The sequence below is a fragment of the Deinococcus ficus genome (genome assembly GCF_003444775.1).
Classification (GTDB): Bacteria; Deinococcota; Deinococci; order Deinococcales; family Deinococcaceae; genus Deinococcus; species Deinococcus ficus.
Map to the genome: position 1 here is coordinate 2,030,297 of NZ_CP021081.1, position 57,671 is coordinate 2,087,967.

A 57,671-nucleotide genomic window follows, 5' to 3' on the forward strand; every position below is an offset into this window, starting at 1 on the left:
GAAAACGCCCTGATCCGCGGGCAGGACCTGCTGGACCAGACGCCCGACATGCTCCCGGCGCTCAAGCAGGCGGGCGTGATCGACTCGGGCGGGCAGGGCTACCTGTACATCGTGCAGGGCCTGCTCGCGCAGCTGCGCGGCGAGGCGCTGCCGCCCGCGCCGGAAATCACCAGTTACGCCCAGGAACAGTTCGAGACCGAGGAGTTCGGGTTCTGCACCGAGTTCCTGATGAGTGACGCCACCAGACCCATCGAGGAGATCCGCGAACTGGTCAGCCCGTTCGGGGACAGCCTGCTGGTCGTGGGCGCCGAGGGGTACGTCAAGGGCCACATCCACACCAACGAACCCGACCAGCTGCTCGCCACGGTGGGCCGTTACGGCCGGATGCTGAAGACGAAGGTGGAGGACATGGCCGAGCAGCACACCGAGATTCTCGGCATGACCGGCGCCGCCGCCCGCGCCGAGGAGGAAGTCGCGCCGAGCGGGCTGGTGGCCGTGGCGAACGGCTACGGGCTGGTGAAACTGTTCCGCAGCCTGGGCGCGCGCATCGTGTCCGGCGGGCAGACCGCCAACCCCAGCGTGCAGGACATTGTGGACGCCGTCCGGTCGGTGAGCGCCGAGAAGGTCGTGATCCTGCCGAACAACAAGAACGTCCTGATGGCCGCCGAGAAGGCCATGGAACTCATGGAGGGCCGCGCGGTCGTGATTCCCACCCGCACACTCGGGCAGGGCATCGGCGCGGCGCTGGCCTTCAACCCGGAAGCGAGCGCCGAGGACCTGCGTGAAGGCATGGAGGCCGGCGCGCAGGCGGTCACGACCTTCGAGGTCACGCGCGCCAGCCGCACCACCAACATCACCACCAGGGGCGGCCGGACGCTGGACATCGCCGAGGGCGACGTGATCGGCCTGATGGACGACGAGCTCGTGCAGGCCGGCGGCACCCCTGAGGACAGCGTGCTGGACATGCTCGAGCAGGGCTTCCAGGGCCAGGAGATCGCCACGGTGTTCGGCGGCCCGCAGAAGACCGAGGAGGACCTGGAGGCCCTCGCCGGGCGCATCCGCAAGGAGTTCCCGTCCCTGGAAGTGGAGACGCACGCCGGCGGCCCGGACCTCTACGACTACCTCGTGACGCTGGAATAACCGAGGTGCCCCACCGGGTGGCAGGTCCCGACCGGGGCCGGTCACCCGGCGCCTGTTCCGCACCCCGGAGGTATTAACGGCCTGATAACGCCCCCCCGGGCATGCTGCGCGCATGAGTCCCAAGGCCCGCCTCCTGGTCCGCCGGCGTTCCCGCCCGGCGCCCGCCGCGCCCACCACCGCCGAGATCCTGCAGGCGCTGCCCGTGCCGCTGCTGTGGCAGGAGGGGGCCGGGCAGCCCCTGTGCGCCAACGCCGCCTACCACGCCCGCTGGGCGGCCCTGCCGGAGTGCGCGCAGCTGGAACAGCCCGGCGCCACCCTGATCCGGCTGCCCACCCCGGACGGCCCGCTCCGCTACGCCCGGCTGAGTGCCCACCCGGCCCCGGCCCTGTTGCAGGGCCTGCACCGCTGCTGGACGGCCGAGGACGTGCACGACTTCCTGGTGGACGCCCTGACCGGCCTGCCCACCCGGCAGGCCTGGGAGCGCGAGCGGCTTCCCTGCCCGGTCTCGCCGGCCCTGCACGTCACGCTGCTGGACCTGAACGGCTTCAAGGCCGTGAACGACACGCACGGCCACGCGGCCGGGGACGCCGCGCTGCGCCTGCTGGGCCGGCTGCTGGCGCGGGCCTGCGCCGGCCGGCCCGTGCAGGCCTACCGGCTGGGCGGCGACGAGTTCCTGCTGGCGGGCTGCGGCGACAACGGCGTGAACCTGGGTCAGCTGGAACGCGAGTTTCAGGCCTCGGCCCGCCGGGAGCTGGGGCTGACCGGCCTGAGCTTCGCGGTGGGGCAGGCGGCCGCGCCGCAGGACGGGCAGAGCGTCTCCGAGCTGCTGCGCGTCGCGGACGCGCGCATGTACCGCGCCAAGCATTCCGGGCGCGCGGGCACCCGGCCGCTGGGCGTGCGGGGCACCCTGATCCGTCTGGTGGCGGGCCAGCAGGCCGTGCTGAAGGTCGCGCCGCCGCTGTGGACAGCGGCCCGCGGGGAAGCGTGGTCCTTCTGACCCCCTCCTCCCTGGTCAGGGGCTTGGAATTCTCGGCGGACCTGCCCGGCGGGACGGTGGCGGGGCCGCCCACCCTGACGGTCGTGGTGGAGGCCGGGCGCCTGCACGTGCGGCAGCCGGGCGGGCTGAGCCCGCTGTACCGCTTCACGCCGCTGCGGCTGGCGATGATGTGCGGGCAGCAGGTGCCGTTTGCGAGCGAGTGGCCGGAGTACCTCAAGCCCTTCGTATACCGCTTCGTGCCGCTGCCGGCGCTGGACGTGCGGTCCACGCCGCTGGGCCTGCCCGGGGCGTTCGGCCGCCGGGCCCGGAGCCCGCACGGACTGCGGCCCTGGCCGCAGGCGACGTACAACGGCTGGCCGCTGTACTACCGGGAGGACACGCCCGGCCTGGCCGGCCACCACGCGATCTCGGACCTGTTCGATCTGGTCCAGGTGACCGTGCAGCCGCCCGTGCCGGACCCTCTGGCGGCCCCCTCCGGCGGACCGTGAACTAGACTTCAATGAGAGTTTTCCCACGTTCCCGGAGGAACCAGATGCCCCACATGCCCGAGATCCTGGCCGTCACGACCCTGAACGAGTACCTGTACGTCGTCACGCGTGCCGGGCACCTGCTCCCCGTCTACCGCTACGGGCCGCTGACGCCCAACACGACCGGCAATGTCCCCTGGGCGGAAAGCTGGCCCGAGTACAACCGCAGCGCCGTGGACACCTACCAGCCCGTGCCGCAGATGGACCCCGCCTACACCCCGGACCATCTGGAGACTTACTTCGGGGTTCAGCCGCGCCCCGGCAGTCACCGCTGCCCGTGGCCGCAGGCGGTGTACCGCGGGTGGCCGCTGTACCTGCTGGGGGACGGCACGCGGCCCTCCCCCGACCCGACCGCCGTTCATGACGCGGAGGGCGCCCTGTTCCGCATGGTGCGCGTGGACATCGAGCAGGGCCCGGTCACCGGGGAGACGGCCGGTACCGTCGCCCGCATCCGGCCGGTAAACGCGCCGGCCACCGCCGACGGGTCCGCGGCGCCGACCCTGGCCGCGCAGGCGATTCCAGACCCGGGCCTCGGAGACCCCGGGCTGGACGACAGCGGCCCGCACGTGGAGGGCGTGCCGGGGTTCTGCGGGCCCTGACCCACCGGGCGGGTCAGCCCAGCAGGTGCCGCAGGTCGGCGAGCAGGGCCGCTTCCGTCCGGGGCGGCCCTGCCTCCACCCCCGGGCGCTGGTGAGTCACCAGGGTCCGGGCAGTGCCGTGGTCCAGCCGCTCGTCCCGGCAGACGGCCGCCACGAGTTCCCCGAAAGCCTCCGGGTGCCGCGCGCTCAGGTCGGGCGCGACCCGCTGGAGAACCTCCACCAGATTCTCGAAGCTGGGCTGCGCGAGGATCCGGTCCACGGCCTGCGCCGCGCAGGCCCGCGCCTGCGGGGTGCGGCCCAGGGCGTACAGCGCCTCGGTTTCCATGGTAAGCGCATTGATGACCCATTCCGGGCTCTCGGCCTGTTCGGCAAGCTGCCGCGCCGCCTGGAACTGCGCCTGGGCGCGCCGGGCCTCGCCCTGGGCGAGCAGAGCCATGCCCTGGAACACCAGGATCTGCGCCTGATGGTCCAGGTCGTGCGCGGCGCGGGCCTCCTCCAGCAGCGCCGCGGCCTGCTGCACGATCCCGGCGTGGTCGGGGGCGGTGACGTGCAGGTTCAGCCACAGGTTCTTCACGCGCACCTGCAGGGGGGCGCCGGGCCCGAACAGCGGCGCGGCGCGCGGCAGAAGTTCCGTGACGCGGGCCGCATCACCGACCTTCACCAGCGCGATCAGCAGGTTCATCAGGTACATCTGCTCCCGGCCGGGGTCGTTCAGGGCCTGCGCGAGGGCCAGCGCCTGCTCCAGCAGGCCCGCAGCGACCCGCGTGCGGCCCTGCTTCTGCCGGATCACGGCCAGGGTGTTCAGGGCGCGCATGCGGTGGCCGGGGTCGTCGGCCAGCGGGCCCTGCAGGAAGCGGCCGGCGAGCGTCTGGGCGTCCAGGAGCCGCTCGGCGCTCTGCGCGAGCCACATGGTGCAGATGGCCGCGGTGGCCTGCGTGTCGGCGGGCGCGCCGGCGTCCTCCAGCGCGTCGGACAGCTGCTGGAAGACGTCCGTGCCGCTCTCGGCGGTGCCGCGCCCCAGGTGGTGGGCCATCAGCTGATTCAGGAGGGCGGGCGTGACCTCGCCAAATGAGATGGCGGCGTGCAGGGCCCGCACGATGTTCCCGAGGTCCGCCGCGACCTCCGGGCGGGTGGGCGCGCCCCCACCCAGCAGGGTCAGGTAGTGGCGGGCATGGTCGCGTTCGGCCGTCCGGATCAGGGCCGGGTGTGCGGCGCCCACGTCGCGCAGGAAAGGCGTGAGGGCGGCCGGGACGCGCAGGCGGTCGCTGCCCGGGCGGTAGGCCTCCAGGAACGCGCGGGCCAGCAGGGCGTCCAGTGCCGCGTCCGGAATGCCGAGCTGCGCCGCGTCGTGCGGATCGAGGTCCGCGAAGACGCTGAGTTTCAGGGCGGCCTCACGCTCGGGGCCACCCAGCAGCGCCCAGGCGGGCCGGGCGGCCAGCAGCAGCCCCCGGTCCCCGTCGGCCCCGGCGCCCAGGCCCGCCTCGCGCAGGATGCGGGCGTGCACGTCCGCGAGGCCCTCGCGGCCCAGCCAGGACGCGGCCAGCGTCAGCGCCAGCGGGTGGCCTTCCAGGCGCCGGACGATTCCGGAGAGCAGCGCGGCGTCCGGCCCGCTGAAGTTCAGGTCGCGGCGCACGCGGGCGGCCTCGCGCATGAACAGCGCCGCGGCGGGACTGGCGTGCAGTTCCGGTTCGGTGGCGTCCGGCGCAGGGCACGGCAGGCCGCCCAGATGCAGCGTGAGGGCTGCGGGGGCGTCCGGGCGGGGCCGGCGGGTGCTGACCAGCCAGCAGACTCCGGGCAGCTGCGCCGCGGCGGCCGTGAGCCAGCGGCCCAGGTCCGCGAGGTCGTCCGGGCCGTCCAGCAGCACCAGCGTGCCCGGCGCCAGCGCGGAGCGCAGGTCCGCCCAGCCTCCCGGTCCGCCCTGCGCTCCGGCGAGGCCCTCCTGCACCTCGCTGGGGTGGTGCAGGCCCTGCGCACTCAGGTGCGTGACCGGGCGGCCCAGGGCGTGCCATTCGCGCAGCACCTCGCGGCCCAGCGCGGACTTCCCGATGCCGGGCGGGCCGGTGATCAGGGCCGCCGGCGCGGCCTGGGGGTCGGCCGCCCAGGCCAGCAGCCGGCCCACCTCGGCCGCGCGCCCCAGCAGCCGGCCCCCGGCGCTCACCTGGCCGCCGTCCCGCTGCTCGCCGTCCGGGCCGGTCAGGTCGGCGAGTTCGGCGCGGAGTTCGGCTTCCAGGGCGCTGCCGGGCAGGGTCAGGGCCAGCGCCTGCCGCAGCAGGTCCGGGGTGGCGGCCGCCGCGCCCGGCAGGCGGTAGGCCAGTTCGGCGTGGTGGGCCGCCGCGCCCGGGTCCAGCCCTGCGGCGGCCCGCAGGGTTTCGAGCTGCACGTGCAGCGCCAGCCGTTCGCGCTGCGCGAGCACCCAGTCCTCGAATTCGGGCAGGGTGCCGCTCAGGTCCGCGCCGTGCAGGAAGGGTCCGGGGTAGGCGTGCAGCGCCGCCAGCCCGCGGGCTGAGAGCAGGGTCAGGGCGTCGCAGGGGCCGGTCCAGGCCAGCGGGTCGTCGCCGTGCACGGCCGCGCCGGCCGCCTCACGCAGGGCGTGCAGGGCGACGCGCAGGCTGCTGTCCGGCTGCCGCGCCTGCGGCCACAGCAGTTCCGCCAGCGCCCGCCGGGCCGTGGGGCCCTCCACGGCGAGGTACGCGGCGAGCAGCAGCGGTTTGACCCGCCGGAAAGTGTGGAAGTGTAGTCCGCCCAGCGTCTGTAACGTCATTGCCTGATGTCCTGTGGGCCTCCCGGGTGCCCCGCATTGTAGAGGCCGGCCGCCGCCGGGGGGGCATGGCGGGGCGCTGACCGGCGGGTGGTAGCGTAACCGGATGCTGGACCCGCACGCCTCCCTGCCGTATTCCGCGACTGTTCACCCGGACGCCCGGCGCGCCAAACGCCTCACCTGGGATTCCCGCGAGGCGGGCCCGGACGTGGCGTTCGTGGCGCTGCCCGGCGAGAAGATGCATGGCAACGCCTTCGTGCAGCAGGCCCTGGACCGCGGCGCGCCCTTCGTGCTCACCGACCAGGACGTGCCCCGCGCGGTGCGCGTGCCGGAGGGCGGGGCGCAGGCGGCGCTGTTCGCGTGGGCGCGGCGGGAACGCGCGAGGAACCGGCTGGTGGTGGGCATCACCGGCAGCGCCGGCAAGACCACCGCGAAGACGTACGTGGCGGCCGCCCTGGACGCGCACGCGATGCCGGTGTTCAACACCATGCCGGCCATCGCGTGCTTCCTGATCCAGTTCGGGGCGAGCCCGCGCCCGCTGGTGGTGGAGATGGGCATCGACCGGCTGGGTGAGATGGCGGAACTGATGGACCTCGTGCGGCCCGACGTGGGCGTGGTCACGACCATCGGCCCGGCGCACCTGGAGGGGCTGGGCAGCGTGGAGAACATCGTGCGGGAGAAGGGCCTGATCCTGGCGGCCCCGCGCGCGCTGGTGGGGGCGCAGGCGGCCGCCCACTACCCGGGCGTGGACAGCTACGGTTTCGGGGACGTGACCTTCGCTGGGCAGGACCTGGAGATCACGCCGCAGGTGGCACGCTTCTGCTTCGGGTCCTGGCGGGTGATCCTGCCGCTCGCCTCGCGCGTGCAGGCGGAGGCGGCCGTGCTGGGTTTGCAGCTCGCGCGGGAGGCGGGCCTCACGATGCTGGACGCCGCGGTGCGCCTGTCGGTCGCCAGCGTGCCCGGCGGGCGGTACCGGGTGCTGCCCGGGCGCTTCACGATCATCGACGACGCGTACAACGCCTCCCCCGTGGCGGTCCGCGCGGCGCTGGACGCCTTGCAGGCCCAGCCGGGGCGGCACGTCAGCGTGCTGGGGCACATGCTGGAACTCGGGGAGCAGGAGCGCGCCCTGCACGCCGAGGTGGGCGCCTACGCCCGTGAGCGGGCCGACCTGACCTTCGGCGTGGGGCCCCTGGCGGCGGAGCTGGGCGACCGGGCGTACGCGACCGTGCCGGAGCTGCTGGACGCGCTGAAGGCCGAGCTGCGGGACGGGGACGTGGTGCTGGTCAAGGCCAGCCGGGGCATCTCCATGACGCCCGCCGAACGCCTGCAGGCCGGGGTGGGCCTGGACGTCGTGGTGAACGAACTGCAGGCGTGGCGTGACGCGCCCACCCCGGCCGCGGGCCACTAGGCCGCCCGCGGGCCTCACCGGGTTCTCGGGCGCGGTGGGGAGAATGGGAAGCATGCTGCCACTGCTGCCCGCGTCCCGTCTCGCCTCCGCCGCCCTGCTGGGGGCCGCCCTGCTGGGCGCCTGCGCCCCGGCACCCGCCCGGACGGCGGGACCGGCGGCCGCAGGCACGCCGGGACTGCAGGTGGCGGCGGAGGTCGAGGCGGACGCGGCCGCCTTCCGCGCAGCGTTCAGTGATCTGGGTGTGGCCTGGGTGGCGGCGGGGCGGGCGTGCGTGGCGCGCGCGCCGGAGTACCGCGCGACCTGCCCGAAGCTGCCGCCGGTGGTGGACGTCGCCTGGGACGGCCTGGACGTCTGGGCGGCGGTGCCGTCGCTGGCGCAGGTGGTGACCGTGGACCGCGCGCCCCGGAACGTGAACGTGGGGCGGGTGGTGCGCCTGAGTGCGGTCGCGGCCTACCGTGAGGACGGCAGCGCCGTGTCGTACGCCGGCGTGGCACGGCCGGGCGTGCTGGGCGCGCCCAGCGCCGCCCTGACCGGCGGGGACGGCGTGGATTACGCGCGGGTGCGGGGCACACTGGTGCGCGTGCCGGACGGCGTGCTGCTGCGCGGCGCGGCCGGGCCGTACCTGGTGGTCACGCCGGGCGGCGCCGAGGCGGCCGAGGCGCCGGAGGTCGTGACGGCCGCCGGGCGGTACCGCCTGGCCGGTGGGGTGCTGGACTGGCGGGACGGGGCGGGCGTGGTGCGGGCCCGGGTGCCGCACGGTCCGGGCCGGGTGGGCCGGGTGGGGCAGGAGATCGTGACGGTCAGTGCGGCGGGCACCGTGCGGCGGTTCACGCCGGACCTCTCGGCCGAGCTGACCCGCTGATCTGCCCCCGTCCGGGGGGCCCGGGACCGCCAGGAAGCTGCGCCTGGCGGACCTTTCTTTTGACCGTGAAAAACCTCTGAGAATTGATGTGCGGAAGGTGTCAGAGTGCCGAGAGATTGCTAATGTTTTGATGTCCCCGTGAGGTTTCTCACCGACTTGAGTCCGGTTTCGGTTCGTCCCCTCCGTCTTCTCGCACCTCTGGATGCCTCCCACCAGATGAGTGAATGCTAAACTTCGCCTGATCCTGGAGGGAGAATGTCGAGTTTCCTGCAACGCCTGCTTAACCCGCGCCCGAACGCCCTCGGAGTGGAAATCGGAACGAGTTCCATCAAGGTCGTCGCGCTGCGCCCCGGCTCTCCGCCCTCTCTCCAGCACGCGCTGATGATCCCCACCCCGATCGGCAGCATGCGTGACGGTCTGGTCGTCGAACCCCAGGCGGTCGCCACCGAGCTGAAAAACCTGCTGGCGGAGCACAAGATCACCACCCGCCACGCCGTGACCGCCGTGCCCAACCAGTCGGCCGTCACGCGCAACATCATGGTGCCCAAGATGGACCGCAAGGACCTTCAGGAAGCCATCAAGTGGGAGGCCGAGCGGTACATCCCGTACCCCATCGACGAGGTCAGCCTGGACTTCGACCTGCTCGACGACCCCACCACCATCCCCGAGGACGGCCAGATGGAGGTCCTGATCGCCGCGGCGCCCAGCGAGGCCGTCGCGCGGCAGATCGAGGTGCTGCGCCTCGCCGGCCTGGAACCCACCGTGGTGGACCTCAAATCCTTCGCGGCGCTGCGCGCCCTGCGCGGCAACCTGCTTGGCGAGCACCTCACCAAGAGCACCCTGACCGGCACCAACTACACCGAGTCCGGCGAGGTCGCCCTGGTGCTGGAGATCGGCGCGAGCGGCAGCGTGATCAACCTCGTGCGCGGCGACCGCGTGCTGATGGCCCGCAACATCAACATCAGCGCCGACGACTTCACCACCGCCCTCCAGAAGGCCTTTGACCTGGACTTCACGGCCGCCGAGGAAGTCAAGCTGGGCTACGCCACCGCCACCACGCCCACCGAGGACGAGGAAGACCTCCTGAACTTCGACATGGCGCGCGAGCAGTACAGCCCCGCCCGGGTGTTTGAGGTGATCCGCCCCGTGCTGGGCGACCTGATCACCGAGATCCGCCGCAGTCTGGAATTCTACCGCGTGCAGAGCGGCGACGTGGTCATCGACCGGACCTTCCTGGCCGGCGGCGGCGCGAAACTCCGCGGCCTGTCCGCAGCCATCAGCGACGCGCTGGGCTTCCGGGTGGAGGTCGCCAGCCCCTGGCTGACCGTCCAGACCGACCAGGCGAACGTGGACACCGGCTACCTCCAGGCGAACGGCCCGGAATTCACCGTGCCGCTGGGCCTCGCGCTGCGGGGGGTGAAAGCCAATGGTTGAGATCAACCTGCTGCCGCAACAGGACCGCGCGCGCACGCAGCCCAGCGCCTGGCGCTACGCCACGGTGGTGCTGCCCATCGTGACCGCCGCCGGGATCCTGATTCCGGAAGTGATGACCGCCACCACCATCTCCAACCTGCGCAAGGAACTCGACCAGCTCAACGGCGAGATCACCACCCTGACGCCCGCGAAAAACGAGTTCGACGCGCTCACCACCGAGAAACGCAACCTGATGCAGACGACGGCGATCGCGCAGCAGCTCGCCAGCGGCAAGTCCTACTGGTCCAACGACATCGCGTCGTTCACCCGCCGCCTCCCGCAGAGCAGCGGCGTGGCGGTCAAGACCATGACCATCAAGCCCATGGACGCTGCGCAGCTCACCAGCAACCAGCAGAGCGGCATCTACGTCGGCAAGAGCGTCACGCGCGAAATCGACATCACCGGGCAGGCCACCGGCCAGCAGGCGGTCGTGAACTTCCTGAACACCTACGAGAACGACCCGAACTTCGGCGTGAACTTCAAGAGCATGCAGAAAGACGGCGAGACCAGCGACTACACCTTCAGCGCCACGGTCGGCGTGGTCGGCGCGGCCCCCACGCCCGCCGCCGGCACGCCGGGCACGGCCACCCCCACCGCCGCTCCGGCGGCCCCCCCGGCCGCGCCCGCCAGCGGAGGCCAATGATGTTCGACAAGATGCCGCCCCGCAACCTGTTCCTGATCACGCTGGCCGCCTGCCTGGCGGTGGCCGGCATGTGGTACACGCTGCGCTTCAAACCCCGCCAGGACGAGATCGCCCTGCTGCGCACCGACGTGCAGACCGCGCAGGACAAGGTCGCGCAGTACCGCACCGCGCAGGCGCAGCTCCCGGCCCTGCGGGAGGAAGTCGCCAAACTGCGCGTCGAGCAGGCCGAGTTCCTCCGCGCCCTGCCGAACACCGCGAACTTCGGCTCGGTCCTGAACGAACTGCGCCAGACCAGCGCCTCCAACGGCGTGAACCTCACCAACGTGACCGTCTCCACCGGCGCGGCCACCGGGCTCCCGGCCGGCGTGCGCCCCATCGCGCTGACCCTGAACCTCAACGGCAAGTTCCGCAACGTGTACCGCACCATCCAGTCCGTGGAGACCATGGGCCGCTTCACGAACATCAACAGCGTGGCCCTGCAACTGCCGCAGGCGGACAGCCTGGACCCGGACCTGGAAAGCAATCTGGGCCTGACCGTGTACACCTATGATCCCAACCTGGCGGCCGCCCCGGCCGACCCGAACGCTGCCCCGGCGGCGCCGGCGGCCGCGCCGGCCGCCCCGGCTGGAGGTGCCCAGTGACCCGTGAGCCTGCCTCCGTGAAACCGGCCGGGCCGGGGGGCCTCGCCCTGTCCCGCGAGATGAAACTGGTGCTGCTGCTGCTGGGCATGGTCGCCCTGATCGGCGCGTGGTACCTGTGGACCAGCACCCGCGCGCCCGCCGAGGAAACCGGGGTGCCCACCCCGCCCACCGCCGAGGGCACCCCCAACGCCGGCACGGACGGCACCGGCACCCCGGACGGCGCGGGTGAGAACGGCGGCGTGACCACCGTGACGCCCGCCCCGAACTCAGAGGCCGGCAGCCCCGACCAGGGCGGCGTGAACGTCGCCACGCCCGGCCCGGTGGACGTGGAGGTGGCCCCGCCCTTCCCGGACGCCGAGACCGGCACGACCGCCGAAACGGCCCCCAAGACGCCCACCCCGGACGGCATCAACCCCGACACGGCGCTCGCCAGCGTGCCCGGGCAGAACCCCTTCCAGCCCCTGCGCGTCGAGACGGACGCGACGGCCAGCACCCCGGCCGCCAGCGTGCCCACGCCCGCCCCGACCGCCAGCGTGCCCGTCCCCGAGGCGCCTGTCAGCGTCGCGCCGATCAGCGTGGATCCCATCGGCACCAGCGGCGGCGCCCTGAGCATCACCCCGGTCCCCGGCAGCACCGCCAGCAGCGCCCGGCCCGGCACCAGCGGCGGCCTGGCCTTCCCGACCATCCCCGGCAGCAGCACCCCGCCGAAGGTCACCATCACGCCCATTCCCGCGTCGGGCGGCAGCGTGACCAGCATCCCCGGCACCACCATCCCGGGCGGCACCGTGAGCATTCCGGGCAGCACCGTCACCCCACCCCCTGTGGCACCGCCCGTGGCCGGCGTGACGGCCCCCACCCCCACCACGCCCGTGCCCGCCGGCACGCCCGGCGACACCGTCAGCAGCGCACCCGCGGCCGGCAACCCGCAGGTCATCACCGAACTGGGCGCCGCGGCCCCCACGCCCACCCCGATCACCACCACGTCCGCACTGGATTCCGCCCTGCAGACCCGCGGCGTGAGCCTGAACGGCGTGGTGCTGGGCCCGCAGAGCACCGCGATCTTCAAGGGCAACGACGGGTTCACGGTCGTGTCGGTCGGCCAGACGCTTCCCGACTCGCAGATCACCCTGAAAGCCGTCAGCGCGACCTCCGCGACCCTGGCCCTCGGCAACGAAACCAAGACTCTTGAACTGGACAAAAGGTGAGCCATGAGTAAACGTCACGCCCTTCTCCTGACCGCCATGCTCGGCATGGCCGCCCCCGCGCTCGCGCAGACGACCTCCAGCACCTCCACCGCCGACCCGCAGCTGACCGCGGCCCGCGTCACCTTCGACGTGCAGCGCACCGGCAGTGACCTCGCCTCGCTGCTGATCGCCGTGGCCCAGAGCGCCGGGTACGAGATCATCATCGAGCCGGCCGCCGACGCGGTCCTGAAGGCCAACAGCGTGAACGCCGCCGGGGCCGCCGCGGGCGGACAGGCGGGCGCCGTGACCACCGTGAACTACAAGGTCAGCGACAAACCCTTTAACGAGGTCTGGCCGCTGCTGCTGGACATGTACGGCCTGAGCTACGAAACCATCAAGGTCGGCGGGAAGGACATCCTGCGCGTCAGCGTGCGGCCCATCCAGCGGGTCGTGAAGCTCAACCCCCCGCTGATCGCCTCCCAGGTCGAGTACCAGCTCAAGCTCGCCTTCGGCACGCCCAGGGCCGCGGCCCCGGCCACCACGGCGGCCACCGGCAACGCCGCGCCCGCCACCACGGCCACCGCCCCCGAGGTGGTGCTGGACTCCCCCACCATGCGCATCGTGGCGGAGAACTCCTCGAACAGCATCATCATCCGCGGCACCAACCAGGAAGTCGCGCAGGTCGAGCGGCTGCTGAACCAGATCGTGGCCGTGCAGTCCCCGCTGGTCACGCAGGCCGCCCCCACCGCCGCGCAGCCCGTGCAGCGCGTGTACACCGTCAAGGGCCTCCAGGCCGACGCGACCGCCCTGCTCGCCGCGCAGTACCCGGAACTGAAGGTCACGGCCGTGGGCCAGACCGGGCAGCTGGTCATCACCGGCCCGCAGGCGACCGTGGACGCCGCGCTGACCCTGCTGGCGCAGGTGGACCGCGTCGCGCCGGCCGTGGTGGCTGCCACGGTCGTGCAGCGCGTGTTCCAGCTTGTGAACGCCAGCGCCGAGGAGGTCAAGGCGACGCTGGAAGGCACGCTGTCCCGCGACCTGAACGCCGGCAGCAACCTGGTGCCCAACGCCACGCTGATCAACCCCCTGACCGGACAGCCATACACCAGCGGCACCCTGGCGAACATGCCGGTGAGCACCGCGGCCGCCGCGACCGGCCAGGGCACGGCGACGGCCAGTACCACCCCGGCCAGCACGCAGGCTGCCACGCTGATCGCGGACAAGCGCACCAACACTCTGATCGTGCGCGGCACGCCCGAGCAGGTCGCGCAGGTGGCCGAACTGGTGCCCCAGCTGGACCAGAAGGTCCCGCAGGTGAACGTGCAGGTCCGCATCCACGAGATCACCGAGCGTGCCGCGCGCACGCTGGGCGTGGACTGGAAGATCGGGTTCGGCGGCTTCAGCATCAGCATGGGCGGCGCCGGCCTTCAGGCGGCCTTCGACCCGACCCGGAACCTGGTGGGCTTCAACATCGGACCGACGCTGAACGCGCTGCAGACGCAGGGCCTGAGCAAGTCCATCTACGACGGCACCATCACCATGCAGAGCGGCCAGCGTTCCCTGGGCGGCACCACCGACACCCAGAACGCCTCGGCGACCGCAGCGGCCACCATCAAGTCCGGCGGGCGTCTGGAAGTGAACATTCCCAGCCAGGCGGCGAACGTGCCCGCCATTCAGAAGCAGATCGATTACGGCGTGAACCTGGACTTCTTCAGCCCCCAGGTCGCCCCGGACGGCACCATCACCATGCGTGTGCGCGGTCAGGTGAACGACCTGCAGACGGCCGTGAACGCCAGCACCATCCCCAACCTGCTGCAGTTCACGAACAGCGAGGCGCAGACCACCCTGACCTTCAAGAACGGGGAGACGCTGCTGCTCGCGGGCCTGCTGGCCACCAAGGAAACGAAGACGAACAGCGGCACGCCCTTCCTCTCGCAGCTGCCTATCATCGGCGGGCTGTTCGGGAAGGAAGACACCGTCAAGCAGCAGACCCAGCTGCTCGTGGTGATCACCGGCACCCTGGTCAAGTAACCCCACCATTCCAAGGCAGGCACCTCCGCGCGGGGTGCCTTTCTGCTGCCGGCTCTGTTTGGGCAGGGCCGCCCTGTGAGGCGTGCGGGGCCGCTACAGTCGGCCGTATGAGGTACCTGACCGCCGGGGAGTCACACGGGCCGCAGCTGACGGCCATCATCGAGGGACTGCCCTCCCAGCTTCCGCTCGGCAAAGCCGACATCGACCCGTGGCTGCGCCGGCGCCAGGGCGGGTACGGCCGCGGGCGACGCATGGTGATCGAGACGGACGAGGCACAGGTCCTCTCGGGGGTGCGGGCGGGCCGCACGACCGGCGCGCCGGTCACGCTGGTGATCGAGAACCGCGACCACCGCAACTGGACGGAGATCATGAGCCCGGAACCGGGCGGCGAGCCGCGCAAGAAGGCCCTGACAGATGCCCGGCCCGGGCACGCGGACCTGACCGGCGGAATCAAGTACCGCCATAAGGATCTGCGCGACGTGCTGGAGCGGGCCAGCGCCCGGGAGACGGCCGCACGGGTCGCGGTGGGCAGCGTGGCCCTGAAGCTACTGTCGGAGCTGGGCGTGGAGGGCGCAAACTTCGTGTCCAGCCTGGGCGGCATCGAGACGCGGGAGGCGTTCTCCTGGGACGCGCTGGACGCCATCGAGGCGTCGGACCTGCGCACACCGGATGCGGACGCAGCCGCGCAGATGCGCGAGCGGATCGATCAGGCGAAACGGGACGGGGACACGCTGGGCGGGATCCTGGAGGTGCGCTTCCGGGGCCTGCCGGTGGGCCTGGGCAGTTTCGTGCACGCGGACCGCAAGCTGGACGGGCGGATCGCGGCGGCGGTGCTGAGCGTGCAGGCGATGAAGGGCGTGGAGATCGGCCGGGCCTTCGAGAACGCCGTGAAGCCGGGCAGCGGCGTGCACGACGCGGTGCACTACCGGGAGGGCACGTACGCGCGGGACACGAACGGAGCGGGCGGCCTGGAGGGCGGCATGACGAACGGGGAGGACCTGATCGTGCGGGTCGCGATGAAACCCATCGCCACGCTGATGAAGCCGCTGCCGACCGTGAACGTGGTCACGCACGAGGCCAGCGATGCCGCGCGGGAACGCAGCGACACCACCGCCGTGCCGGCGGCCGGCGTGATCCTGCAGTGCGTGATCGGGTGGGTGCTGGCCGAGGCGATGCTGGAGAAGTTCGGCGGGGACACCCTGCCGGAGTTGCAGGAGCGGGTGGCGGCGGCGCGGGCGTACGCGCACGCGTACTGAAGGTCCGTGGAGTCCGGCGCGCCGGAGGGCGCATCCCTAAGTCCAGCCATAAGCCCCGCTGACCTGTTCGCGGGATGGGGCTGCCGTACACTGTCCCCCATGTTCACGGGCCTCATCGAACGGCCGGTCACGTGGGTGGCCCTGGCGGGGTTCATGGGAACCGGGAAAAGCCGCATCGGCTGGGAGCTGTCCCGGGCGCTGGCGCTGCATTTCGTGGACACCGACAAGCTGATCACGCGGGTGGTCGGCAAGAGCATCCCCGAGGTCTTCGCGCAGGAAGGCGAGGCGTTCTTCCGCGCCTGCGAGCGCGAGGTGGTGGGCCGCGTCACCCGGCTGGACCACGCGGTGATCAGCCTGGGCGGCGGGACCTTCATTCACGAGGAGAACCGCCGGGTGCTGCTGGAACGCGGGCCGGTGGTGGTGCTGTGGGCCAGCCCGGAAACGGTGTACCAGCGCACCCGGCACAGCGAGCGGCCCCTGCTGCGCACCGAGGACCCCCTGGAGCGCATCCGGACGCTGATGGACGAGCGCGAGCCGGTGTACCGGCAGGGCACCATTCACGTGCACAGCGACGGCCGGCCCAGCGAGGAACTGGTAGAGGAGATCATTGAGCGGCTGTGGTCGTGGAGTGACGTGCACCGCGCGTGGCCGGCGGAGGACACCGATCGGCCCGCGGAGGGCGTGCTGGTCGGGGACCGTGCGCCGGATTGAGGTCGGGGGGGGCGCGGCACCCTACGCGGTGGAGGTGGGGCCCGGGCTGCTGGGGGGGCTGCGGGTGCCGGAGCGGCAGGTCGCGCTGATCCACCCGGAGGATCTGCCGGCCGTGTGGGTGGCGCAGGCGCAGGCGAGCCTGAACCCGGTCGTGACGGTATCCGTGCCCGCGCGGGACGAGTGCAAGACCCTGGAGGTGTACGCCGGGGTGCTGTCGGCGCTGGCCGCGGTGAACCTGCCACGGGACGGCGCGGTGGTGGGCGTGGGCGGCGGGGCGGCCACCGACCTGGCCGGGTTCGTCGCGGCCAGTTACCTGAGGGGCGTGGCGTACTACTCTGCCCCGACCACGCTGCTGGGCATGGTGGACGCGGCGGTGGGCGGCAAGACCGGCGTGAACCTGCCGGAAGGCAAGAACCTGGTGGGCGCCTTCTGGCCGCCCCGGGCGGTGTGGTGCGACGTGGCGACGCTGGGTACGCTGCCGCCCGCGGTGTTCCGTGAGGGGGCGGCGGAGGCCTTCAAGCACGGTCTGATCTCCGATCCGGGCCTGATGGCTCGGGTGCTGTCCCCGGACTTCCGGCCGGACGGTCCCGGCCTGGAGGACACGGTGGCCGACGCCATCGCCGTGAAGGCGGGCGTGGTGACCCGCGACCTGTTCGAGCGGGGGGAGCGGGCCTTCCTGAATTTCGGGCACACGCTGGCGCACGCGTTGGAAGCGGTCACGCACCACGCGGTCCCGCACGGGGAGGCGGTGGGGTACGGCATGCACTACGCCGCGCGGCTGTCCCGGGCGCTGGGCGGTGAGGACCTGACCGGTCACACCCGCGCCTTCCTTGAGTGGCAGCGGCCCTCTCCCCTGCCGGCCCTGGAGTTCGGGGACCTGGCGCCCTTCATGGCGCGGGACAAGAAGGCCGATTCGGACGGCGTGCGCTTCGTGCTGCTGCCCGCGCTGGCGGCGCCGGAACTGGCGCGCGTGCCGGAGACCGTGCTGCGCGCCGAGTACCTGGGGTTCCAGGCGGACCTGGGGGCGCTGGGGCTGCTGCGCTGACGATCCGCCCGGCACTTGCTACGCTGGGCGCATGCTGCTCGTCCTGAACGGCCCGAACCTCAATCGCCTCGGCCGGCGTGAACCGGGCGTGTACGGCTCTCAGACCCTGGAGGACCTGGAACGCCAGTGCGAGGCGTGGGGGGCGGAACTCGGGGAGAGCGTCACCTGCCGCCAGAGCAACTACGAGGGCCAGCTCATCGACTGGATTCACGAGGCCGAGGAACAGGGCTACGACGGCATCGTCCTGAACCCGGGGGCGCTGACGCACAGCAGTTACGCGCTGCGGGACGCGATTGCCTCGCAGCCGCTGCCGGTCGTTGAGGTGCACATCAGCAACGTGGACGCCCGCGAGGCGTTCCGGCACGTCAGCCTGACCGCGCCGGTGTGCCGGGGCAAGATCAGCGGCCTGGGGTTCCTGGGCTACCGGCTGGCGATGGAGGCCCTGACCGAAAGCGCGTCCTGACATGACAAGCCGCGCACTCTGCCGGCGGGGTGCCTTCAGCCCTCCCAGCTTCTGAAAAAGCGCGACGCCCCATTTGGGGCGTCGCGGGTGCAGTGATTCTCAGGCGCTGGCGGGCGCTTCGGGGGACTCGGGGGCTGCGGCCGGAGCGGCCTGCTCGCCCTTGTCGGCGGCCTTGCTGCTCTGGTCGGCGGCCTCCTCGGCGCGTTCCTTCTTGGTCACGCCGGGTTTGGGGGCCATGATCATGTTCATGTCCATGCCCATCATGCTGGGCATCCCTTCGGGTGTGCCGATCTCGGCGAGGGCCTCGGCGACGCGGACCAGGATGCGCTCCCCGAGTTCGGGGTGGGTGCGTTCACGGCCGCGGAACATGATGGTGACCTTGACCTTGTGGCCGTCCTGCAGGAAGCGGCGGACGTGGCCGGTCTTCGTGTTGAAGTCGTGGTCGTCGATCTTCACGCGGAACTTGATGGCCTTGACTTCCGTGTGACGCGCGCGCTTGCGGGTCTCCTTTTCGTTCTGCTGCTGTTCGTAGCGGAACCGGCCATAGTCGAGCAGGCGGCAGACGGGCGGGACGGCCTGCGGGCTGACCATCACGAGGTCCAGGCCTTTCTCGCGGGCCATCTGCATGGCGTCGCGGGTGTCGATGATCCCGATCTGCTCCCCTTCGTCGCCGATCAGTCGGATCTGGCGCACGCGAATCTGCTCGTTGACCTTGTGTTCTTTCGCTATGTTCATCACCTCCGCCGCGCCCGGCGCACGCTGGCGCCCGGGCGGCGCCCCTCCGGCCACGGCCCCGTGCGGGGGGCGGTTTCGGGGCAAGTACCGCCGAGTTTACCACGCCGCACTCCCGCCCCGCTGACGGCGCCGCCGGACACCGGCGCGGGTCTGGCATGCTGGGGGGATGACAGGCACGGGCGACGCGGGGCAGGCGGTGGTCGAGCGGCGGTTCGGGCCCTGGGAGGCCCGGGACGTGGACCGGGAGGTGCTGCTCACCGACGGGCTGGGCGGGTTCTCGCTGGGAAGCCTGGCGGGCGTGCCGACCCGCTGTTACGGCGCGCTGAACGCCAGCCGGCGGCCGCCCGTGGACCGTTTCGCGCATCTGGTGGCGCCGCTGGAGGAACTGAGCGCGGCAGGGGGCGGAGAGGTGGCGCTGCACGCGCTGGAGGTCGCGCCGGACGCGTTCGAGGGCCGGGGGCTGGATCTGCTGGCCGGGGTGACGCTGCGGGACCTGCTGCCGGAACGCGAGCAGCTGTGGCGGGGCGTGCGGGTGACGCGCCGGGCGTTCATGCCACCCGGTTCAGGCACGGTCGTGTACCTGTACGACATCGAGGCCCGGGAGGCGGTCACCCTGACGCTGGGCGGGTTCTTCGTGGACCGGGACATGCATGACCTTCACCGCGGCGTCCCGGACCTGCGCGTGCAGGTGCAGGGGCGGCGGGCGGCCGTGACCGGGGGCCGGGGCACGCGGGTGCGGGTGGTGGCGCCGGACGCGGCCGTGCAGCCGCTGGAGGCCGCGCCCTTCCCGCAGCGGGTGTACTACCGCTATGACCGGGCGCGTGGCGAGCCGGACACCGAGACGGTGCTGGGCGCGCGGCTGTGGCAGGTGCAGGTGCCGGCGGGCGGCGCGCGGGTGGCGCTGGTGGTGTCGGCCGGCCTGGAGGGCCCGGACGTGCTGGACCCCTGGGCGGCGTACGCGCAGGAGACCGCGCGGCGCCGGGCGCTGGTGGAAGGCGCCTGGGCGGCCTCCGGCGTGCGGGACGAGGTGGTGGCGACCCTGGCGGTCGCGGCGGACGCGTACCTGGTGCAGCGGGCGCAGCCGCCGGGCCGCAGCGTGATCGCGGGATACCCCTGGTTCGCGGACTGGGGCCGGGACGCGATGATCTCCCTGACGGGCCTGACCCTGCTCACCGGCCGCGCCGCGGACGCGCGGAGCCTGCTGGGCACGTTCCTGCAGGCGCTGCGGCGGGGCCTGACGCCGAACAACTTCCACGAGGACGGCGGGGGCGCCGGGTACAACACGGTGGACGGCGCGTTGTGGCTGGTGGTGGCGCTGGAACGCTACGTGGCGCTCACCGGGGACCTGGGGTTCGCGCGGGAGGCGCTGCCGCAGGTGCGGGAGTTGCTGCGCTGGCACCTGGACGGCACGGACCACGGCATCCGCGCGGACCGGGAGGACGGGCTGCTGTGGTCGGGTGAGGCGGGCGTGCAGCTGACCTGGATGGACGTGAAGATTCACGACTGGGTGGTCACGCCCCGCAGCGGGAAGCCGGTGGAGATCCAGGCGCTGTGGCTGGGGGCTCTGGCGGCCGAGGAGAGGCTCTCGGAGGGGCTGGGTCAGGTGCCGGCCTGCTCGGCGGCGCTGGCGCGGGCGCGCGGGCAGTTCGGGAAGCTGTGGCGCGGCGAGCAGTTCGCGGACTTCCTGACGGAGGCGGGCGGCGCGGACCTGAGTGTGCGGCCGAACGTGGCGCTGGCGCTGGCGCTGCCGGACACGCCCGTCTCGGGGGTGCAGCTGGACCTGACACTGCGCCTGATCGAGTCGCAGCTGCTCACGCCGGTGGGCCTGCACACGCTGTCCCCGCTGGACGCGCGGTACCTGGGGAACTACGGCGGGGTGCGGGTGCAGCGGGACGCGGCGTACCACCAGGGCACGGTGTGGGCGTGGCCGCTGGCGTCGTATGTGGACCTGCTGCTGCGTGGGGGGGAGGTCGCGCGGGCCCGCGCGGCGCTGTCCGGGCTGTCCGGCCACCTCTGGGAGGCGGGGGTGGGGCACGTCTCGGAAGTGTTCAGCGGGGACAGCCTGCGGCCCGGGGGGTGCCCCTTCCAGGCGTGGAGCGTGGCGGAGTTCCTGCGCGCACACGTGCTGGTGGCGCAGGCCGAGAGCCGCGCGGGGGCCGCAGGGCCGGGCCCGACCTGAACCGGACCGGGCCGGGGAAGTGTCCGGCCCAGGCGGCCTTCTTCCCTTGACGTCAAACGGACACGAACCCTAGCATCCGGTCATGCCGTCCACCATGCCTCCCCTGCCCGCCGACGCCCTGGTCGTGGGCCTGGCCGTGGACGTCGCCGCCTTCGCCATTCACGACGGCGAACTCCGGGTCCTGCTCGTCCAGCGCGGCGAGGGCCCGCACCTGCGCGCCTGGGCCCTGCCCGGCGGCCTCGTGCACCCCGGAGAGGAACTCGCCCAGGCGTCCCTGCGCGTCCTGCACGACGAGACCAGCATGGACCTGGAACCCCGCCACCTGGAACAGCTGCACACCTTCGCGGAGGTCGGGCGGGACCCGCGCGGGCGAGTGGTGAGCGTGGCGCACCTCGCGGTCCTGCCGCACGGCACCGTGGCCGTGCAGGGCGGCAACGAGGTGCTGGGCGCGGAGTGGCTCAGCGCGCACAACCCGCCACCCCTGGCCTTCGACCACGCCGACATCCTGGCGCACGCGCTGGCGCGGCTGCAGGTGCGGCTGGAATACGCGAACCTGGCGCTGGAGTTCCTGCCGGAAGCCTTCACCCTGCCGGAGTTGCAGGGCGTGTACGAGGCGATCCTGAACCGTCAGCTCGACAAGCGGAACTTCCGCAAGAAGCTGCTCGCGCAGGGCGTCCTGACCCCCAGCGGGGAGCGGCGGTCCGGTGTGGGGCGCCCCGCGCAGCTGTACCGCCGCGCGAAACACGCCCGCACCGCCGCGCTGTAACCGCGCCCGGTCTCCGGCTCAGCCGGCGGTGACGGTGTGCCGGCGGGGCGTCAGGCCGCGTTCGCGCACCAGGGCCCGCACTTCCTGGCAGCGGCAGCCGCGGTAGGTGCACAGCAGGCCCTCCGGGTCGTGCTGCAGGAACCGCACCGTGGTGTCCACCAGGTCCCGCACGCGGTACAGCCGCAGCAGGGCGCTGCCCACGGTGACGCGGCGGTCGCGGCCGTGCAGCCACGGCAGCAGGTTGTCGAAGTCCGCCGAGCAGTTCGGGAAGGCAGTGGGCAGCACCTGCCCCTCCAGCGGCACGTACCGCGTGAGGTTCGGCACGCCCGCCACGTGCTCGCCGTAATGAATGGTGGTGTTGCTGCCGAAGTCCACGCCCATCAGCAGCGCGTACCCGTCCAGGTCGTACAGCGCCCCGACCGGCTGGTAGGGGCTGTCCAGCGTCTGCGCGGCCGTGATGGGCGCCGCCTGCGCGCCCAGGGCGATGAAGCTCAGCGTGGGGTGAAAGGACCGCAGCGCCTCGGGGCGCTCCACGAGGTCCTGCGGCACCCGCCCGATGTCCCGGCTCACGCGGCTGAGCCGGTGAAACGAGGACCGCGGCGTGGCGGTGGGCCGGGTGAGCAGGGTGTCGTAGGTGAAGGCCGGGGCGACCACCGTCCGGCAGCGCCGCGCCAGGGCGTCCACCAGGGCCGGGGCGCCGCCCTCCACCGTACCGAAGGCCCGGAGACTGGCGTGCACGATCACGTCCTGCGTTCCGTCCAGCCCCAGCCCGCTCAGCCCCTCGTCCAGATCCCGGGCCGTCACGGTCGGCTTGCGCAGCAGGTTCAACACGCCCGCAGCATAACCCTGAAGCCGCCCGCCCATCGGAACGGGCAGGCGGCTTCAGCTTGATTCGTGGGCTCAGGAGCAGATGCTCATTTCACGAACAGCATCTGGCGGTAGGTGGGCAGCGGCCAGTGCTTCTGGCTCACGATGCGTTCCAGGCGGTCGGCGGCGGCGCGGACCTGCTGCATGGCGGGAAGCACGTGGTCGCGCATGTGGTGGGCTTTTTCGTGCACCTCGTCGCCGCCCAGGGCCTCGTTCTGCTGGCGGAGTTCCTGCAGGGCGTCGTACAGGGTATCGCTGAGCTGCACGAGTTCCTTGGTGGTGCCGGTCGCGGCCTTGCTCTTGACCTCCACCTCGCCGAGTTCCGCGAGGTAGCTGAACGCGGCGGGCAGGATGGCGGTCTGCGCCATGTACTCGGTGGTTTCACCCTCGATGTTCACGGTCTTGAAGTAGATGTCGTACATGATTTCCTGGCGGGCAGCCAGTTCGCGTTCGTTCAGCACGCCGAAGTCACCGAAGAGCTTGAGGTTTTTCGGGCTGACGAGGGTTTCCACGGCGTCCAGGGTGGTGCGCAGGTTCAGCAGCCCCCGTTTCTTCTCGGCTTCCTCGTGCCAGTCGGTGCTGTAGCCGTCGCCGTTGAACACGATCCGCTGGTATTTCTTGTAGGTGTCCTTGACGACGTCCGTCACGGCCTGTTCCAGCGTGGCGCCCTTCTTGCCCAGGCGCTTTTGCAGGTCGGCGGTGAGCTGCGTGATGGCGTCGGCGGCGATCACGTTCAGCACCGTGATGGGGAAGGAGATGCTCTGGGAGGAACCCACGGCGCGGAACTCGAACTTGTTGCCGGTGAACGCGAAGGGGCTGGTGCGGTTGCGGTCGCCGGCGTGCACGGGGATTTCCGGCAGGACGCTGCTGCCCAGGCCCATCAGGCCGGTCTGCTTGCCGCGGCCGCCCTTGCCGCTCACGATCCGCTCGAAGATGTCGGTCAGTTCGCTGCCCAGGAAGATGCTGAGAATCGCGGGGGGCGCCTCGTTCGCGCCGAGGCGGTGGTCGTTGCTGGCGCTGGCCACGCAGGTGCGCAGCAGGTCCTGGTGGTCGTCCACGGCCTTGATGACGGCGGCGGCGAAGAACAGGAACTGCATGTTCTCATGGGGGGTGTCGCCCGGGTCGAGCAGGTTCTCGCCCGCGTCGGTGGCCATGCTCCAGTTGCAGTGCTTGCCGGAGCCGTTCACGCCCGCGAAGGGTTTTTCGTGCATCAGGCACACCAGGCCGTACTTGCGGGCAGTGGTGCGCAGGACCTGCATGATCAGCTGCTGGTGGTCGGCGGCGATGTTGCTGTGCTCGAAGATGGGCGCGATCTCGAACTGGCCGGGCGCAACCTCGTTGTGGCGGGTCTTGACGGGGATGCCCAGGGCGTACAGCTGCATCTCGGCGTCGGTCATGAAGCTCAGCACCCGGTCGGGAATCGCGCCGAAGTAGTGGTCCTCGAGTTCCTGCCCGCGGGGGGGTTTGGCACCGAAGAGGGTGCGGCCGGTCATGACCAGGTCGGGGCGGCGGTAGTAGTACTCCTCGGCGATCAGGAAGTACTCCTGTTCGGCGCCCAGGCTGCTGCTCACGCGGGTGCCCTCGCTGGCGCCGAAGAGTTCCAGGGCGGGCGTGACGGCCTTGTTCAGCGCCTCGATGGACCGCAGCAGCGGAATCTTGAGGTCCAGCGCCTCACCGGTCCAGGAGGCGAACACGCTGGGGATGCACAGGGTGGCGCCGTTGGCGTGCCGGATGATGAACGCGGGGCTGCTGGGGTCCCAGGCGGTGTAGCCGCGCGCCTCGAAGGTGGCGCGCAGGCCGCCGGAGGGGAAGCTGCTGGCGTCCGGTTCGGCCTGGATGAGTTCCTTGCCGGAGAAGGACATGATGGCCACGCCGTCCCCGGCGGGGTTCAGGAAGCTGTCGTGCTTCTCGGCGGTGGAGCCGGTGAGCGGCTGGAACCAGTGGGTGTAGTGCGTGGCGCCTTTCTCCATCGCCCAGGTTTTCATGGCCAACGCCACGGTGTCGGCGATGCTGCTGTCCAGCGTCTCGCCGCGTTCCACGGTCGCCTGGAGTTTGCGGTAGTCGGGTTTGCTCAGGCGGGCCTTGAGCTGATCCAGGGTCAGGACGTCGCTGGCGAACAGGCTGTTCACGAGTTCGCTGGGTGTGGCGGTCTGCTGGGCGTCCACGCGCCAGTTGCGGGCGGCGGAGTTGACGTCGAAATCCTGGTTCATCGGGGTCTCCTGAAGGGGAAGGGGGCCATGGTCCGGGCGCGGGGCGCGCGCCTGCTGTCAGCTGACTATAGGCGCGCCCTGTCCGGGACCGCAATGCAGATTTGGACAAGCTGCACCGATTTACCCTCTCGCCGGACGTCATGGCCGGACACTCTGCATTTTGTTCCGTTTTTTCCGAACGCTTTTCCAGTCTGGCCTGTACACTGTGAGGACTTGCCCGCCCTGGCTCCCCGCCCGTTCCTGGAGGTTTCCGTTTCATGTCCACCCTGCCGCCCGTCCCGACCGCCGAAGCCCTGCTGAACACCATGCGCGAGCAGGACGTGAAGTTCCTGCGCATGCAGTTCACGGACATCCTGGGCACCACCAAGAACGTTGAGGTGCCCGAACGGCAGTTCGAGAAGGCCCTGCGGGGCGACGTGACCTTCGACGGCAGCGCCATCGAGGGCTTCACGCGGGTGGAGGAATCCGACATGCTGCTGCGCCCGGACCTCTCCACCTTCGCGGTGTACCCGCAGTTCTCCCGCGACCCGCGGGATCCGGACGACCGCGGCCGGGTGGCGCGACTGATCTGCGACGTGACGCTGCCGGACGGCACGCCGTTCGAGGGGGACCCCCGACAGGTGCTGCGCCGGCAGGTGGACCGGGCCAGGGCCCTGGGCTTCGAGATGTTCGTGGGCACCGAGCCGGAGTTCTTTCTGTTCGAGCGCACCCCGGACGGGCGGGGCACCACGGTCACGCACGACAAGGCCGGGTACTTCGATCTGGCGCCCATCGACCAGGGCGAGCGGGTGCGTCGGGACATCGTGAACAAGCTGCTCGCCATGGGCTTCGACATCGAGGCGGCGCACCATGAGGTCGCGCCGGGGCAGCAGGAGATCGACTTCCGGTACGCCCCGGCGCTGGAAACCGCCGACCGGATCGCGACCTTCAAGTTCGTGGTCAAGCGCGTGGCGCTGGAGCACGGCCTGCTGGCGAGCTTCCTGCCCAAGCCGATCGCGGGCGTGTCGGGCAGCGGCATGCACTGTCACCTGAGCCTGTTCCGGGATGGCGTGAATGCCTTCGCCGATCCGGAGGGGGAGCACGGCCTGTCCCGGGCGGGCCTGCAGTTCATCGCGGGCCTGCTGGAGCACGCCGAGGGCATGACGGCCGTGACGAACCCCCTCGTGAACAGCTACAAGCGGCTCGTGCCGGGCTTCGAGGCGCCGGTGAACGTGGCCTGGAGCACCAGCAATCGCTCGGCTCTGGTCCGCATTCCCGCCAAACGCGGCGCGAGCACCCGCGCGGAACTGCGCATGCCGGACGCGAGCTGCAACCCCTACCTGGCGCTGGCGGTGATTCTGGCCTCCGGGCTGGACGGCATCGAACAGGATCTGGAGCCGCCGCCCGCCATTCAGCGCAACATCTTCAAGATGACCGTGCGCGAGAAGCGGCATCACCGGGTGCGTGAACTGCCCACTGATCTGCGTGAGGCGGTGGACGAACTGGAGAAGGACGGCGTGGTGGCTGCGGCCCTGGGCGAGCACGTGCTGACGCACTTCGTGCGGGCCAAGCGCGCCGAGTGGCAGGAGTACAGCCAGACGATTCACGCCTGGGAACTGGACCGCTATCTGGACCTGGTCTAGGGGGCAGTTTCGGGCCGGGCCGCTTGCGCCGAAGGCGGAAAAGTTCACGACATGCACCTTCACGTTCAGGGGGTGCACAACTTTATTGCTTAAGAAGTCTACTCCTGGGCAATCACGCTCGGCTCTACCGGAGGGGGGTCCCGGATCGTTGCGTCCAGAAAGGTGAAGTTTGCATTGACTTCAGCTAAAGGGCTGCCTACAATCTGCGCATCTCAACACCAGCGGAGCGGGTCAAGTGACCCCGCCTCGTTTCATATCCGGAGGACTCATGAAGAAAAGCGCCCTCAGTCTCGCCATCATCGCCGCCCTCAGCCTGGGCAGCGCCAACGCTGCGACGGTCATCAAGATCGCCAGCCTGAGCCCCCTGTCCGGCGGTCAGAGCGACCTCGGCACCCAGATCAAGAACGGCGCCCAGCTCGCCGTCAACGAGTACAAGGCCCAGTTCGCCAAACTCGGCTTCGACCTGCAGCTCGTCGGCTACGACGACCAGGCTGACCCCGCCACCGGCACCGCCGCCGCGCGCAAGATCGCCGCGGACCGCAGCATCCTCGCGGTCGTCGGCACCCTGAACAGCGGCGTCGCCATCCCCAGCAGCGAGGCCCTCAAGGCCGCCCGCGTCGCCATGGTCTCCCCCGCCAACACCGCCAACCAGGTCACCGACCGCGGCCTGGCGAACATGAACCGCATCGTCGCCCGTGACGACGCGCAGGGCCCCGCCGGCGCCAACTTCATCCAGGGTACCCTGAAAGCCAAGAAGGTCTACGTCCTGAACGACAAGACCGCCTACGGCGAAGGTCTGGCCAAGGAAGTCGAGAAGGCGCTGAAGGCCAAGGGCGTGGCCGTGGCCGCGAACGAAGGCACCGAGGAGAAGAGCGACTTCTCCAGCATCATCGCCAAGATCAAGCTGCAGAACCCCGACGCCATCTACTTCGGCGGGATTTACAACCAGGTGGGCGTGTTCGTCAAGCAGCTGCGTGAAGCGGGCATCAACACCCCCGTCGTCGGCGGGGACGGCCTGGACAGCAGCGAGCTGGCCACCATCGCCGGCGCCGGCGCGAACAACATCTACTTCACCACCGTGGCCGCCCCCATCGAGGCGCTCCCGGCCGCCAAGACCTTCGCCGCGAACTACCAGAAGGCCTTCGGCAAACCCGCTCAGGGCTTCGGCGCCTTCGGCTACGACGCCGCCAAGGTCGTGCTCCAGGGCGTCCTGAAGGCCGTCCAGACCAACAAGAACAAGCTCCCCACCCGCACCCAGGTGGAAACCGCGATCCGCAAGGGCAGCTTCACGGGCCTGCTCTCCGGCAACGTGAGCTTCAACAGCGTCGGCGACCGCAAGGCCGCGACCCTGTACGTGATGAACGTCACGGGCGGCAAGTACAAGCTGTCCACCAGCGTCGCCGTCAAGCCCGCCAAGCAGTAAGGGGTTCGGGGGTCATGCCCCCGATCAACGCAGTGAGAGGGCCGGGCCACTTCCCGGTCCTCTCCTTTCCTTTGCCGTCCCGCGCCCTGAGCCGGCCAACCATCTCGGACATTGCCGGGTTCTGGCGCAGCCGCCCAGACAGTGACGGTCCAGACAATCCACATTTCCCTAGAATTAGGGCTGTCTACCCTATCTCCCGCCCGCCACGGGCCGCGCCGCCGGCGCGCCCTCCCTGGCCCAGGCCGACCCATTGCATTTTTCACCCCGCTTCCCCGGCCTGAACGCCTCACTTCTCCCGGACAGCTCCCGGCTGTCCCCGCTGGCCCCCGGCCCGACGCCCTTATTTCGCCCTCCCCTGAAACACCGGAAAGGAGTTGAGTTTTTTGGATCTTGCCACCCTGTTGCCGTTCCTGGTGAACGTGATCGCAGGCGGCCTCGTGCTGGGGTTCGTGTACGCCATCATCGCCCTGGGGTACACCATGGTGTACGGCGTGCTGCAACTCATCAACTTCGCGCACAGTGAGGTCTTCGTGACCGGCGCCGTCGTGGGGTTCGAGGTCTTCCGCGTCCTGAGCCCCACCGGCATGAACGGCTACCTGCAACTCCTGATCGCGCTGCTGGCCGCCATGCTCGTTTCCGGGCTGCTGAACGTGCTGATCGAACGCCTCGCGTACCGCCCGCTGCGCAATGCCCCCAGGCTGGTGCCGCTGATCACCGCCATCGGCGTGTCCCTGATCCTCCAGGACGTCCTGCGCGTCATCGAGGGCTTCCAGGGCCGCTTCGACCTGACCTACCAGCTGCCCGCCGCGTTCGGCACGAAGTTCTGCGCGACCGGCAGCAGTTGCGCCGCGCTGGGCGACGTCCTGCGCCGCATCGGTCTGGACCTGCAGCTCAAGGACGTCATCGTGATCGTGGTGTCGCTGCTGAGCCTGGCCTTCCTGAACTACATCGTGAACCACACCCGCATGGGCAAGGCCATCCGCGCCACCGCGCAGGACCGCGTCACCGCGGGCCTGATGGGCATCGACAGTGACCGCATGATCAGCGCCACCTTCCTGATCGGCGGGGCGCTGGGCGGCATCAGTGGCGTGCTGTTCGGCATGAAGTTCGGCACGGTCAACGCCTACAGCGGCTTCGAGCCGGGCATCGTGGCCTTCACCGCCGCCGTGCTGGGCGGCATCGGCAGTATTCCCGGCGCGGTCCTGGGGGGCCTGGCGCTGGGCGTGATCCAGAACCTGATCGGCGGGGCGTTCAGCGTCCTGGGCGGCCTGATGGGCAGCGCGAACGTGGAGAGCATCGACGCGTCCTACCAGCGCATCGGGGCGTTCATCGTGCTGGTGCTGATCCTGATCTTCAAACCGACCGGCCTGCTCGGCAAGAGCAACGTGGAGAAGGTATGACCACCACTTCTGCCACCTCGACCGGCCCGGCCGCCCTGCGCCGCCGGAACACCCAGCCCGACCGCACCATCCTGCTCGTGCTGTTCTTCCTGATCACCAGCGCGGCCCTGCTCGTCTCGCACAACGGCGAACTGCTCGGGCAGCTGGGCGCGCTGGGCACCGTGCTGAAAAACCCCATCGTGGAAGCGTTCATGGTGAGCCTGTTCCTCGCCAACGTGCTGTTCGCGTACCTGTGGCGCGCCGCACCCTGGGCCAAGGCCCTGGTGGGCGTGGGCAGCCTGCTGTTCGTGCTGCCCTACGCCGGGAAGGAAGACGGCAGCCTGCTCGACCTGAGCATCTCGATCATGATCTTCGCCGCACTGGCGCTCGGCCTGAACATCGTGGTCGGCCTGGCCGGCCTGCTCGACCTGGGGTACATCGCCTTCTTCGCCGTGGGCGCATACGTCTGGGGCGTGTTCGGCAGCAGCCGTCTGGGCGAGATCCTCAAGTACTTCGGCGAGAACCCCGGCGCCGCCGCCACGCCCAGCCTCGCGTTCGGGATCGTGCTCACCCTGGTCGGCGCGGCCCTCTTCCAGTGGCTGCGCCGCCCCGGCCGCGCCCCCACCGATGAAGGCACCAGCCTGCTGCAGGGCGCCGGTCTGGTCGCCGCGTCCCTGGTGGCGCTGGTGCTGGGGCGCGCGCTGTTCAACCAGGGCGAGAAGTCCTGGAGCACCGCCACCATGTGGATCGTGGCCCTGGGCCTGGTGCTGCCGCTGGTGGTGTACTTCATCCAGCGCCTGCGGGGCCGCCGGGTCCTGGCGAACCTGCACAACTACAAGCAGTTCCTGGCCGCACTGGCCGCCGTGATGGGCTTGGTGCTGATCACGCGGTCCATCGCCATCTTCGCCGCGCCGGGCGCGGCCAGCATCGCCTCGGGCATTAACCAGAACTTCTTCTGGCTGTTCCTGGCGCTGAGCATCATGGCGGCCGCGCTGGTCGGCGTGCTGATCGGCCTGCCGGTGCTGAAACTCAAGGGCGACTACCTCGCGATCATCACGCTGGGCCTGGGTGAAGTGATCCGCGTGCTCGCCAACAACCTGGACCTGTACACCGCCGGGTCACAGGGCATCAACGGCATCAAGAGCGCGTACGTGCCGTGGTTCGACGCGCTGTCCCGCGCGGTGGGCTTCACGGAAGACCAGTTCTACCTGGTGTTCCTGTACTTCCTGGTGCTGGTCATGATCGGCCTGATCCTGCTGGTGAACGTCCGCCTGGACAAGAGCCGCATCGGCCGGGCCTGGATCGCCATCCGTGACGACGAGGTCGCCGCGCAGGCCATGGGCGTGCCCCTCATGCAGACCAAACTGATCGCCTTCGCCACCGGCGCGAGCTTCGCCGGCGTGATGGGGATGATCTTCGCCGCGAAACAGGCCTTCGTCAGCCCGGAAAGCTTCATCCTGAACCAGAGCATCTCCGTGCTGAGCATGGTGATCCTGGGCGGCATGGGCTCCTTCCCTGGCGTGATCTTGGGCGCGGCCGTGGTGACCCTGCTGAACCTGCGCATCCTGCCGGGCATCGGCGAGGCCAGCGCCAACGTGCCCTGGATTCCCCAGCAGGCGAACCCGGGTCAGCTGCAGCGCCTGATCTTCGGCGCGATCCTGGTGGGCATGATGCTCCTGCGCCCCGAAGGGCTGCTGCCGAACAAGCGGCGCACGCTCGAACTGCACCAGGACGAGGTGGAAGGCGGCGTGAACGCCGACCAGGACGACGACAGTGCGCGCGGAGCCGGCGGCGACCTGGTGCGCGGCACCGGCGACGTGTACAGCGCGGGCCTGGAGTCCGTGAACGAAGACGAACGGGCAGGGGGCGCGAAGTGACCGCCAGCAACAGCAACATTCTAGACGTGCAGCACGTCACCAAGGAATTCGGCGGACTGACCGCCGTGAACGACGTGACCATGCAGATCCCCGCGCGCAGCATCGTGAGCGTCATCGGGCCGAACGGCGCGGGCAAGACCACCTTCTTCAACATGATCACCGGCATCTACACGCCCACGCGCGGCAGCATCCGCCTGGACGGGCAGGAACTCGTGGGCCTGCGCCCCGACGAGGTCACCACCGCCGGCATCGCCCGCACCTTCCAGAACATCCGCCTGTTCTCCACCATGAGCAGCGAGGAGAACATCATGGTGGGCCGCAACGCCCGCCTGAAAAGCGGCTTCATCGACGCCGTGCTGCGCACCCGCCGCTTCCACGAGTCCGAACGGGAAGCGCAGGACGCCGCGCGGGTCATGCTGGACTTCGTGGGCCTCAGCAAGTGGCGCAACGAACTGGCCACCAACCTCCCGTACGGCGACCAGCGCAAACTGGAGATCGCCCGCGCACTGGCCACCACCCCGAAACTGATCCTGCTGGACGAACCGGCCGCCGGCATGAACCCCCGCGAGACCGAGGACCTCAAGGCCCTGATCCGCCGCATCCGTGACGACCTGGGCGTGACGGTGTGCCTGATCGAGCACGACATGCGCCTGGTGATGACCCTGTCCGAACACATCACGGTGCTGGATTACGGCACCAAGATCAGCGAGGGCCTGCCCCACCAGGTCCGCAACGACCCGCGCGTGATGGAAGCGTACCTGGGGCGCGGCACGGCCGCCGGCGAGTACGGCAAGGAGGCCCGACTGTGACCGCCAGTGCACCGCAACCCGCCGCGCCCGCCACCGGCACCCGCATGCTGGACCTGCAGGACATCCACACGTACTACGGGCACATTCACGCGCTCAAGGGCGTGAGCATGCACATCAACCAGGGTGAGATCGTGGCCCTGATCGGCGGCAACGGCGCCGGGAAGACCACCACCCTGCGCACCGTGAGCGGCATGATGAAACCCCGCAGCGGCCAGCTCAGCTACCAGGGCGGCAGCATCGCCGGGGTGCCCGCGCACCGGATCATGCAGCAGGGCATCTCGCACGTGCCCGAGGGCCGCCGGATCTTCCCGCAGCTGACCGTGCGCGAGAACCTGGAGGTGGGCGCGTACACCGTGACCGACAAGGCCACCGTGGAGCAGCGCATCCAGGAGGGCTTCACCTTCTTCCCGCGCCTGAAAGAGCGCGAGAACCAGCTGGGCGGCACCATGTCCGGCGGGGAGCAGCAGATGCTCGCCATCGCCCGCGCGCTGATGGTGAACCCCAAGCTGCTGCTGCTGGACGAGCCGAGCATGGGCCTGTCGCCGCTGTTCGTGGAGGCGATCTTCGACATCATCGGGCTGCTCAACCGCGAGCGGGGCACGACCATCCTGCTGGTGGAGCAGAACGCGAACATGGCCCTGAGCATCGCGCACCGCGCGTACGTGCTGCAGACCGGCGAGATCAAGCTGAGCGGCAACGCGCAGGACATCGCGCAGGACGAGAGCGTGCGCAAGGCGTACCTCGGCGAGGACTGAGCGGCACAAGCAGTTCACAGGGCAGAGGGCCGGAATGGGAAAACCGTTCCGGCCCTGGCATTTATGGGTCCATTCGCCGACCAAGTGAACCAACATGATTCGTGACACAGTCCACAAATGAGGCAGCGGCCTGATCAGCCCGCCCCTATACTCGCCGGGCCTCGCAGGGGTCTGCGCGCCGTCCAGCACGTCATCCGTGCTGCGGCGCCTCATGCCCTGTGACCGCCCGGCGGGCCGCCTGACACCTCTGCCCGCTGCGCTCCCAATCCCGGTCGTCCCCTCAGGAGTCCAGCATGAAATCCCTCGTTACCCTCACGTCCGCGCTGCTGCTCACCACCGTCTCCCCCGCCAGGGCCCTGACCCCCATGATCGACTGCGCCGCCGACCCCGGCAACATCCGCTGCGTCACCCGCGACCTCGGCGACTCGGCCGGCACGATCGGCAGCGGCCCGGCCATCTACCAGGGCGGCACCGACGTCCTGCGTGGCGGCTTCGTCACCTCGGACGGCCGCACCCTGATCGTCGCAGTGGAAACCCTGCGCAACGACGACCAGTTCGGGGCGGTCATGGCCATTGACCTGAACACCGGGAACCGCACCCTGATCAGCGGGTACCTGAACAGCATCCAGCGTGCCGGGAAGGGCGTGAAGGCGCAGGGTGACCGTGGCGACACCCTGGACCTGTACACGCTGGGAAACGTCACTGACGTCAAACCCCTGCCCGACGGGTCGCTGGTCGCGTACGCCGGGCAGGCCATCCGGATTGACCCGGCCACCGGGGACCGCACGCTGCTGTGGACGCCCGTCACGGCCGGCGACACCCGCGTGCGCGACACGGTGGAGGTCAAGTACCGCGCCTCGAACACCTCCACGGCGTCCGGCGGCGGGTCCAGCAGCGCGCCCGGCGGCACGATCAGCACCCCGGTCGGGAACGTGAACGTGGGCGGCTTCCTGGGGGGCCTGTTCGGCGGCCAGAAGCCCGCCGCTCCGGCCCAGCCTGCCCCCGCCTCGGCGGCCGGTCCCGGCAACGGTTACTTCTGCCGTCAGACCGACGAGAAGGCGCCGCTGCCGGCCCTGCCCAGCCACTACATGCACGTGGACGCCCAGGGGAACATCTACCTGATGGGCAGCAACAGCCCCATCGGGGCGGGCTTCGCGCTGTTCAAGCTGGACGCGAAGAACGACTACCGCTGCACGGCCATCTCCCGCTTCAACGCGGATGGCGACGACGTGCTGGGCGGCGGCATTCCCTGGACGAACTCCAGCATGGGCTCCGGCCCGCAGTTCGGGAATTTCGCGCTGAACGGCGCCACCCTGTACGCGTCCGGTGGGCCCAACCCGAACTACATGGTTGTGGGCGTGGACCTGCGGACCGGGGAGCGCCGGCTGGTGTCCGGGCAGACGCACGAGGGCGGCGCGCAGATCTTCAAGAAGGGCCAGGGCAGCGGCCACATCGGCAGCATGCTGACCTTCAGCGGAGGGAAGCTGTACACCACGCAGGAGCAGGTGAAGGCCGAGGCGTTCACGCTGGTGCAGATCGACCCGGCCAGCGGGGACCGCACCATCCTGCTGCCGGCCAAGAACACTCCGCTGGCGCGCGGGTTTGCGTCGAACGTGACACTGTATGCCGTGCCGAACAGCGACCAGCTGCTCGTGTGGTTTAACGGGGCGCTGCACGTGCTGGACCCGAAGACCGGGCAGAACTTCATTCTGTCCCGCTGAGGCCTGGCCTGCGGTGTCCTCTCCTCGCTTCCCCTCTGGAGGTCTTCCCATGCGCCTGATTCCGACCCTGCGTCTGCTGCCGCTGGCACTGCTGCTGGCGGCCTGCGCCCCCGTCATCGAGTCCAACCTAGACACCGCCCGCCTGCCGGCCGCGACGGAGTTCGGGCCGCACAACCACCGCCTGGAGTGGTGGTACCTGAGCAGCGCGCTGCCCGAAGAAGGGCTCGCCTTTCACTGGGCGATCTTCCGGGTGCTCTCGCCAGACCTGCCGGTGCCCGGGTTTTTCTCCAACGTGATGGTCACTGACCTCAAAACGGGTCAGGTCACCTTCCAGGAACTGAAGCCGGGCCTGGGCACGGCGTCCTTTCCTCCGCTCAACCTGGGGCATGGCGGGTGGACACTCACGCAGGACACGGTGAACGCCCCGTTCAAGCTGGAGGCCGGTCCCCTGAAGCTCCGCCTGACGCCGGCCAAAGCGCCGATGATTCATCCGCCGGGGTTCAGCGGGGCGCCGGAGACGGGGTTCATGGCGTACCAGGGCATCACGCGCCTGAACTTCACGGGTGAGGTGGCCGGGCGGCCTGTGCAGGGGCAGGCGTGGTTCGATCACCAGTGGGGCACGCAGGTGCCGGGCCGTTCGGGGGTATGGGACTGGTTCAGCATTCAGCTGGACAACGGGCAGGACGTCATGGTGTACCGCACCCGCACCCCGGACGGGCGGGTGGTGCAGGTGATCGCCAGCATCGTGGACGCGCAGGGGGTGGCCCGCGCCGCGACGAACGTGACGCTGGAGCCCGCCGCGGAGTGGACGGGGCGCACCGGCTACCGCTACCCACAGTCCTGGCGGCTGAAAGCGGACGAGTTCGACCTGACGGTGCAGGCGGTGCGGGCCGAGCAGGAGCTGCTCAGCCAGACGACGCGGATCGCGTACTGGGAGGGCGCGGTGCAGGTGACGGGAACCTTCCAGGGCGGGCTGGCAGCGGGCCAGGGCATGATGGAGATCGTGGGCGGAACCTTGCCTTGACGCGTTGAGGGTGCGCCACTGGGCGGGGATCGTCACCCCGCCCACGCTCGTAAAACGTCAATAAACTTGACATGACCACGCTCAAGTTTCAGAATGAAGGCCGTTTGACCACTGCCTTCATTTCCGTTCCTGACCGGAGGTCCAACCTTGAACCCTGAACGCTTCACCGAGGCCAGCGCCGTGGCCATCAACGCCGCCCAGGCCCTCGCCCAGCAAAACCACCACCAGAACCTCACCCACTTTCACGTGCTGCGCGCCCTGCTGGACAACGACACCGCCGCCCGCGCCATCACCCAGGCCGGCGGAAACCTTCAGGAGGCCCGCGCGGCACTGGACGCCGAACTCGCCAAACTGCCCAAGGTGCAGGGCGGTGGCGGGCAGCTGTACCTGGACCCCGCCCTGAACCGCGCCTTCGCCAAGGCCGACACCCTGGCCGGGCAGCTCGGGGACAGCTTCGTGGCGGCCGACGCGCTACTGCTCGCCCTGCGCGGCGAGTACCGCGGCCGCGGCCTGCCCACCGAGACCGACCTGAACCGCGCCATCACCGAAGCCAGGAAGGGGAAAACCGTGACGAACAAGACCAGTGAGCAGCAATTCGACGCCCTCGCCAAGTACGGCGTGGACCTCACCCAGCGCGCCCGGGACGGCAAGTTCGACCCCGTGATCGGCCGCGACGAGGAGATCCGCCGCGCCATGCAGATCCTGCTGCGCCGCACCAAGAACAACCCCGTGCTGATCGGCGAGCCCGGCGTCGGCAAGACCGCCATCGCCGAGGGCCTCGCCATCCGCATCGTGCAGGGCGACGTGCCCGAGGGCCTGAAGAACAAGCGCATCGTGAGCCTGAACATGGGCAGCCTGCTGGCCGGCGCGAAATTCCGCGGCGAGTTCGAGGAACGCCTCAAGGGCGTGGTGGACGAGGTCGTGCAGTCCGCCGGCGAGATCATCCTGTTCATCGACGAGCTGCACACCATCGTGGGCGCCGGCAAGACCGAGGGCAGCCCGGACGCCGGGAACATGCTCAAGCCCGCCCTGGCGCGCGGGGAACTGCACATGATCGGCGCGACCACCCTGGACGAGTACCGCGAGATCGAGAAGGACGCCGCCCTGGAACGCCGCTTCCAGCCGGTGTTCGTCGAGGAACCCACCGTGGAGGACACCATCAGCATCCTGCGCGGGATCAAGGAAAAGTATCAGACGCACCACAACGTGGAGATCACCGACCCTGCCCTGGTCGCCGCCGCGCAGCTCAGCAACCGCTACATCACCGACCGGCAGCTGCCGGACAAGGCCATCGACCTGATCGACGAGTCCGCCGCGCGCCTGCGCATGGCGCTGGAATCCAGCCCGGAACGCATCGATCAGCTGCAACGCCGCAAACTGCAGCTGGAAATCGAACGCGAGGCGCTGAGGAAGGAAAAGGACCAGGACTCCCAGAACCGCCTGCTGGACATCGAGGAGAGCCTCAAGGGCATCACCGACGAACTGAACGAGGTCCGCAGCCGCTGGGAGGGCGAACGCAAGGAGGTCGCGCAGCTGCGCGAGAAACGCGAGGCGCTGGACCAGGTGCGCACCGACATCGAGAAGGCCAAACGCGACTACGACCTGCAGCGCGCTGCTGAACTGGAGTACGGCCAGCTGCCGTCCCTGCAGAAAGACGTCGAGGACCTGGAGAGGAAACTCAAGGGCGCCGAGTTCGCGCACACCCAGGTCACGGAGGAGGACGTCGCCAGGGTCGTCAGCCGCTGGACCGGCATTCCCGTGAGCAAGCTCATGGAGGGTGAACGCGAGAAGCTGCTGCGGCTTGAAGAGGCCCTGCACGGCCGCGTGATTGGCCAGGACCGCGCCATCGTGAGTGTCGCGGACGCCATCCGCCGCGCCCGGGCCGGCCTGAACGACCCGAACCGTCCGCTGGGCAGCTTCATGTTCCTGGGCCCCACCGGCGTGGGCAAGACCGAACTTGCCAAGGCCCTGGCGGAATTCCTGTTCGACAGCTCGGACGCCATGGTCCGCCTGGACATGAGCGAGTACATGGAGAAGCACACCGTGGCCCGCCTGATCGGCGCCCCTCCCGGGTACGTGGGCTACGAGGAAGGCGGCCAGCTGACCGAGGCGGTGCGCCGCCGGCCCTACAGCGTGATCCTGCTCGACGAGATTGAGAAGGCCCACCCGGACGTGTTCAACGTGCTGCTGCAGGTGCTGGACGACGGCCGCCTCACCGACGGGCAGGGCCGCACCGTGGACTTCCGCAACACCCTGATCATCCTGACGAGCAACATCGGCTCGCCGTTGATCCTGGAGATGCAGCACGCCGGCGAAAGCCCCGACGCGATCCGTGAGGCGGTGCTGGGCGAACTGCAGCAGAACTTCCGCCCGGAATTCCTGAACCGCGTGGACGACATCATCGTGTTCGACGCGCTGACGCAGGCCGACTTGCACAAGATCGTGGACATTCAGATGCGCGGCCTGATCCGCCGCCTTGCCGAGCGCCGCGTCACGCTGCACATGACCGAGGCCGCCAAGGACAAACTTGCCGAACTCGGCTACGATCCGGCCTTCGGCGCGCGGCCCCTGAAACGCGCTATCAGCAAGGAAGTGGAGACGCCGCTGGCCCGCGAGATCCTGCAGGGCAAGGTGCCGGACAGCAGCTCCCTGACGGTGGATTACCACGATGGACGCTTCACGTTCGGCGCCGGCAGCCTGAACTGACCCCGATCCCCGCTCTCCCCTGCCCCGGCCGTCCCGCCGGGGCAGCTTCACTGTGGCCTCAATTCCACCGGGCGCGCTGCCCTGCATGAAGTCCCGCTGAACGGCCGCCCAAGACACGGCTCAGCCCGGCGCGGCAGACTGGGCCTCATGGCAGACATTGCAAGGAAGGCGAGCGCCCACTGGCAGGGCGACCTGAAAAGCGGCAAGGGCACGGTCAGCACCGGGAGCGGCGTGCTTCAGGAAGCGCAGTACAGCTTCGGCACGCGCTTCGAGAACGGGGCGGGCACCAACCCGGAAGAACTCCTCGCCAGCGCACACGCCGGGTGCTTCACCATGCAGCTCAGCGCCCTGCTGAGCAACCACGGGCACGCCGTGGAGGACCTGCACACCGACGCGACCTGTGAGATGACCCGCGACGGCGCCGGCTTCCGCGTGAGCGCCATGCGCCTCACCGTGCGCGGCAAAGTCACCGGGTCCGACCAGGCCGACTTCGAGGAGCACGTGAAGCAGGCGGCCGAACTGTGTCCCCTGAGCCGCGTGATGAAGGGCAACGTGGAGATCACCCACGAGGCGATCCTCGAAAGCTGAATACCTAAAGATGACCGGGGCACGCGGCTCAACTCGCGTGCCCCGGTTGCCTTGTATGCAGAAGTGCAGGCCGCCCGGGTTGCCCGGAGCGGCCTGCGTGGGGTGGGGCTCAGCGCTGGGTGGTGCCGGTCGTGGTGGTTGTGCCGGTGGTGGTGCCCGTGGTCACGGTGTGCGTTTCCACGTAGCGGCGCCCGGTCAGGCCCGCGAGGCCGAGCAGGCCGGCGAGGCCCAGCCAGCCCCAGTCGGTGGCGCCGTCGGTGGCGCCCTGGTTGTCGGCGGTGGTGGTCTCGCTGGTGGCGACGTCGTTCTCGGCGTCCTGAGCGAGGGCGCTCATGGGAATCGCCAGGGCGGCGGTCACGGCCAGGGCCTTCAGCAGGTTCTTCGTCATGGGGGCAGTGTGACGCACGCGACCTTCACTTACACCCCGCCGGGCTTGAGGAAATCTGCATACAGGGTGCGACCCTCAGGCCCGCGAGCCGGCCGCCGCCCACACCGCCCCGACCGCTTCCTCCACGCTCTTTACGCCGGCTACGCCGTCCAGTCCGGGCGGCACGATCAGGCGGGTGTACCCGGCGCGGCCGGCCTCCTCGGCGCGGCGCAGCGCGGCCTGCGTGCTGCGCACCTCGCCGGCCAGCCCCACCTCGCCGAACACCGCGACGTTCCCCGGCAGGGCGCGGCCCACCACCGCCGAGTACACCGCCAGCGCCACCGCGAGGTCCAGTCCCGGGTCCGGGACCTTCAGGCCCCCCGCGAGATTCACGTAGACGTCCAGGCCGCCCAGCGTGAGGTCCAGCCGGCGTTCCAGCACCGCCAGGACCACGTCCACGCGGCGCGGGTCGAGGCCCACCACGACCCGCCGGGCGTTCGGGTACGGCGTCTTGCTGGCCAGAGCCTGCACCTCCAGCAGCATGGGCCGCTGCCCGTCGATGGTCGCGGCGACCACGCTGCCCGGCACGCCCACCGGCCGCTCCGCGAGGAAGGCGGCGCTGGGGTTCTCCACGGCGATCAGCCCCTCGCCGCGCATCTCGAACACGCCGAGCTCCCCGGCCTGCCCGAAACGGTTCTTCACGCTGCGCAACAGCCGGAAGGCGCCCACCGTTTCCAGAAACACGGTGGTGTCCACGATGTGTTCCATCACCTTCGGCCCGGCGACAGTGCCGTCCTTGGTGACGTGCCCGACCAGCACGGTGGCCGTCCCGGTTTCCTTCGCGGCGCGGGTCAGGAGGCTGGTGCCGTCACGGACCTGCGCCACGCCGCCCGGCGCTCCCTCGCCCTCCACGGTCACGGTCTGGATGCTGTCCACGATGCACAGCGCCGGCTTGTGCTCGGCCATCAGGGCCGCGACGTGCTCGGCGCGGGTGTCGCGCGTCAGTTGCAGGTCGGCGGTGACGCCCAGCCGGTCGGCACGCAGGCGGATCTGCTCCAGGGACTCCTCCCCGGCCACGTACAGCACCGTCCCGCCGCCCTTGGCGACCTGATCGGCGACCTGCAGCAGCAGGGTGCTCTTGCCGATGCCGGGCTCCCCGCCCATCAGGGTGACGCCGCCCGCAACCAGCCCGCCGCCCAGCACGCGGTCCAGTTCCGGAATGCCGCTGCTGGTGCGGGGCTCCTCCCGCCGGCCCACCGCGGACAGCGGCGTGAGCTTCCCGCCGACCACCCCGCCGTACGCCCCGCCGCGGCCTTTCGGGGCACTGACGCTGGGCGCCTCCTCCTCGAAGGAGTTCCACGCCTGGCAGTTCGGGCAGCGGCCCAGCGGCTTGGCGGACTGGTACCCGCACTCGGTGCAGACGTATTTCGTGGTGGAGCGGGCCACCTGGGCTTACTCCGCCGGGGTGCGCGGGCCGGGGCGGCCGTCCGCGCGCCAGTACGAGCCGTCCGCGGTGGCGAGGTAATCGCCCTCGACCAGTTCAGTCAGCAGCACGGACGGGTCTTCCAGGGTGCTGTGGTCCGCCAGGATCTGTTCCACCTCGCCCTGCGTGTAGCTCACGCCGGTCTCGAACAGGCCCTTGAGGTGGTGCAGGATCGCCAGCTGGTGCGCCTTGCGGCGGTCGCTGGGCCACACGGTGATGCGGCCGTACTCGTCCTGGAAATCGTGGATGCTCTTCGTCATGGGCTGCATCCTACCGGGCCGGGCCGCGGACGACCGGGGGACACCACCCGGTTGGGCCTGTGTGCGCCGGGGGCGCCGGCGCCTTGACAGCAGCCGCCCCCGGCCAGAACGGAACCGGGGGCGACGCAGGGGCTCGACGGATCAGGCGAGAATCTGCCGGGGGGTGGCGTCGGCGTCCTCGCTGCGCTCGAACCCGATGCCTTCCTCGCCCAGCACCACGCGCAGTTCGCCGCCCGCGTGCCCGACGAGTTCCAGCGCCAGCGGGTCCTCGAGCTCCTCGCGCAGCAGCGTGCGCAGCTGGCGGGAGCTGCCCACGGCGTGCTTGGGGCTGCGGGCCTTGAGCTTCCCGACCAGCCACGCGGCGATGGCGGGGTCAAAGGTGACGTGCAGTTCGCGGCTCATGAGCTCCTCGCGCATGTCGCCCAGCAGCTGCTGCGCCACCCGCACGAGTTCCTCCTCACCCAGGCTGCGGAAGCGGATCACGTCGTCCAGGCGGTCCAGGAATTCCGGCGTGAAGATGTGCCGCAGCGGCGCGTTGTTGTCCGGCGTGACCGGGCTGAAGCCCACGGTGGGGTTCACGTTGAAGCCGGTGTTGCTGGTCATGATGATGATGGTGCGGCGGAAGTCCACGGTGCGGCCCAGGCCGTCGGTGAGGCGGCCGTCGTCCAGCACCTGCAGGAAGGTGTTGTACACGTCCGGGTGGGCCTTCTCGATCTCGTCGAGCAGGATCACGCTGAAGGGCTGCCGGCGCACCGCCTCGGTGAGGCGCCCACCCTGCTCGAAGCCCACATACCCGGGGGGCGAGCCGATCAGCTTGCTGATGCTGTGGCTCTCCTGGAATTCGCTCATGTCCACGCGCACCAGGGCGCGTTCACTGCCGAACAGGCTGCGGGCGAGCGCCTTGGCGAGGTGGGTCTTGCCGACGCCGCTGGGCCCCACGAACAGGAAGCTCGCGGCCACGCGGGTGCGGCCCCCCAGGCCCACCCGGGCGCGGCGCAGGGCGCTGGACAGCGCCTTGATGGCCTCCGGCTGGCCGTACACCTGGTCCTGCAGCTGCTGTTCCAGGTCCCCGAGCTGCGCGGCGGTTTCCTCGCTGTAGATGCCGCCCATGCTGTTGATGACGCTCTCGATGTCCTCGCGGGTGACGTAGGGTTCCCCCTGCTCGTTTTCCGCGACGGGCAGACCCACGCTCATGTTCAGGCGCACGCGGCTGGCGGCCTCGTCGATCAGGTCGATGGCCTTGTCCGGGAAGTTCCGGCCCGGCAGGCTGCGCTCCCCGATGCGCACCGCGAGTTCCAGCGCGGAATCCGGAATCTGGACGTTGTGGTGCTCCTCGTACTTGGGTTTCAGGCCGCGCAGGATCTGCAGCGTCTCGGCGGGGCTGGGTTCCAGCACGATCACCGGCTGGAAGCGGCGTTCCAGGGCGGCGTCCTTCTCGATATAGCGGTGGTATTCGCCGGTGGTGGTCGCGCCGATCACCTGGATCTCCCCGCGGGAGAGGGCGGGCTTGAGGATGTTCGCGGCGTCCAGGGTGCCCTCGGCGCCGCCCGCGCCGACGAGCGTGTGCAGCTCGTCGATGAACGCGATGACCTTGGCGTTGCGGAGTTCCTCGATGATCTGCCGCAGGCGTTCCTCGAACTCCCCGCGGTACTTCGTGCCGGCCACCACGCCGCTCAGGTCCAGGCTGACCAGCCGGACGTCCTGCAGGTTGGGCGGCGTGCGGCCCTCGTGAATGGCGAGCGCGAGCCCCTCGACGATGGCGGTCTTGCCGACGCCGGGGTCGCCGATCAGCACGGGGTTGTTCTTGGTGCGGCGGGTGAGGATCTGCGTGACGCGGCGGATCTCCTCGCTGCGGCCGATCACCGGGTCCAGCTTGCCCTCGCGGGCCCAGCGGGTCAGGTCGCGGCCGTACTCGTCCAGGAAGGGGGTGGGCACCGGCTTGCTGGCCTTGGCGCCGCCGGGGGCGCCGTCGCCCTGCGCCAGGATGCGCCAGCGGATGGTGTCCACGTCCTTGGTGAGTTCCTGCAGGATCCGGAAGGCCACGCCGTCGCCCTCGCGGATGATGCCGAGGAGCAGGTGCTCGGTGCCGGTCACCGGGGCGCCCAGGGAGCGGGCCTCATTGCTGGCGAGTTCCATCACGCGCCGGGCGCGGGGCGTGATGCTGGGCGCGTCGTTCAGGCGGTTGCCTTCCCCACGGCCGATGATGTCCTCCACGCGGCGGCGCAGGCCGTCCAGGGTCGCGCCGAACTCACCGAGGATCTGCGCGGCGCTGCCGCCCTCGCGCATCAGGCCGAGCAGCAGGTGTTCCGGGCCGACCATGGCGTGACCAAGCCGGTTTCCTTCCTCCCGTGCGTAGTGGAAGACCAGTCGTGCGCGGTCATCGTATCTGTTGGTCATGCTCTCCCCCCGGGTGACACGCTCGTGGTGCCTGATCGCGTGAACGTAAGTGGTACGGTCCGGCGAGACCGGCAACGCCTGAATGCAGTGATGCGGTGTGATCGCCTGCGTTCAGACTAGCGCCCCGGGCGCCGGCGCAAAGCGGTGCGTCCTCACCATGTCCTGACGAACCCGGGGGTCCGGGGCGGGACGGTAGCCTGACGGTCATGACCGAGCCCTCCGCCCCGGACCCCGCGCCCGACGACGCCGTCCCCCCGCTTCCCCGTGCGCGGGAGGTGATCTTCGGGTCGCAGCACGACCGCATCGTGGAGCGTCTGGAGGCCCTGGACGCCGGACTGGCGCAGGGCATCCAGGCGTACGCGTACGACACGGTGTACGACCGGCCCGGCCTGGACCTGAAAACCAAGGAACTGATCGCCTGCGCGCTGCTGGTGTCGCTGGGCAGCCCGCCGGAACTGCGCACCCACCTGCGCGGCGCCCTGAACGCCGGCGCGACCGAGGAGGAACTGCGCGGCGCGCTGATGATGTGCGTGCCGTACCTGGGCTTTCCCCGCGCGGTGGCGGGGTTCGAGGCGCTGCGGGTCTTTCTGGACCACCGCCGGCCCCCGGAGGAGACCGGCGCGACCACACAAGAAGAATGACCGGCCCGGGGGCCGGTCACTGCTTCAGGTCGGGAGCTTACAGGCGGAACTTCACGCCGACGCGGGCCTTGAAGTTCACGTTGGGCATGTTGGTGAAGGAGCGCAGGGCGGCGTAGTCGGCGTCGCCGGGGTTGACGGTCACGCTGTCCGTGCTGTTGGTGCTGGTCAGGGCGCTGTTGAAGAAGTAGTCGGCGCCCAGGTCACCGAAGAGGCTGAGGCCGGGGTTCACGGCGTAGCCGAGCATCAGGCCGCCGCCCAGGCCGAAGCTGTTCATGCTGTAGGTGGTGGTGTCGCCGAAGGCGGTGAGACTGCGGTTGAACATGCCATAGCGCACGCCGGCGTACAGATCGGCGTCCAGGCCAGGGCTGAGCTCGCCCAGGGCGTAGGTGCCGTCCAGGCCGATGATCAGGTTGCTGCCGCTGGTGGAGCAGCCGCCGACGTCCTGGCAGTAGACGGAGGCGCCGGCCACGACCAGGTTGGGGGAGTTGCGGTCGTAGTTGAAGTTGCCCACGTTCGCGTACGACACGCCGGCCTTCACACCGAAGGGGCCGTACACGTAGGGGGCGTGTACGAAGGCTTCGCCGCTGAGCCCGCCGGCGTACCCGGCGCTCAGGCCGAGTTCGACGGGGCGGGTGAAGGTCTGGGCGGAGGCGGTGGTGGCGGCCAGGGCAGCGAGGGCCAGGAGCGTCTTCTTCATGGCCTCAGCTTCCGGCGGCGGCATGAGAGTTCTGAGTGATGAATCTTACCCGGCCTTGATAGAGATGCGGATTCCAATCCGCCGGGCCGGAGCAAGTCTTTATCTGTTCTCACGTGGCTCCCCTGTTCCTCCGTGGGTGGCAGTCCGTCCAGACCTGACAGCAAATTGAACTCGGTATAATTTGCGATGCTGTACCCTGAGCCCAACAGCTCCACGCCGGACTCCCGCAGGCCCGTCCACTCGGCCAGCGGCCACGCCCGCCCGGAGCCCGTCTCATCCCGGGCCGCCCTGCCCCGCAGCGCGCCCCACTCCCGCGACCCACTTCCCCCCAACCCGGAGGACCCATGAAAATCCTGACCCTCGTCAGACAAGTTCCCGACGCCGAAGCCCGCGTCAAGATCCAGGGCCAGCAGGTCGACCTGGAAGGCGCCACCCTGGTCATCGACGGCATGGACGAATACGGCGTGGAAGAAGCCCTGCGCCTGCGCGAGAGCGGCGCCGCCGTCGAGGAGATCGTCGCCCTGGCCGTCGGCCCCAAACGCGTCGAGGACGCCCTGCGCACCGCGCTCGCCATGGGCGTGGACCGCGCCATCCACGTCGAAACCGACGAGAAGATCGACGCGATCGCCCTGAGCAAGATCGTCGCCCAGGTCGCCCAGGCCGAAGGTGCGCAGCTCCTGCTGGTCGGCGGGCAGGAAGCCGACTGGGACTCCCAGGCCCTCGGGGCCGCCAGCGCCGAACGCCTCGGCTGGCCGCAGCTCACCTGGACCAACGAACTCAAACTGGAGGGTGAGACCCTCACCGGCCGGCACGACGTGGACGACGGCAACGAGAGCTTCCGCACCACCCTGCCCGCCGTGGTCACCACCCAGCAGGGTCTGAACGAGCCCCGCTACCCCACCCTGCCGAACATCATGAAGGCGAAGAAAAAAGAACTCCGCAAGGACGACCTCGCCACGTACGGCGTGCAGAGCCGCGTGCGCGTGACCGGCAACGAGATCCAGACCCGCGCCCGCCTGAACCGGATGATCGACGGCAAGGACCCCCAGGCCGCCGCCGCCGAACTCCTGAACCTCCTGAGAAACGAAGCGAAGGTGATCGCATGATCCTGATCGTTGCTGAACACGCCGGCGGGAAGCTCGGCAAATCCACTCTGGAAATGGTCACCGCCGCCCGCGAAAGCGGCCGCGAAGGCCCCATCACGCTGCTCGTGCTCGGGCAGGGCGTGGCCAGCGTCGCCAAGGAAGCCGCCGCCGTCGCCGACCAGGTGCTCGTCGCCGACCTCCCCGGCCTCGCGCAGTACAACGCCGAGGTGTGGGCCGCCGCCACCGCCCAGATCGCGCAGGAAGGCGAGGCGAGCACCGTCATCATCGGCGGCAGCCGCTCGGGCCGCGAGTACGCCCCGCGAGTCGCCGTGAAACTCGACGCCCCGTACCTGGAAGACGCCACGAAACTGAGCAGCAACGGCGCCGCCCTCCAGGCCCAGCGCTACACCTACCTCGCCCGCGTCACCGAAACCGTCGAAGCCGACGGACTGGTCGTCGTGACCGTGAAACCCGGCTCCTTCGCGCCCGCCAGCCCCGCCGCAGCCGCCGGCGAGGAATACGACGTGGAACTCACCCTCCCCGCCTCCCGCGTGGAAGTCACCGGGAAGAGCGTGGAGAAGAGCAGCCGCGTGGCCCTCACCGAAGCCGACGTGATCGTCACCGGCGGACGCGGCGTGGGCAGCCCCGAGAACTTCAGCGCGTACGTCGAGGGCCTCGCCGACGCCATCGGGGCCGGCGTGGGCGCCACCCGCGCCGTCGTGGACGCCGGCTGGCGCCCCTACGCCGAGCAGGTCGGGCAGACCGGCAAGACCGTGCAGCCCAAGGCGTACATCGCCCTCGGCGTGAGCGGCGCCGTGCAGCACCTCTCCGGCATGGGCAAGAGCAAGCACATCATCGCCATCAACAAGGACGCCGACGCCCCCATCTTCAAGGTCGCCGACTACGGCATCGTCGGCGACGTGAACGCCATCGTGCCCGCCCTGATCGAAGCGGCCAAGCAGTAACCCCGACCGTTAAGACTCCCCCCAGTGCGAGCCGGGGGGAGTCTTCCTCATGACCGGGCCCACCGGTGTAGAACCGGGGCATGAGCACCCCACACAACGAGCCCGGCGAATCCCCCGTCCTCACGGCCGTCGTGACCGGCGCCGCCCGCGGCATCGGCCGAGCCATCGCGGAACTGTACGCCGAACGCGGCGCCCGGGTCCTCAGCGTAGACGTGAACCTGCCGCCCACCCTGAAAGGCCAGCGCCGCCTCAAGGCCGACATCAGCACCCCCAGGGGCCGCGAACGCATCCTGCACGCCACCCGCGAACTGGGCGGCGTGGGCGTGCTCATCAACAACGCCGCCTACCAGGGCGCGCACGGCAGCGTCATGGACGTCTCCGAACGCGGCTGGGCCCGCACCCTCAACGTGAACCTCACCGCGCCCCTCCTGCTCACCCGGCAGCTCGTGGAACTCATGCCGCACGGCGCGGCCGTCGTGAACGTCGCCAGCGTACAGGGCCTCTTCGCCGAACAGGACAACGCCGCCTACAACGCCAGCAAGGGCGGCCTCGTCAACCTCACCCGCGCCATGGCTCTGGACCTCGCCCCGCGCGGCATCCGCGTGAATGCCGTCGCCCCCGGCGCCATCAGCACGGAAGCCGTCATCGAAGCCATTCAGGAAAGCCCCAACCCCATGCAGACCAAACGTGACTACGAGGACCTGCACGCCCTGCGCCGCCTCGGCACCCCGCGCGAGGTCGCCCAGGTCGTGCACTTCCTCGGCAGTGCCGAAGCGGCCTTCATGACCGGCGCCATCGTGCCCGTGGACGGCGGCATGACCGCCAGTTTCATGATGGCCGGCCGGCCCGTCTGAAACCTTCTTGCCAACAATAAAAGGAGGCGGCCCGAAGCCGCCTTCCTGATCGTTCTCTATCCCCTTACTGGCTGAGGGCGCCGATGATGCTGAACATGGGGAGGAACATCCCGGCCACGATCGTGCCGATGATGACGCCCAGGAACACGATCATGAGCGGCTCGATGGCTGCGGTCAGGCCCTCGACGGCCTCGTCCACCTCGCGGTCGTAGAAGTCGCCGACCTTATCGAGCATGCTGTCCAGGGCACCGGTCTCCTCGCCGATGGAGACCATGCTGACGACCATGGGGGGGAACACGCGGCTGGTCGCGAGGCTGCTGCTCATCTGCTCGCCCACCATGACAACGTTCTTGGCGTTCTCGATGGTGTCTTCCACGATGGCGTTGTTGGCGGTGCCTTTGGTGATGTCAAGACTTTCGATGATGTTCACGCCGCTGCTGATCAGCAGGCCGAAGGTCCGCGCGAAGGAGCTGATGGCACTTTTCTGGATCAGGTTCCCGAAGACCGGCATGCGGAGTTTCATGTCGTCGATCACGTGCCGACCCTTGGGGGTCTTGTAGTAGGCGCGGTACGCGAACACGATGGCGGCCACCACGGCCACCAGGATCAGTGTGGAGTTCTGAAGGAACTCGGAGACAGCCATCAGCATGCGCGTGATGAACGGCAGCGGGGCATTGAGCTGAATCAGGATCCCTGCAAACTGCGGCACGATCGTGGTCAGCAGGAAGTACGTGATCCCGAAGGCGAACACGAGCACGATGACGGGATAGGTCATGGCGCTCTTGATCTTGCCGCGTAGGGCGAGGTCCTTTTCCTGGAAGGCCGCGATGCGCTCCAGCACCATGTCGAGCGTCCCGCTGGTTTCACCGGCGCGCACGAGGTTGATGTACAGGCGGTTGAAGACCTTGGGATGCTTGGCAATCGCCTCGCTGAACGGCGTTCCAGACTCCACATCGGTGCGGATGGTCTTCATGATGTCCTGGAAGGCCTTGTTCTCAATCTGTTTCTGGAGGATGTTCAGGGACTGGACGAGCGGCACCCCGGCGTTGATCAGGGTGGCGAGCTGTTTGCTGAAGATGGCGACCTGCTTGAGGCCGGGGGGCCGGTCGCTGAGGAAGGGGATCTTGACGTCGGCGTTCAGGCCCGCTTTTGGGGGCTTGATCTCGACGATCATCATGTTCTTGGCCCTCAGCAGGTCCCGGACCTGGCTCATGGTCTCGGCTTCCATGCTGGAGGTCAGGATTTTGCCGGAGCGGTCACGGACCCGGTATTCGAAGACGGCCATAGGCAATCAGTATATTTCTCATGGGCGTGCGGAGTTCTTACGGAAGTTCACCGTGCCGGGAAGGAAGTGAGGTATGTCACAGGTGGAAAGGCGGGCCGGACTGGCCGGCGCGGGATTCCGGGTAATGGAGGCCGTGGCCGATGAGTGCTGATTTCCAGGCCCAGGTTCGGGAGGCGGCCCTGGCGCTTCGTGCGGGAGCCGTGGTGGCGTATCCCAGCGAGACGGTGTGGGGGCTGGCGGCGCACCCGGACTCATGGGAGGGGGTGACGCGGCTGCGGGCCCTGAAGGAGCGGGGGCCGGAGCGGGCCTTCCAGCTGTCGTGCGCGTCGCTGGAGGAGGCACGCGACCTGGTGGAGCCCTCGCCGGAGCTGGACGCGCTGGCAGCGTTCCTGCCGGGGCCACTGTCGGTCGTCGCGCCCGCCCGAGCGGGGCTGGGGGCGACGTTCGCGCTGAACGGGCGCGTGGGGCTGCGGGTCCCGGACCACCCGGTGGCGCTGGCCCTGCTGCGCGCAGCGGGTGGGGTGCTGGTCACGACGAGCTGCAACCGTCAGGGCGAGGTGGCCGCCACGACCTTTGAGGAGGCGCGGGCTTTGGGTCTGGCGGACCGGGTGCTGCCGGACGGCGGGGTGCGGTCCCTGGGGCTGGCGAGCACCATCGTGCAGCTCCCGGAAGGAGTGATTCTGCGGGAAGGGGCGGTGCCGGCGCGGACGGTGCGGGCGGCGCTGGGGGATGCGGATGCCAGGTGAGGCCTTCCGCGCGCTGATCGGCGGGGCGCTGCTGGCCGCGGGGCGTCCGGTGCGGCTGAAGGAGCTCTCGGAGATTCTGGGGCTGGGGCCGGAGGCGACGCGGCGGGAGGTGCGGGCCTTCACGGAGGCGGTGCAGGCGGCGGGGCTGGGGTTCGAGGTGGAGGAGGTGGCGGGGGGCGTGCGGCTGATCGTGCCGCCGGGCGTGGCGGCGCACCTGGCGCCGGTGCTGTCCCCGCCGGCCCTGCCGGCCCTGAGTGCGGCGGCTCTGGAGGTGCTGGCGGTGATCGCGTACCGGCAGCCGGTGACGCGCGCGGAGATCGAGGCGATGCGGGGCGGGAGTGCGGGCACGGTGGTGACTCTGCAGGAGCGGGAACTGGTGAAGGTGGTGGGCCGCAGTGACGCGGTGGGGCAGCCGCTGCTGTACGGCACGACGGAGCGGTTTCTGCTGGAGTTCGGGCTGGAGGGCCTGGAGGCCCTGCCGCCCCTGGCGGGGGACGGTCCGGACTTCGCGCACCTGCTGCGCGGGTAAGTACCGGGGGCGGGCCGCGTCACGGGGGGCCGGGGCGGGCTACACTGCCCTTTATGATCGGTAAGACGTACACGACGATGCTGGGCGGGCGCGAACTCAGCATCGAGACCGGGAAACTGGCGAAACTGGTGAGCGGCAGCGTGACCGTGCGGTACGGCGACACGATGCTGCTCGTGACCGCGCAGGCCAGCGACACGCAGAGCAAACTGGATTTCCTGCCGCTGACGGTGGAGTTCGAGGAGCGGCATTACGCGGTCGGGAAGATTCCCGGCAGCTTCCACCGCCGCGAGGGCCGGCCCGGGGAGAAGGCGATCCTGAGTGCGCGCATCACCGACCGGCAGATCCGGCCGCTGTTCCCGAAAGGTTACCGGCACGAGACGCAGGTGATTATCACGGTCGTGAGCGCCGACGGGCAGAACGCTCCGGACGTGCTCGGGCCGATCGGGGCGTCCGCGGCGCTGAGCCTGAGTGACATTCCCTGGGCGGGCCCGACGGCGTGCGTGCGGGTGGGGCAGGTGGACGGGCAGTTCGTGGTGAACCCCACCGCGGAGCAGCTGTCGCGCAGCCGCATGGACCTGGTGGTGGCGGGCACGAAGGACGCCGTGATGATGGTCGAGTGCGGCGCGCAGACGGTCGGTGAGGACGAGCTGGTGGCCGCCATCGAGTTCGCGCACGCGGAGATGCAGGGCGTGATCGGCCTGATCGAGACGATGCGTGCCGAGCTGGGGCAGGAGAAGTTCAACTTCGTGGCCGCGGCCGGTCCCAGCGTGGACTACGTGCCGGAGATGGCCGAGCGGGCGCTGGCGGCCGGGCTGCGCGACGCGCTGCTCACGCCGAAGAAGAAGGACCGCAGCGCCCGCACGAAGGCCGTGCGCAACGCCGTGATCGAGGCGATGGTGCCGGACGTGGCGGCCGAGGGGGCCGAGGAGAAGATTGCCGCGCTGAAAGACGCCTACAGCAAGGTGGAGAAACAGGAACTGCGCCGCCTGATCCTGGAGGACGACCTGCGCGCCGACGGCCGCAACAGCCGCACCGTGCGGCCCATCTGGATCGAGGCGCGCGCCCTGCCCCGCGCGCACGGGAGCGCCATCTTCACCCGCGGGGAGACGCAGGTGCTGGGCGTGACCACGCTGGGCACCGAGCGCGACGAGATCCTCATCGACGACCTGACCGAGGAGACCGGGGACAAGTTCCTGCTGCACTACAACTTCCCGCCGTACAGCACGGGCGAGGTCAAGCGCATGGGCGGGCAGTCCCGCCGCGAGGTCGGGCACGGCAATCTCGCCAAGCGCGCCATCCGGGCGGTGCTGCCCAGCTTCGAGGAGTTCCCGTACGTGATCCGCGTGGTGGGCGACGTGCTGGAATCCAACGGGAGCAGCAGCATGGCGACCGTGTGCGCCGGCATCCTGAGCCTGATGGACGCGGGCGTGCCGATCAAGGCGCCGGTCGCGGGCGTGGCAATGGGCCTCGTGATGGAAGGCGAGCGCTACCGCGTGCTCACCGACATCCTGGGCATGGAGGACGCGCTGGGCGACATGGACTTCAAGGTGTGCGGCAGCGCCGAGGGCGTCACCGCCCTGCAGATGGACATCAAGGTTGGCGGGATCACCCCGGCGATCATGCGTGAGGCGCTCGCGCAGGCCCGCGAGGGCCGCCTGCACATCCTGGGCAAGATGGCCGAGGTGCTCGCCGCGCCCCGTGCCGAGCTCTCCCCCACCGCGCCCCGCATCGTGAGCATGAAGATCAACCCCGAGCTGATCGGGAAGGTCATCGGCCCCGGCGGCAAACAGGTGCGGGAACTGGAGGCGATGGGCGCGCAGGTGACCATCGAGGAGGACGGCACCATCCGCATCTTCAGCGCCGACGCGGCCGCCGCGCAGGCCGTGCAGGCTAAGATCGCGGGCCTGACGAAGGAAGCGAAGGTGGGCGAGGAGTTCCACGGCACGGTCGTGAAGACGGCCGCGTTCGGGGCGTTCGTGAACCTGTTCCCCGGGCAGGACGGCATGCTGCACATCTCGCAGATCAGCGAGGAGCGCGTGAACGCCGTGGAGGACGTCCTGAAGGTCGGGGACAAGCTGCACGTCAAGATCGTGAACATCGACGACCGCGGCAAGATCGACCTCGTGCGCCCGGAGCTGGAGGGCAAGGTCGCGCCGCGCGCGCCCCGTGAACCGCGCAGCGGCGACCGGGGGGACCGTGGCCCGCGCCGGGACTTCGGGGACCGTGGCGACCGGGGCCCGCGCCGTGAAGGCGGGGAACGCCGCGAGTTCAGTGGCGAGCGCGCCGACCGCGGCCCGCGCCCCGAGCGGACCGAAGCGGGCGACGCTCCGGCTCCCGCGCCGGCCGCGGACCGGAACAGCAACGAGTAACCGCCCCTGACCGCGCCGCCCGGGAGTTCCCCGGGCGGTTTTCCTGTGGGGCGGGTGTCCCGCAGGGCGGGATGAGGGGGCGGTCCGGTGGGACATTGGGGGCGGCAGCCCGGGCCTAGAGTGCGCCCGTCGGCCCGGACCGTCCGGGATGCGCGTGCACCGGGCCCCTGCTGCGAGGCCCTCCTCTGCCCTGCGTCCCCAGGTGACCCCATGTCCGCGATCACGCCCGCCCCCGCCACGCCGAAAGGCGCGCGGGAAGTGCTCAGCCTGCTGAATCCCGCCCCCGCCTGGAAACGCGAGTTCGCCGGGTACGGGCAGGAGAAGTTCCTCAAGGACCTGCTGGCCGGCGTGACGGTCGCCATCGTGGCGCTGCCGCTGGCTCTGGCGTTCGGCGTGGTGAGCGGCGCGGGCGCGACGGCCGGGGTGATCACGGCGATCATCGCGGGGCTGGTGGCGGCGGTGTTCGGCGGCAGCCGCTACCAGGTGACCGGCCCGACCGGCGCGATGACGGTGGTGCTGCTGCCGATCATCAGCCAGTACGGCATGACTCAGGTGTACGTGATCGGGATCATGGCCGGGCTGATGCTGGTCGTGATCGGCCTGGCGCGACTGGGGCGGGTGATCGACCGGATTCCGTGGCCGGTGATCACGGGCTTCACGAACGGCATCGCGGTCATCATCGCGTTGCAGCAGGTGCCGGCGGCACTGGGACTGAAAGCCCCGCACGGGGAGACGATTCTGCCGACCACCTGGGCGGTCGTGCAGGACTTCCTGGCCCGGCCCCACTGGGCGCCGCTGGGGCTGACGCTGGTGAGTTTCGGGATCATGCTGCTGTGGCCCCGGGTGACCACCCGCGTGCCGGCGGGCATCGTGGCACTCCTGGTGGTGACGGGCGCGGCGACCGCGCTGCACCTGGACGTGCCGCGCATCAGCGACATCCCGAAGGGGCTGACGCTGCCGCACCTGCCGGCCCTGAGCTTCAGCGAGCTGCCGGCCCTGGTCGGCCCGGCGGTGTCGGTGGCGCTGCTGGCCGGGATCGAGAGCCTGCTGTCGGCCATCGTCGCGGACGGCATGGCGCGCGTGCGGGACTACCGGCCGAACCGGGAACTGGTCGGGCAGGGGCTGGCGAACATCGTGTCGCCGCTGTTCGGCGGGATTCCCAGCACGGGCGCGATCGCCCGCACGGCGGTGGGCGTCAAGAGCGGCGCGCAGACGCGCATGACCGCCATCATTCACGCGGCGGTGCTGCTGGTGATCGTGCTGTCGCTCGGGCGGTACGCGGCGCTGGTGCCGCTGGCGGTCCTGAGCGGCATCCTGCTGAACACCGCGTACCGCATGTTCGAGGTGGACGCCGTGAAGGCCCTGCGGCGCAGCACGAAGAGTGACTTCGTGACCATGCTCGCCACCATGGGGGTCACGGTGGTGTTCGACCTGATTCTCGCCATCGAGATCGGGCTGCTGGTCGCGGGCCTGCTGTTCATCCAGCGGCTGGTGCACACACCCACCCTGCACGAGATGGACATCGACCGCAACGCGCCCCGGGAGGCGAACGTGGAGCTGCTGAAAGAGCGCGTGCTGGCCTTCCGGGTGGACGGCCCGCTGTTCTTCGCGGTGTCGGGCCGGATGCTGGAGCACCTCACCAGCCAGCAGGAGGTGGACGTGATCGTGCTGCGCATGCGCCGCGCCACCAGCCTGGACGCCAGCGGCGCACACGCGCTGGAGGCGATCTTCGACGACCTGACTGGGCGGCACATCAAGCTGCTGTTCAGCGGCCTGCAGGACCAGCCGCGCGCCCTGCTGCGGCGCATGGACCTGTACGGCAAGCTCACGACCGGCGGCGAGCACGATTTCGAGGGCACCACCGACGCCATCACGCACGCCTGGAGTCACGTGCACCGCCGCGTGCAGGGCCATCCCTGGCCCGCCTGAGCCGGGTCAGGTCAGCACCCAGCCCTCCCCCTGCACGGCGCCGCTCAGGCCGAGGCGGGTGACCGGCCGCGTGGGCAGCAGCCCGTGCGTGAAGCTCAGCCGGCCCCCGGCGGCGAACACCTCCACGGATAGGGTGTCCAGCACCACGCGCAGGTCCAGCCGGCCGTCCAGGAAGGCGCCGTCGGGAAGCGGGGCAGCGTGCGTTCCGGCAAAATCCGGGGCTTCCGGTGGGGCGGGGCGGCGCAGGTGCAGCGCGCCGCCCTGCAGGAACAGCGCGGCCTCCTCCCCCGCGGCCGAGGTGAGGGTGAGGGTGAACTCGCCGGTCGCGGTGAGGGTGAGGTCCACGGCCTGCCCGGGAGGCAGGGGCAGGCCGTCCCCGTCCGGGGTGAGCGCCGCGCCGCGCCGGGCCTCCAGTTCCCGCACGGGCGCCTGCGTGAGGATCAGGTCGGCGCTCAGGCCGAGTTCGCGGGGCAGGGTCATCATGCCGCGCCAGGGCGTGGTGGGCAGGCGCGTGGCGTACGACCAGTTGTTCAGCCACCCGATCCACACCGTCCGGTCCTGTTCGGCGGGCAGGTCGGCGTAGGTGATCGCGGCGTAGAAGTCCCGGCCCCAGTCGGCCCAGCGCGCCGGGGTGGCGGGCGTGAAAGTCACGCCGTCGAAGTCGCCCACCCAGTACTGGGCGCCGCAGCCGCCCTGCGGGCCGCCCTGGAAGGTGTCCACCTTCAGCACCCAGCGGACCTGCCCACCGGGCCCCCGCAGGGGGAACAGGTCGGGCACCTCCCAGATGCCCTCGGTCACGCCGGCCGGGCCGAAGGTGCTCAGCGGCGCCCAGGTGCGCAGGTCCGCCGAGCCGTACAGGCCGACCTGCCGCTCGTGCGGGTGCACGACCACGCTCACCCACTGCCCGCTGGGCGCGTGCCAGAAGGTCTTCGGGTCGCGAAAGTCGGCCTTGCCCTCGTCCAGCACGGGCTCCGGTGTGGCGAAGGTCCAGGTGGTTCCGGCGTCCCGGCTGACCGCGAGGTACTGCGCCTGGTGGTCGGGGGCGTTGCCGGTGTACATGGCGATCACGGGCGGGTGCGGGTCGCCGGGCCGGGCGAAGCCGGCGGTGTCCGCCCAGTCCACGAAGGCGCTGCCGCTGAACACGTCGTGCCCCTCCCGCCACGGCAGGGCGACGTCGTGCTCCTGCCAGTGCAGCAGGTCGCGGCTGGTGGCGTGCCCCCAGCTCATGTACCCGTGGTCCAGGCCGCGCGGGTTGAACTGGCAGAACAGGTGGTACGCGCCGCCGGCGTACACGAGGCCGTTGGGGTCGTTGATCCAGTTCGCGCGGGGCGTGAAGTGAACGCGGGGGCGCAGGGTGGGCATGCCCCATGATGCCCGGCGGATAATGCGGGCATGCCCAGACCCCTGACCTTCCTGCTGGCGCTGCTGCCGTTCCTGCTGGTGAGCAGCGCCGCCAAGCCGCGCCGTGCACGGGAGGCCGCCGGTGACCGCTAGCTTTCCGCCCCGGTCGATGCTGTATGTGCCGGGCGACAAGCCCCGCGCCATGGACAAGGCCCGGACGCTCGGCGCGGACGCCGTGATCCTGGACCTGGAGGACGCCGTGGCGCCCGAACACAAGGCGGCCGCGCGGGAGAACGTGCGGGAGGCGCTGCGCACGCCCTGGCCGTGCCCGGTGCTGGTGCGGGTGAACGGAACCGGCACGCCCTGGGAGCACGAGGACCGCGAGATGGCCCTGCTGGCCGGCGTGCACGGCCTGGTGCTGCCCAAGGTGGAGGACGCCGGCACCGTCCGGGACCTGCACCTGCGCGTGCCGCTGTGGGCGATGATCGAAACGCCGGCGGGGGTGCTGAACGCCGCGGCCATCGCGGCCGCGCCGGGCGTGGCGGGGCTGCTGGTGGGCGCCAACGACCTGGCGCGCGCCCTGCGCTGCCGGCCGCACCCGGAGCGGCTGCCGCTGCTGCACGCGCTCGAAAGCGTGGTGCTGGCCGCCCGGGCGCACGGGAAGCACCCGGTGGACGCCGTGTTCAACGACGTGCGGGACGCCGCGGGTTTCGCGCGGGAGTGCGTGCAGGGCCGCACGCTGGGCTTCGGCGGGAAGACCGTCATTCACCCGGGGCAGGTGCCGGCCGCAAACGAGGCCTTCGGCGTGTCCGACGAGGAAGCGCAGGCCGCCCGGGGTCTGCTGGCCGCCTGGACCGCCGCGCGGGCCGAGGGGAAGAGCGTGGCGACCTTCGCGGGTGCGCTGGTCGAGCAGATGCACGCCGACGAGGCCCAGGACATCGTGAACCTCTGGGCGGCCACCCTGCCCCGCGCCTGATCCTGCCCGATGCTCGCCCTCACGTTCCGGACCTACCCTGGGGCATGAGCGGCTGGCGGACGATCTGGCGGGACCTGCGCGTGACGCTGGGGCAGGCCCTGATGGCGGTGCTGGGACAGCCGGTGGCCGGCCCCACCCGCGAGGAACGCGAGAACAACGACGCGCAGCGGGCGCAGGTGCGGCAGGGCAGGCCCGCCTCGGCTGGGGAGGCGGCGCGGCAGGTGGCGGCGGAGGCTGCCCGGGTCGCGGCGCTGCAACCCGCCGACCGGGCCCGACACGACTCCGGCCATCGGCGCTGACGTCCTGTCTACGCCGTGCGGCGCACCCGCCGGGCGGCTCCCCTATGCTGCCGGGCATGAGGTGCGCGGCGCGAATTACCGGCCGGTCGGGGTTCAAGTCCTGACGGCCTGCGCGCTGCACGACCCGGTCCCCCGCGAACACCGCGGGGGCTTTTCTTTTCTCAGGGGGAACGCCAGATGACGAGTGAACAGGAGTGGACGGACGTGACACCGGGGGGGCTGGACGCGATGGACGTGCTGCGGCTGGCCCTGACCGGGAAGGTGTACGGCGCGGCGCAGGAGACGCCGCTGTCGTTCGCGCCGGCCCTGAGTGCCCGGCTGGGCAGCGGCGTGTGGCTCAAACGCGAGGACCAGCAGCCGATCTTCTCGTTCAAGCTGCGCGGCGCGTACAACCGCATGGCGCACCTCACCCCGCAGGAGCGGGCGGCGGGCGTGATCGCGGCGTCGGCCGGCAACCACGCGCAGGGCGTGGCGTTCGCCGCGCAGGAACTGGGCGTGCGGGCCGTGATCGTGATGCCCGCGACCACCCCGGACATCAAGGTCCGCGCCTGCCGGGCCCGCGGCGCGGAGGTGGTGCTGCACGGCGACAGCTTCAGTGACGCCGAGGCGCACGCCTACGGCCTGCAGGCCCGCGACGGCCTGACCTTCGTGCACCCGTACGACGACCCGCTGGTGCTGGCTGGTCAGGGCACGGTGGGCCTGGAACTGCTGCGGCAGGTGGAGGACACGGGCCCCACCACGGTGTTCGTGCCGGTGGGCGGCGGCGGGCTGATCGCGGGCACCGCCGCGGTCCTCAAGGCCCTGCGGCCCGGGTGGCGGGTGGTGGGTGTGCAGCCCGAGGACAGCGACGCCATGGTGCAGTCCGTTCACGCCGGGGAGCGCGTGCGGCTGGAGCAGGTGGGCCTGTTCGCGGACGGCGTGGCCGTCAAGCAGGTGGGGGCGCACACCTTCGCCCTGACCCGCCGGTACGTGGACGACTGGGTGCGGGTCAGCACCGACGAGATCTGCGCCGCCATGAAGGACGTGTTCGACGACACCCGCGCCGTGAT

General features: G+C 70.4%; 49 protein-coding genes (2 of these 49 running past the window's edge). 38 read left to right on the forward strand and 11 right to left on the reverse strand.

The window, feature by feature from the left end; translation table 11 throughout:
* The 4 genes from DFI_RS09870 to DFI_RS09885 form a co-directional block, all read left to right on the forward strand.
* A protein-coding gene (locus DFI_RS09870; protein WP_043778108.1) for a DAK2 domain-containing protein crosses the window boundary here: on the forward strand, nt 1-1,140 show its 3' portion. 426 nt of this gene lie to the left of the window's left edge; only the last 1,140 of its 1,566 coding nucleotides appear in the window; its start codon lies off the left edge, out of view; its stop codon occupies nt 1,138-1,140.
* 112 nt (nt 1,141-1,252) lie between these two features.
* Complete coding sequence (locus DFI_RS09875; protein ID WP_051307763.1) at nt 1,253-2,137, forward strand: GGDEF domain-containing protein; 885 nt, start codon at nt 1,253-1,255, stop codon at nt 2,135-2,137.
* 23 nt (nt 2,138-2,160) lie between these two features.
* A complete protein-coding gene (locus tag DFI_RS09880) occupies nt 2,161-2,625 on the forward strand; it encodes a hypothetical protein (protein ID WP_027462992.1) in 465 nt (154 codons plus the stop codon).
* A 44-nt stretch (nt 2,626-2,669) separates the two neighbouring features.
* The gene (locus DFI_RS09885) at nt 2,670-3,263 is read left to right on the forward strand and encodes a hypothetical protein (protein WP_027462993.1); all 594 of its coding nucleotides are present in this window, start codon (nt 2,670-2,672) and stop codon (nt 3,261-3,263) included.
* A 13-nt stretch (nt 3,264-3,276) separates the two neighbouring features.
* On the opposite strand, the gene DFI_RS09890 is transcribed toward DFI_RS09885, so the two are convergent.
* Nucleotides 3,277-6,024, reverse strand: coding sequence for an ATP-binding protein (locus tag DFI_RS09890; protein WP_043778045.1), 2,748 nt, complete (start codon nt 6,022-6,024; stop codon nt 3,277-3,279).
* Nucleotides 6,025-6,127: 103 nt separating this feature from the next.
* Between DFI_RS09890 and murF the strand changes: the two genes are divergently transcribed.
* From murF to aroQ, 11 genes are all read left to right on the forward strand, one after another.
* Nucleotides 6,128-7,429, forward strand: coding sequence for a UDP-N-acetylmuramoyl-tripeptide--D-alanyl-D-alanine ligase (gene murF, locus DFI_RS09895; protein ID WP_027462994.1), 1,302 nt, complete (start codon nt 6,128-6,130; stop codon nt 7,427-7,429).
* 52 nt (nt 7,430-7,481) lie between these two features.
* Nucleotides 7,482-8,291: a hypothetical protein gene (locus DFI_RS20160; RefSeq protein WP_081425835.1), complete on the forward strand. Its 810-nt coding sequence runs from the start codon at nt 7,482-7,484 to the stop codon at nt 8,289-8,291.
* Nucleotides 8,292-8,546: 255 nt separating this feature from the next.
* Nucleotides 8,547-9,725: a type IV pilus assembly protein PilM gene (gene pilM, locus DFI_RS09910; protein WP_022801452.1), complete on the forward strand. Its 1,179-nt coding sequence runs from the start codon at nt 8,547-8,549 to the stop codon at nt 9,723-9,725.
* The gene (locus DFI_RS20165; RefSeq protein ID WP_027462996.1) at nt 9,718-10,407 is read left to right on the forward strand and encodes a fimbrial assembly protein; all 690 of its coding nucleotides are present in this window, start codon (nt 9,718-9,720) and stop codon (nt 10,405-10,407) included. Before pilM ends, DFI_RS20165 begins: the two co-directional genes overlap by 8 nt.
* A complete protein-coding gene (locus DFI_RS09920; RefSeq protein ID WP_027462997.1) occupies nt 10,407-11,048 on the forward strand; it encodes a type IV pilus inner membrane component PilO in 642 nt (213 codons plus the stop codon). Before DFI_RS20165 ends, DFI_RS09920 begins: the two co-directional genes overlap by 1 nt.
* Nucleotides 11,045-12,253: a hypothetical protein gene (locus DFI_RS09925; protein WP_118375873.1), complete on the forward strand. Its 1,209-nt coding sequence runs from the start codon at nt 11,045-11,047 to the stop codon at nt 12,251-12,253. The genes DFI_RS09920 and DFI_RS09925 overlap by 4 nt, the downstream gene beginning before the upstream one ends.
* 3 nt (nt 12,254-12,256) lie before the next feature.
* Nucleotides 12,257-14,263, forward strand: coding sequence for a type II secretion system protein GspD (locus DFI_RS09930; protein ID WP_027462999.1), 2,007 nt, complete (start codon nt 12,257-12,259; stop codon nt 14,261-14,263).
* Nucleotides 14,264-14,370: 107 nt separating this feature from the next.
* A complete protein-coding gene (gene aroC, locus DFI_RS09935) occupies nt 14,371-15,519 on the forward strand; it encodes a chorismate synthase (RefSeq protein WP_027463000.1) in 1,149 nt (382 codons plus the stop codon).
* Between the two features lie 99 nt (nt 15,520-15,618).
* The gene (locus DFI_RS09940; RefSeq protein ID WP_043778051.1) at nt 15,619-16,230 is read left to right on the forward strand and encodes a shikimate kinase; all 612 of its coding nucleotides are present in this window, start codon (nt 15,619-15,621) and stop codon (nt 16,228-16,230) included.
* On the forward strand, nt 16,217-17,275 hold the full coding sequence (aroB, locus tag DFI_RS09945; RefSeq protein WP_043778053.1) for a 3-dehydroquinate synthase: 1,059 nt from the start codon (nt 16,217-16,219) through the stop codon (nt 17,273-17,275). Before DFI_RS09940 ends, aroB begins: the two co-directional genes overlap by 14 nt.
* Before the next feature lie 31 nt (nt 17,276-17,306).
* Nucleotides 17,307-17,738: a type II 3-dehydroquinate dehydratase gene (aroQ, locus tag DFI_RS09950; protein WP_022801444.1), complete on the forward strand. Its 432-nt coding sequence runs from the start codon at nt 17,307-17,309 to the stop codon at nt 17,736-17,738.
* A 99-nt stretch (nt 17,739-17,837) separates the two neighbouring features.
* On the opposite strand, the gene infC is transcribed toward aroQ, so the two are convergent.
* Nucleotides 17,838-18,476, reverse strand: a complete 639-nt coding sequence (gene infC, locus DFI_RS09955) for a translation initiation factor IF-3 (protein WP_027463002.1) — start codon at nt 18,474-18,476, stop codon at nt 17,838-17,840.
* A gap of 163 nt (nt 18,477-18,639) precedes the next feature.
* Between infC and DFI_RS09960 the strand changes: the two genes are divergently transcribed.
* Both DFI_RS09960 and DFI_RS09965 read left to right on the forward strand, forming a co-directional pair.
* Entirely contained in the window at nt 18,640-20,652 is a 2,013-nt protein-coding gene (locus tag DFI_RS09960) for an amylo-alpha-1,6-glucosidase (protein WP_051307765.1), read from the forward strand.
* A gap of 82 nt (nt 20,653-20,734) precedes the next feature.
* The gene (locus DFI_RS09965) at nt 20,735-21,418 is read left to right on the forward strand and encodes an NUDIX hydrolase (protein ID WP_022801441.1); all 684 of its coding nucleotides are present in this window, start codon (nt 20,735-20,737) and stop codon (nt 21,416-21,418) included.
* An 18-nt stretch (nt 21,419-21,436) separates the two neighbouring features.
* On the opposite strand, the gene DFI_RS09970 is transcribed toward DFI_RS09965, so the two are convergent.
* Both DFI_RS09970 and DFI_RS09975 read right to left on the reverse strand, forming a co-directional pair.
* Nucleotides 21,437-22,249, reverse strand: coding sequence for an AAC(3) family N-acetyltransferase (locus tag DFI_RS09970; RefSeq protein WP_027463004.1), 813 nt, complete (start codon nt 22,247-22,249; stop codon nt 21,437-21,439).
* Between the two features lie 83 nt (nt 22,250-22,332).
* A complete protein-coding gene (locus DFI_RS09975) occupies nt 22,333-24,495 on the reverse strand; it encodes a glutamine synthetase III family protein (RefSeq protein WP_027463005.1) in 2,163 nt (720 codons plus the stop codon).
* Between the two features lie 257 nt (nt 24,496-24,752).
* On the opposite strand from DFI_RS09975, the gene glnA reads away from it, so the two are divergent.
* From glnA to DFI_RS10025, 10 genes are all read left to right on the forward strand, one after another.
* On the forward strand, nt 24,753-26,117 hold the full coding sequence (glnA, locus tag DFI_RS09980; RefSeq protein WP_051307767.1) for a type I glutamate--ammonia ligase: 1,365 nt from the start codon (nt 24,753-24,755) through the stop codon (nt 26,115-26,117).
* A 268-nt stretch (nt 26,118-26,385) separates the two neighbouring features.
* A complete protein-coding gene (locus DFI_RS09985; protein ID WP_022801437.1) occupies nt 26,386-27,540 on the forward strand; it encodes a branched-chain amino acid ABC transporter substrate-binding protein in 1,155 nt (384 codons plus the stop codon).
* Nucleotides 27,541-27,923: 383 nt separating this feature from the next.
* Nucleotides 27,924-28,940, forward strand: coding sequence for a branched-chain amino acid ABC transporter permease (locus DFI_RS09990; protein ID WP_027463007.1), 1,017 nt, complete (start codon nt 27,924-27,926; stop codon nt 28,938-28,940).
* The gene (locus DFI_RS09995; protein ID WP_051307768.1) at nt 28,937-30,796 is read left to right on the forward strand and encodes a branched-chain amino acid ABC transporter permease; all 1,860 of its coding nucleotides are present in this window, start codon (nt 28,937-28,939) and stop codon (nt 30,794-30,796) included. The genes DFI_RS09990 and DFI_RS09995 overlap by 4 nt, the downstream gene beginning before the upstream one ends.
* Nucleotides 30,793-31,605 carry an ABC transporter ATP-binding protein gene (locus DFI_RS10000; RefSeq protein ID WP_027463009.1) on the forward strand — a complete coding sequence of 271 codons (813 nt, stop codon included), beginning with the start codon at nt 30,793-30,795 and terminating at the stop codon, nt 31,603-31,605. Before DFI_RS09995 ends, DFI_RS10000 begins: the two co-directional genes overlap by 4 nt.
* A gap of 44 nt (nt 31,606-31,649) precedes the next feature.
* Nucleotides 31,650-32,360, forward strand: coding sequence for an ABC transporter ATP-binding protein (locus tag DFI_RS10005; protein WP_027463010.1), 711 nt, complete (start codon nt 31,650-31,652; stop codon nt 32,358-32,360).
* A 293-nt stretch (nt 32,361-32,653) separates the two neighbouring features.
* Nucleotides 32,654-34,081, forward strand: a complete 1,428-nt coding sequence (locus tag DFI_RS10010; RefSeq protein ID WP_027463011.1) for a hypothetical protein — start codon at nt 32,654-32,656, stop codon at nt 34,079-34,081.
* Nucleotides 34,082-34,130: 49 nt separating this feature from the next.
* Complete coding sequence (locus DFI_RS10015; RefSeq protein WP_043778059.1) at nt 34,131-35,105, forward strand: lipocalin family protein; 975 nt, start codon at nt 34,131-34,133, stop codon at nt 35,103-35,105.
* Between the two features lie 147 nt (nt 35,106-35,252).
* Entirely contained in the window at nt 35,253-37,811 is a 2,559-nt protein-coding gene (clpB, locus tag DFI_RS10020) for an ATP-dependent chaperone ClpB (protein ID WP_027463012.1), read from the forward strand.
* Nucleotides 37,812-37,958: 147 nt separating this feature from the next.
* Nucleotides 37,959-38,399, forward strand: a complete 441-nt coding sequence (locus DFI_RS10025) for an OsmC family protein (RefSeq protein WP_027463013.1) — start codon at nt 37,959-37,961, stop codon at nt 38,397-38,399.
* A 109-nt stretch (nt 38,400-38,508) separates the two neighbouring features.
* Here DFI_RS10025 and DFI_RS10030 read toward each other — a convergent pair whose 3' ends face one another.
* The 4 genes from DFI_RS10030 to DFI_RS10045 all read right to left on the reverse strand — a co-directional run bounded on the left by DFI_RS10030 (nt 38,509) and on the right by DFI_RS10045 (nt 42,906).
* Nucleotides 38,509-38,787 (reverse strand): WGxxGxxG family protein, encoded by a 279-nt coding sequence (locus DFI_RS10030; protein WP_022801428.1) that lies wholly within the window; start codon nt 38,785-38,787, stop codon nt 38,509-38,511.
* 75 nt (nt 38,788-38,862) lie between these two features.
* Complete coding sequence (radA, locus tag DFI_RS10035; protein ID WP_027463014.1) at nt 38,863-40,212, reverse strand: DNA repair protein RadA; 1,350 nt, start codon at nt 40,210-40,212, stop codon at nt 38,863-38,865.
* Between the two features lie 6 nt (nt 40,213-40,218).
* Nucleotides 40,219-40,509, reverse strand: a complete 291-nt coding sequence (locus tag DFI_RS10040) for a DUF2087 domain-containing protein (protein WP_027463015.1) — start codon at nt 40,507-40,509, stop codon at nt 40,219-40,221.
* Nucleotides 40,510-40,650: 141 nt separating this feature from the next.
* Nucleotides 40,651-42,906, reverse strand: a complete 2,256-nt coding sequence (locus DFI_RS10045; RefSeq protein WP_027463016.1) for an ATP-dependent Clp protease ATP-binding subunit — start codon at nt 42,904-42,906, stop codon at nt 40,651-40,653.
* Between the two features lie 206 nt (nt 42,907-43,112).
* Here DFI_RS10045 and DFI_RS10050 point away from each other — a divergent pair, with 206 nt between their 5' ends.
* Entirely contained in the window at nt 43,113-43,547 is a 435-nt protein-coding gene (locus DFI_RS10050) for a carboxymuconolactone decarboxylase family protein (RefSeq protein WP_051307770.1), read from the forward strand.
* 37 nt (nt 43,548-43,584) lie between these two features.
* Here the strand turns inward: DFI_RS10050 and DFI_RS10055 are convergent, their stop codons facing one another.
* Nucleotides 43,585-44,244, reverse strand: coding sequence for a hypothetical protein (locus tag DFI_RS10055; RefSeq protein WP_027463017.1), 660 nt, complete (start codon nt 44,242-44,244; stop codon nt 43,585-43,587).
* Between the two features lie 344 nt (nt 44,245-44,588).
* Between DFI_RS10055 and DFI_RS10060 the strand changes: the two genes are divergently transcribed.
* The 3 genes from DFI_RS10060 (at nt 44,589) to DFI_RS10070 (ending at nt 47,148) form a co-directional block, all read left to right on the forward strand.
* Nucleotides 44,589-45,350, forward strand: coding sequence for an electron transfer flavoprotein subunit beta/FixA family protein (locus DFI_RS10060; protein ID WP_027463018.1), 762 nt, complete (start codon nt 44,589-44,591; stop codon nt 45,348-45,350).
* Nucleotides 45,347-46,294 (forward strand): electron transfer flavoprotein subunit alpha/FixB family protein, encoded by a 948-nt coding sequence (locus tag DFI_RS10065; protein WP_027463019.1) that lies wholly within the window; start codon nt 45,347-45,349, stop codon nt 46,292-46,294. The genes DFI_RS10060 and DFI_RS10065 overlap by 4 nt, the downstream gene beginning before the upstream one ends.
* An 80-nt stretch (nt 46,295-46,374) precedes the next feature.
* Nucleotides 46,375-47,148, forward strand: a complete 774-nt coding sequence (locus tag DFI_RS10070) for an SDR family NAD(P)-dependent oxidoreductase (protein ID WP_051307774.1) — start codon at nt 46,375-46,377, stop codon at nt 47,146-47,148.
* Between the two features lie 64 nt (nt 47,149-47,212).
* Here DFI_RS10070 and pilC read toward each other — a convergent pair whose 3' ends face one another.
* Nucleotides 47,213-48,433, reverse strand: coding sequence for a type IV pilus assembly protein PilC (gene pilC, locus DFI_RS10075; RefSeq protein WP_027463021.1), 1,221 nt, complete (start codon nt 48,431-48,433; stop codon nt 47,213-47,215).
* Nucleotides 48,434-48,573: 140 nt separating this feature from the next.
* Here pilC and DFI_RS10080 point away from each other — a divergent pair, with 140 nt between their 5' ends.
* The 4 genes from DFI_RS10080 (at nt 48,574) to DFI_RS10095 (ending at nt 54,006) form a co-directional block, all read left to right on the forward strand.
* Nucleotides 48,574-49,179: an L-threonylcarbamoyladenylate synthase gene (locus DFI_RS10080; protein WP_043778063.1), complete on the forward strand. Its 606-nt coding sequence runs from the start codon at nt 48,574-48,576 to the stop codon at nt 49,177-49,179.
* Nucleotides 49,169-49,708: an SMC-Scp complex subunit ScpB gene (gene scpB / locus DFI_RS10085; protein ID WP_051307797.1), complete on the forward strand. Its 540-nt coding sequence runs from the start codon at nt 49,169-49,171 to the stop codon at nt 49,706-49,708. Before DFI_RS10080 ends, scpB begins: the two co-directional genes overlap by 11 nt.
* A gap of 53 nt (nt 49,709-49,761) precedes the next feature.
* Complete coding sequence (pnp, locus tag DFI_RS10090) at nt 49,762-52,077, forward strand: polyribonucleotide nucleotidyltransferase (RefSeq protein ID WP_043778066.1); 2,316 nt, start codon at nt 49,762-49,764, stop codon at nt 52,075-52,077.
* Between the two features lie 210 nt (nt 52,078-52,287).
* A complete protein-coding gene (locus DFI_RS10095) occupies nt 52,288-54,006 on the forward strand; it encodes a SulP family inorganic anion transporter (protein WP_051307776.1) in 1,719 nt (572 codons plus the stop codon).
* A gap of 6 nt (nt 54,007-54,012) precedes the next feature.
* Here DFI_RS10095 and DFI_RS10100 read toward each other — a convergent pair whose 3' ends face one another.
* Nucleotides 54,013-55,368 carry a glycoside hydrolase family 32 protein gene (locus DFI_RS10100; protein WP_043778068.1) on the reverse strand — a complete coding sequence of 452 codons (1,356 nt, stop codon included), beginning with the start codon at nt 55,366-55,368 and terminating at the stop codon, nt 54,013-54,015.
* 148 nt (nt 55,369-55,516) lie between these two features.
* On the opposite strand from DFI_RS10100, the gene DFI_RS10105 reads away from it, so the two are divergent.
* The 3 genes from DFI_RS10105 to ilvA form a co-directional block, all read left to right on the forward strand.
* Nucleotides 55,517-56,323 (forward strand): HpcH/HpaI aldolase/citrate lyase family protein, encoded by an 807-nt coding sequence (locus DFI_RS10105; protein ID WP_043778070.1) that lies wholly within the window; start codon nt 55,517-55,519, stop codon nt 56,321-56,323.
* Between the two features lie 44 nt (nt 56,324-56,367).
* Nucleotides 56,368-56,622 (forward strand): hypothetical protein, encoded by a 255-nt coding sequence (locus DFI_RS10110; RefSeq protein ID WP_027463024.1) that lies wholly within the window; start codon nt 56,368-56,370, stop codon nt 56,620-56,622.
* Nucleotides 56,623-56,799: 177 nt separating this feature from the next.
* A protein-coding gene (gene ilvA, locus DFI_RS10115) for a threonine ammonia-lyase, biosynthetic (protein ID WP_027463025.1) crosses the window boundary here: on the forward strand, nt 56,800-57,671 show its 5' portion. It continues 688 nt past the right edge of the window; the window shows 872 of its 1,560 coding nt (coding positions 1-872); it begins with the start codon at nt 56,800-56,802; the stop codon falls past the right edge of the window.

Coding starts and splice junctions, on each gene's coding strand:
- DFI_RS09875 (WP_051307763.1), top strand. CDS start 1,253: ATGAGTCCCAAGGCCCGCCTCCTGGTCCGCCGGCGTTCCCGCCCGGCG.
- DFI_RS09885 (WP_027462993.1), top strand. CDS start 2,670: ATGCCCCACATGCCCGAGATCCTGGCCGTCACGACCCTGAACGAGTAC.
- DFI_RS09890 (WP_043778045.1), bottom strand. CDS start 6,024: ATGACGTTACAGACGCTGGGCGGACTACACTTCCACACTTTCCGGCGG.
- murF (WP_027462994.1), top strand. CDS start 6,128: ATGCTGGACCCGCACGCCTCCCTGCCGTATTCCGCGACTGTTCACCCG.
- DFI_RS20160 (WP_081425835.1), top strand. CDS start 7,482: ATGCTGCCACTGCTGCCCGCGTCCCGTCTCGCCTCCGCCGCCCTGCTG.
- pilM (WP_022801452.1), top strand. CDS start 8,547: ATGTCGAGTTTCCTGCAACGCCTGCTTAACCCGCGCCCGAACGCCCTC.
- DFI_RS20165 (WP_027462996.1), top strand. CDS start 9,718: ATGGTTGAGATCAACCTGCTGCCGCAACAGGACCGCGCGCGCACGCAG.
- DFI_RS09920 (WP_027462997.1), top strand. CDS start 10,407: ATGTTCGACAAGATGCCGCCCCGCAACCTGTTCCTGATCACGCTGGCC.
- DFI_RS09930 (WP_027462999.1), top strand. CDS start 12,257: ATGAGTAAACGTCACGCCCTTCTCCTGACCGCCATGCTCGGCATGGCC.
- aroC (WP_027463000.1), top strand. CDS start 14,371: ATGAGGTACCTGACCGCCGGGGAGTCACACGGGCCGCAGCTGACGGCC.
- DFI_RS09940 (WP_043778051.1), top strand. CDS start 15,619: ATGTTCACGGGCCTCATCGAACGGCCGGTCACGTGGGTGGCCCTGGCG.
- aroQ (WP_022801444.1), top strand. CDS start 17,307: ATGCTGCTCGTCCTGAACGGCCCGAACCTCAATCGCCTCGGCCGGCGT.
- DFI_RS09960 (WP_051307765.1), top strand. CDS start 18,640: ATGACAGGCACGGGCGACGCGGGGCAGGCGGTGGTCGAGCGGCGGTTC.
- DFI_RS09965 (WP_022801441.1), top strand. CDS start 20,735: ATGCCGTCCACCATGCCTCCCCTGCCCGCCGACGCCCTGGTCGTGGGC.
- DFI_RS09975 (WP_027463005.1), bottom strand. CDS start 24,495: ATGAACCAGGATTTCGACGTCAACTCCGCCGCCCGCAACTGGCGCGTG.
- glnA (WP_051307767.1), top strand. CDS start 24,753: ATGTCCACCCTGCCGCCCGTCCCGACCGCCGAAGCCCTGCTGAACACC.
- DFI_RS09985 (WP_022801437.1), top strand. CDS start 26,386: ATGAAGAAAAGCGCCCTCAGTCTCGCCATCATCGCCGCCCTCAGCCTG.
- DFI_RS09995 (WP_051307768.1), top strand. CDS start 28,937: ATGACCACCACTTCTGCCACCTCGACCGGCCCGGCCGCCCTGCGCCGC.
- DFI_RS10005 (WP_027463010.1), top strand. CDS start 31,650: ATGCTGGACCTGCAGGACATCCACACGTACTACGGGCACATTCACGCG.
- DFI_RS10010 (WP_027463011.1), top strand. CDS start 32,654: ATGAAATCCCTCGTTACCCTCACGTCCGCGCTGCTGCTCACCACCGTC.
- DFI_RS10015 (WP_043778059.1), top strand. CDS start 34,131: ATGCGCCTGATTCCGACCCTGCGTCTGCTGCCGCTGGCACTGCTGCTG.
- DFI_RS10025 (WP_027463013.1), top strand. CDS start 37,959: ATGGCAGACATTGCAAGGAAGGCGAGCGCCCACTGGCAGGGCGACCTG.
- DFI_RS10030 (WP_022801428.1), bottom strand. CDS start 38,787: ATGACGAAGAACCTGCTGAAGGCCCTGGCCGTGACCGCCGCCCTGGCG.
- DFI_RS10040 (WP_027463015.1), bottom strand. CDS start 40,509: ATGACGAAGAGCATCCACGATTTCCAGGACGAGTACGGCCGCATCACC.
- DFI_RS10045 (WP_027463016.1), bottom strand. CDS start 42,906: ATGACCAACAGATACGATGACCGCGCACGACTGGTCTTCCACTACGCA.
- DFI_RS10050 (WP_051307770.1), top strand. CDS start 43,113: ATGACCGAGCCCTCCGCCCCGGACCCCGCGCCCGACGACGCCGTCCCC.
- DFI_RS10055 (WP_027463017.1), bottom strand. CDS start 44,244: ATGAAGAAGACGCTCCTGGCCCTCGCTGCCCTGGCCGCCACCACCGCC.
- DFI_RS10060 (WP_027463018.1), top strand. CDS start 44,589: ATGAAAATCCTGACCCTCGTCAGACAAGTTCCCGACGCCGAAGCCCGC.
- DFI_RS10065 (WP_027463019.1), top strand. CDS start 45,347: ATGATCCTGATCGTTGCTGAACACGCCGGCGGGAAGCTCGGCAAATCC.
- DFI_RS10070 (WP_051307774.1), top strand. CDS start 46,375: ATGAGCACCCCACACAACGAGCCCGGCGAATCCCCCGTCCTCACGGCC.
- pilC (WP_027463021.1), bottom strand. CDS start 48,433: ATGGCCGTCTTCGAATACCGGGTCCGTGACCGCTCCGGCAAAATCCTG.
- DFI_RS10080 (WP_043778063.1), top strand. CDS start 48,574: ATGAGTGCTGATTTCCAGGCCCAGGTTCGGGAGGCGGCCCTGGCGCTT.
- scpB (WP_051307797.1), top strand. CDS start 49,169: ATGCCAGGTGAGGCCTTCCGCGCGCTGATCGGCGGGGCGCTGCTGGCC.
- pnp (WP_043778066.1), top strand. CDS start 49,762: ATGATCGGTAAGACGTACACGACGATGCTGGGCGGGCGCGAACTCAGC.
- DFI_RS10095 (WP_051307776.1), top strand. CDS start 52,288: ATGTCCGCGATCACGCCCGCCCCCGCCACGCCGAAAGGCGCGCGGGAA.
- DFI_RS10100 (WP_043778068.1), bottom strand. CDS start 55,368: ATGCCCACCCTGCGCCCCCGCGTTCACTTCACGCCCCGCGCGAACTGG.
- DFI_RS10105 (WP_043778070.1), top strand. CDS start 55,517: ATGCTGTATGTGCCGGGCGACAAGCCCCGCGCCATGGACAAGGCCCGG.
- DFI_RS10110 (WP_027463024.1), top strand. CDS start 56,368: ATGAGCGGCTGGCGGACGATCTGGCGGGACCTGCGCGTGACGCTGGGG.